General features: G+C 45.0%; 36 protein-coding genes and 2 pseudogenes. 7 read left to right on the forward strand and 31 right to left on the reverse strand.

All coding sequences use genetic code 11. The annotated features are described in order from the left end of the window. Positions 1-103 precede the first annotated feature (103 nt). The 3 genes and pseudogenes from V2H77_RS11990 to V2H77_RS12000 all read left to right on the forward strand — a co-directional run. Complete coding sequence (locus tag V2H77_RS11990; protein WP_341498963.1) at positions 104-973, forward strand: hypothetical protein; 870 nt, start codon at positions 104-106, stop codon at positions 971-973. Beyond that, positions 963-1361 carry a DUF1240 domain-containing protein gene (locus V2H77_RS11995; protein ID WP_341498964.1) on the forward strand — a complete coding sequence of 133 codons (399 nt, stop codon included), beginning with the start codon at positions 963-965 and terminating at the stop codon, positions 1359-1361. Before V2H77_RS11990 ends, V2H77_RS11995 begins: the two co-directional genes overlap by 11 nt. A gap of 143 nt (positions 1362-1504) precedes the next feature. Then, positions 1505-1621 (forward strand): annotated as a pseudogene (locus tag V2H77_RS12000) (DUF1240 domain-containing protein); the annotation flags it as partial. 6 nt (positions 1622-1627) lie between these two features. Here the strand turns inward: V2H77_RS12000 and V2H77_RS12005 are convergent. From V2H77_RS12005 to V2H77_RS12030, 6 genes and pseudogenes are all read right to left on the reverse strand, one after another. Next, entirely contained in the window at positions 1628-1864 is a 237-nt protein-coding gene (locus V2H77_RS12005; RefSeq protein WP_341498965.1) for a hypothetical protein, read from the reverse strand. Then, positions 1861-2901: pseudogene (locus V2H77_RS12010) on the reverse strand (IS630 family transposase). The gene V2H77_RS12005 and the pseudogene V2H77_RS12010 overlap by 4 nt, the downstream one beginning before the upstream one ends. A gap of 467 nt (positions 2902-3368) precedes the next feature. Beyond that, complete coding sequence (locus V2H77_RS12015; protein ID WP_341498966.1) at positions 3369-3902, reverse strand: FlhC family transcriptional regulator; 534 nt, start codon at positions 3900-3902, stop codon at positions 3369-3371. Then, positions 3899-4507: a transcriptional regulator gene (locus V2H77_RS12020; RefSeq protein ID WP_341498967.1), complete on the reverse strand. Its 609-nt coding sequence runs from the start codon at positions 4505-4507 to the stop codon at positions 3899-3901. The genes V2H77_RS12015 and V2H77_RS12020 overlap by 4 nt, the downstream gene beginning before the upstream one ends. Before the next feature lie 9 nt (positions 4508-4516). Next, positions 4517-5050, reverse strand: a complete 534-nt coding sequence (locus V2H77_RS12025; protein WP_341498968.1) for a transglycosylase SLT domain-containing protein — start codon at positions 5048-5050, stop codon at positions 4517-4519. Next, positions 5050-5328, reverse strand: coding sequence for a helix-turn-helix domain-containing protein (locus V2H77_RS12030; RefSeq protein WP_341498969.1), 279 nt, complete (start codon positions 5326-5328; stop codon positions 5050-5052). Before V2H77_RS12030 ends, V2H77_RS12025 begins: the two co-directional genes overlap by 1 nt. A 723-nt stretch (positions 5329-6051) precedes the next feature. On the opposite strand from V2H77_RS12030, the gene V2H77_RS12035 reads away from it, so the two are divergent. After that, positions 6052-6354, forward strand: coding sequence for a permease (locus tag V2H77_RS12035; protein ID WP_341498970.1), 303 nt, complete (start codon positions 6052-6054; stop codon positions 6352-6354). A 38-nt stretch (positions 6355-6392) separates the two neighbouring features. Here V2H77_RS12035 and V2H77_RS12040 read toward each other — a convergent pair whose 3' ends face one another. The 4 genes from V2H77_RS12040 to V2H77_RS12055 form a co-directional block, all read right to left on the reverse strand. Further along, complete coding sequence (locus V2H77_RS12040) at positions 6393-9965, reverse strand: conjugal transfer protein TraG N-terminal domain-containing protein (RefSeq protein WP_341498971.1); 3573 nt, start codon at positions 9963-9965, stop codon at positions 6393-6395. A gap of 14 nt (positions 9966-9979) precedes the next feature. Then, a complete protein-coding gene (locus tag V2H77_RS12045; protein ID WP_341498972.1) occupies positions 9980-11422 on the reverse strand; it encodes a conjugal transfer protein TraH in 1443 nt (480 codons plus the stop codon). 1 nt (position 11423) lies between these two features. Beyond that, on the reverse strand, positions 11424-12434 hold the full coding sequence (gene traF, locus V2H77_RS12050) for a conjugal transfer protein TraF (RefSeq protein ID WP_445935481.1): 1011 nt from the start codon (positions 12432-12434) through the stop codon (positions 11424-11426). A 414-nt stretch (positions 12435-12848) separates the two neighbouring features. After that, entirely contained in the window at positions 12849-13583 is a 735-nt protein-coding gene (locus V2H77_RS12055; RefSeq protein WP_341498974.1) for a hypothetical protein, read from the reverse strand. Positions 13584-15936: 2353 nt separating this feature from the next. Between V2H77_RS12055 and V2H77_RS12065 the strand changes: the two genes are divergently transcribed. Together V2H77_RS12065 and V2H77_RS12070 are read left to right on the forward strand one after the other, a co-directional pair. Next, on the forward strand, positions 15937-16557 hold the full coding sequence (locus V2H77_RS12065) for a hypothetical protein (protein WP_445935482.1): 621 nt from the start codon (positions 15937-15939) through the stop codon (positions 16555-16557). 129 nt (positions 16558-16686) lie between these two features. Beyond that, positions 16687-17544: a hypothetical protein gene (locus V2H77_RS12070; RefSeq protein ID WP_341498976.1), complete on the forward strand. Its 858-nt coding sequence runs from the start codon at positions 16687-16689 to the stop codon at positions 17542-17544. 23 nt (positions 17545-17567) lie between these two features. Here V2H77_RS12070 and traN read toward each other — a convergent pair whose 3' ends face one another. The 18 genes from traN to mobH form a co-directional block, all read right to left on the reverse strand. Continuing rightward, positions 17568-20426 carry a conjugal transfer mating pair stabilization protein TraN gene (gene traN, locus V2H77_RS12075; RefSeq protein WP_445935483.1) on the reverse strand — a complete coding sequence of 953 codons (2859 nt, stop codon included), beginning with the start codon at positions 20424-20426 and terminating at the stop codon, positions 17568-17570. A gap of 327 nt (positions 20427-20753) precedes the next feature. After that, complete coding sequence (locus V2H77_RS12080) at positions 20754-21761, reverse strand: TraU family protein (RefSeq protein WP_341498978.1); 1008 nt, start codon at positions 21759-21761, stop codon at positions 20754-20756. 84 nt (positions 21762-21845) lie between these two features. Further along, positions 21846-23078: a TrbC family F-type conjugative pilus assembly protein gene (locus V2H77_RS12085; RefSeq protein WP_341498979.1), complete on the reverse strand. Its 1233-nt coding sequence runs from the start codon at positions 23076-23078 to the stop codon at positions 21846-21848. Continuing rightward, positions 23041-23556, reverse strand: coding sequence for a S26 family signal peptidase (locus V2H77_RS12090; protein ID WP_341498980.1), 516 nt, complete (start codon positions 23554-23556; stop codon positions 23041-23043). The genes V2H77_RS12085 and V2H77_RS12090 overlap by 38 nt, the downstream gene beginning before the upstream one ends. After that, positions 23553-23870 carry a hypothetical protein gene (locus V2H77_RS12095; RefSeq protein WP_341498981.1) on the reverse strand — a complete coding sequence of 106 codons (318 nt, stop codon included), beginning with the start codon at positions 23868-23870 and terminating at the stop codon, positions 23553-23555. The genes V2H77_RS12090 and V2H77_RS12095 overlap by 4 nt, the downstream gene beginning before the upstream one ends. A 14-nt stretch (positions 23871-23884) precedes the next feature. Next, entirely contained in the window at positions 23885-26329 is a 2445-nt protein-coding gene (gene traC / locus V2H77_RS12100) for a type IV secretion system protein TraC (RefSeq protein WP_341498982.1), read from the reverse strand. Beyond that, entirely contained in the window at positions 26326-27105 is a 780-nt protein-coding gene (locus V2H77_RS12105; protein WP_341498983.1) for a DsbC family protein, read from the reverse strand. Before V2H77_RS12105 ends, traC begins: the two co-directional genes overlap by 4 nt. 67 nt (positions 27106-27172) lie before the next feature. Continuing rightward, positions 27173-32662, reverse strand: coding sequence for an Ig-like domain-containing protein (locus tag V2H77_RS12110; RefSeq protein ID WP_341498984.1), 5490 nt, complete (start codon positions 32660-32662; stop codon positions 27173-27175). Between the two features lie 207 nt (positions 32663-32869). After that, positions 32870-33247 carry a TraA family conjugative transfer protein gene (gene traA / locus V2H77_RS12115; RefSeq protein WP_445935484.1) on the reverse strand — a complete coding sequence of 126 codons (378 nt, stop codon included), beginning with the start codon at positions 33245-33247 and terminating at the stop codon, positions 32870-32872. A gap of 12 nt (positions 33248-33259) precedes the next feature. Next, complete coding sequence (gene traV, locus V2H77_RS12120; RefSeq protein ID WP_341498986.1) at positions 33260-33838, reverse strand: type IV conjugative transfer system lipoprotein TraV; 579 nt, start codon at positions 33836-33838, stop codon at positions 33260-33262. Further along, a complete protein-coding gene (locus tag V2H77_RS12125; RefSeq protein WP_445935485.1) occupies positions 33835-34935 on the reverse strand; it encodes a TraB/VirB10 family protein in 1101 nt (366 codons plus the stop codon). Before V2H77_RS12125 ends, traV begins: the two co-directional genes overlap by 4 nt. Before the next feature lie 209 nt (positions 34936-35144). Beyond that, on the reverse strand, positions 35145-35909 hold the full coding sequence (locus V2H77_RS12130) for a TraK domain-containing protein (protein WP_341498987.1): 765 nt from the start codon (positions 35907-35909) through the stop codon (positions 35145-35147). A gap of 133 nt (positions 35910-36042) precedes the next feature. Further along, a complete protein-coding gene (locus V2H77_RS12135; protein ID WP_341498988.1) occupies positions 36043-36663 on the reverse strand; it encodes a TraE/TraK family type IV conjugative transfer system protein in 621 nt (206 codons plus the stop codon). Further along, positions 36660-36941: a type IV conjugative transfer system protein TraL gene (gene traL / locus V2H77_RS12140; protein WP_214053500.1), complete on the reverse strand. Its 282-nt coding sequence runs from the start codon at positions 36939-36941 to the stop codon at positions 36660-36662. The genes V2H77_RS12135 and traL overlap by 4 nt, the downstream gene beginning before the upstream one ends. Before the next feature lie 242 nt (positions 36942-37183). Next, positions 37184-37813, reverse strand: a complete 630-nt coding sequence (locus V2H77_RS12145; protein WP_341498989.1) for a DUF4400 domain-containing protein — start codon at positions 37811-37813, stop codon at positions 37184-37186. Next, entirely contained in the window at positions 37770-38315 is a 546-nt protein-coding gene (locus tag V2H77_RS12150) for a hypothetical protein (protein WP_341498990.1), read from the reverse strand. Before V2H77_RS12150 ends, V2H77_RS12145 begins: the two co-directional genes overlap by 44 nt. Positions 38316-38367: 52 nt before the next feature. After that, positions 38368-40197: a conjugative transfer system coupling protein TraD gene (traD, locus tag V2H77_RS12155; protein WP_445935486.1), complete on the reverse strand. Its 1830-nt coding sequence runs from the start codon at positions 40195-40197 to the stop codon at positions 38368-38370. Positions 40198-40308: 111 nt separating this feature from the next. After that, positions 40309-42069 (reverse strand): MobH family relaxase, encoded by a 1761-nt coding sequence (gene mobH / locus V2H77_RS12160; RefSeq protein WP_341498992.1) that lies wholly within the window; start codon positions 42067-42069, stop codon positions 40309-40311. Between the two features lie 155 nt (positions 42070-42224). Between mobH and V2H77_RS12165 the strand changes: the two genes are divergently transcribed. Then, positions 42225-42836, forward strand: coding sequence for a hypothetical protein (locus V2H77_RS12165; protein ID WP_341498993.1), 612 nt, complete (start codon positions 42225-42227; stop codon positions 42834-42836). A 452-nt stretch (positions 42837-43288) separates the two neighbouring features. Here the strand turns inward: V2H77_RS12165 and V2H77_RS12170 are convergent, their stop codons facing one another. The 3 genes from V2H77_RS12170 to V2H77_RS12180 form a co-directional block, all read right to left on the reverse strand. Continuing rightward, positions 43289-43561, reverse strand: coding sequence for a helix-turn-helix domain-containing protein (locus tag V2H77_RS12170; RefSeq protein WP_341498994.1), 273 nt, complete (start codon positions 43559-43561; stop codon positions 43289-43291). A 46-nt stretch (positions 43562-43607) separates the two neighbouring features. After that, on the reverse strand, positions 43608-44699 hold the full coding sequence (locus V2H77_RS12175) for a ParB/RepB/Spo0J family partition protein (RefSeq protein WP_341498995.1): 1092 nt from the start codon (positions 44697-44699) through the stop codon (positions 43608-43610). Positions 44700-45034: 335 nt separating this feature from the next. Then, complete coding sequence (locus V2H77_RS12180) at positions 45035-45913, reverse strand: DsbA family protein (RefSeq protein ID WP_341498996.1); 879 nt, start codon at positions 45911-45913, stop codon at positions 45035-45037. Positions 45914-46462: the final 549 nt, after the last annotated feature.

Below are 46462 nucleotides of genomic sequence, written 5' to 3' on the forward strand. Positions count from 1 at the left end.
TCGACATGAAGATTTCAGATGGTCGGGTTCTTTCACTCAAATTGGAAACTCCGGCGGTTAAACACTAATGCGATGATTTTAAGAATATGGAAAGGGCTTCACAATGACATATAAAAAGTACAACCCCTCTTGGGAGGGCTGTATGGGGGATTTCCTGAGAGGTCATGTTGGGACTAACCAATTAAAACCTCAGCATGAATTCTTTGATGCTATTGGTCTCGAAAAGCAGCTAAGGGAGAATACAACCTATATTGCGCTACTCTCGTTAGATGAAGCGAAAGATGTTCTGGAAGATATTGATTCGCCAAAACCCAAAAGTCCATTTATAAAGAAAATATTTGAGATTACCGATCCCATATCGCCATATGCAGGTAACATACATGATTCTTTTGATCTTTTTAATGTTATAGGGGAATTTAAGAAATTAGGGATTAAAGCGACAGAGTATGTTGGTAAAGACGGGAATAGATATATCAAAATATCAGGTTATGCGGGAGTTAGGAAAATCATCACTGCTTCAAGATATAAAGCTTCTAACATGAAGGTGATATCTATGGGGATTGGGCAGCAAGGACTGAATAGTGGCATAGTTAAGGGAATGAAATTCAGTATATTCTTTTCTGCGGCTTATCGAACGGTTGAGCTTATGTTTAAGGACGAATACACTTTGGCTGATTTTTTAGGTAATATTGCGGTAGATTTGGCTAAGACAGTAATAATAGCTTTTGTTTCTTGGGCTATTGGGTCTTTGATAGTAACTACGTTTTTGGCTGGTGCTAGCATAATTGCAGTGGCTGGTATTGTGTTTGGTATAGGTTTTGGAATGACATATGCACTTGATTCTTTGGATAAAAAATTTAAAATTAGCGAAACTGTTATTAATTTAATTAGAAAAGAAATGGAGAGAAAACCAAGAGCTCCAGAAGCTGATCTTAACCAAATTTTTCATAATTGGGGGAGATATGGTAAATAATAAAATAATACGTATTATTTGCGCAATTCTTTCATTGGCTTTAATGTCGTTTTGTATGTTTATAGTAAGTGAAGATTTATTTTCGTTAATTTTAATGGATGAGAAAATAACATTTTCAGGTGGTGTTTCCATTTTCTTTTTTTCTTTTCCTTTAATTTCATATTATATTATTTTGGTTATCTTTATTAATATAACTGGTCGTTATCCAAAGAGTTACGATATTTTTAATAAATATTTTTGTTCGATAGCTATTGTTTCAATTGTTTTAAGTTTTCCTACGTCTTTGTATGTGAATTATAAGTTGAAAAGTGATGGCTATTTGGTATGTCCAAGAATATCCTGGATGTCGCCTAATACCTATGTAAAAGATGTTAAGCTATGTGATTGATATGCTAAATATAGTCGTGGATAAAAAAAGAAAAATAATTCATATTATTTTGGCGATTTTTGTATTGTCCCTAGTATTTTTTGGTATGTTTGCTTCTGTTTATAGTCTACTTTCATTGATTACAATGGCTGAGGTAATCTCTTTTTCCTATATCTTTTTATGTGAATTATAAACTGAAGAGTGAGAATTACTTGATATGCCAAAAGATATCTTGGATGTCACCGAATAAATATGTAAAAGATATTAAGTTATGTGATTGATATCTTTTATTTAGATTCTTCATAACTGGGGGGGATGGAAAATAAGAAAAATGTTATACATATAATTATCGCTCTTGCTGTTTTTATTTTAGCGTTATCAGGTTTGTTTTTGACTGGAGAAAATTTAATTTCTTTAATTAAAATGGATAAAGAAATAACATTCTCAAGTAGTGTTTTTATGATATTTTTTCTTTTTCTTTCGTATCTTATGATTTTAATTTTTTTTAATAAATCACTTTTCATAATATTACCCCGCTCATTTTTTGTATTCCGAGTTTTTGCTGCGATGAAAACGATCGTAAAAAGACATCGACGTGATTGAGTCATTGCCACATAAATTGACAACAATGATTCCGAGTCACGGTTTCATGAAGTGATTGCCATCACCGTTCTATTTTATTCAACCAGGGAGAATAAACCGGTAAAAATAAAAGTGTGAACCTGCCATGTTGTGCCAGCCAGTTTTTGACTCTGTGACTTTTATGAATGCAATAATTATCTAAGATTAACGTGATAGTTTCCGCATGGGGATGACGGGCATTGAGTTCATCTAACATTCTGATAAACAAATCAGAATTCTTTTTTTCTCCTTTTACGTAAGTGACTTCTTTGGTTTGTGCATGGAGGCAGCCCGCCAGATAATATTTTTCGTTTTTTCCCGGTGTGACTATCCGTTTTTGCTGGCCTTTGAAACACCAATCTGCACCGATTTTGGGGGTTAAATCAATGTCGGCTTCATCTTCATAAAAAACCGGATGTCTTTCTGATATATTCGCTTTCGCTTCCATGATTTTTGCCATTCTTTCATCATATTCCGGGTCAGGTTGTTTCACTGTGGGGGTGGTTCTGCGCCAGACAATACCCACCTGAACGAAATGGCGATATAGCGTGCTTGATGTCAGAGAAATATTGAACAATTCATTGAGTGTTTTGTTCATGAGTTCAAGACTCCAGCGAGAACGAAGATACCCTAACTCTTGAGGCGATTGCTGTAATAAGAAAAACAAGATGTTATCGAGAGGAGTGAGCTCCCAGACTGCTGGCCTGCCAACGGGTAAACTTTTGAGTCCTTCCAATCCATATAACCTAAACCATTTAACCCAGCGATTGACAGAAGAGCGGGCGGCATGAAGGATTTTAGCGACTTTCGTCACAGTAACACCTTCATTTAACAGCAGTAATGCGGTTAATCGGCGGGCATATTCCTTGTCGCGAGTTTTATGGATAAGTTTTTTCATTTTTTGGCGTTCATCGTGGGGAATAGATGCTATTATTGGCATCACTCAGTCCGGGTTGGGGTTTGGGATTTTTTGCAATTGATCAGATCGCAAAAATCGGACTGAGTTCCCTTCAAGTGATCTACTATTTTGAAAATTTATTTAGTTAAAGTTTTATTATAGCTTGATTGGGTAATAACAATATGAAACGATTAATTAATTTATTGTTATTATTTCTTATTTAACCTATGCCGTACTTTGAATGTAAGCTCTGAGTATTTCCTTTTGCTCTATTAGGAGAAGTAAATTTTCGATCATCAAAACGTTTGCAACGCGACTTGTTGTTTCTGTCCACGGCAGTTTGTGTCAGAGTCGTTAAGTACGAATTACAGGAAGCTCCGCCCGGGTTGAGCGGAGAGCGGCAGCAAAGAAGAAATCAAACTCAAAAACACTAATTTATTATAGGTTTAAATGATTGGAAGATATATTTTGATTAAAAAATCAAAATCTACTCGATCATACTTTTTTTCTTAACCTCTATTCTTTCCCTGTTCCTTGCAAAAAGGGCAATCTACACAAGTTCGTTGGTTGACTGAGGTAAAATAAGTGCATTTACAGTTGTCGCATTCCTCGAGCATTGCATCTCCGCTACGAAGCTCAGATGCTAAGCACCAAGCATCAGTGATGTCAAAGGGGGCCCATCGAGCGCCTTTCATCCCCGGCACTTCTTTTCTGATAGCGTGATACATTCGGAAAGCCTTATTCAGAGCTTTTATGTTCACGGATCTGAGTGCGCTTTTTCCTCCGATGTTGTAGTAGAGCTGCATGAGCAATGAAGCCTGAATCTTAGAGGTATGGCTATGGATTAATGTAGCGCCTCCACGGAATGTACGAGACTTACGCTCTAGTTTATAGCCATCGTGTTCGAGGTCTTGGTACAATCGCCTAACCTGTTTATATGTTAGGCCAGTCTCAATCATTATGATTTTGGTAATGTAGCCAGCTAAAGCCATGTGTCGTGCTGCAACCCATCTCCCAAGAGTGCTTGAATTACCTATGTTCATCTCCACCTCCCACGTCCCTGGAGAGATTGTTGTAACTTTTTTAGTACCGGGTGGGTTAGTTCATTCCAGCTATCATCTAAGATTTCCTCAACAATGCTTGGCGCAAAGCGAAGAGTGAAGTACGTGACTGTTGTTGCAGACATGTGACGTAATTGGCTGTCGGTGGAGTGAGCGACAAGTGTTGCCAACTCTCGAGAAACACCGAAAACTTCTTTAGCCATGTCAACGTCTTTCACCGCTACGCGATTTAATAGCAACCAATAGGCAGCATCGAACTCATCTATAGTTTTATGAATGAATACAATTGGGTCGTATTCTCCACTGAGGTGAGAAATGATCGTCTGTTCTGGCGTTTCTAGTTTGAAAGAGATTAGAACCCCAGAAGCTAGAGCCTCAAATTGCAAAGCTGTAGCCGAGGCGAGCCTATTGACTATTTCAGCATTTAAAGAAAATTGAGATGACGTATCTTCTGCGCGTTCCTTTGCAAGTGCTCCAAGAAGGTTCCATAAAGTAAGATCAAATTCGTAAACGTTTTTGTCGGCTTCTTCCTGATCAAGATTGGCCGCTTTAATATCCCACGCTTCAATAATATCCAGCTCCAGCATTATTCCCCCTTACAGATCTCGAAGGTTCCGGTAAATTGCAAGGACACGACTGCCATAATTGCGAGCTCGAGCTTCGTCCTTCCATGCGTGATAACGGCCAATCCCCAATTCTAAGTCGTTTGGTGATGAATTGATGGTTTCTGCCAGCACTTTAGTTCCAACCATCACGTTGGTTTCAGGGTCTAGCAGTTTAGTTGGGTTACTAACCCGATACCCATGCCAACGGATGCTTATTTGCATAAATCCGACATCAATAGCTCGCCCGTATTGCTGCTGGAATTCTGCGAGTTTTTCCCTTGCCTGTTCACTATTTTTAGCATAGAACGGCGAGTCAGGAGTTCGAAGAGCCCAGGGCCAAGGGCTAATGGAGCCATCCCCATGACCAAATGCTGACTCGGCCAAAGCAACCGAGTAAACAAGGAGTGGGTCGAGACCATATTCTTTTGCTGCCTTGTCAAAAATCGTACCGCTAATATCTATCGCAGAAGCAGACGCTGAGCACATAGAGGCGGCAAGAACTAATCGTTTCACTGTAGATCTCATCAATTTGCCTTCTTGTGTCTGCTGAGCGGGATTTTATGCTCCTCGTCATATCGCTCAGGCCAAATCTGGCTAGGTTTCATCTCTAAGGCTGTAGCTATCTTGTGCTCCCAGCGAGGACTGGGTTTATAAACAGCAGTAGATACAACTTGCCGTGATGTTTTGTTTTTTCTGCCCACAGAGGCTCGAGAAAGCTCTCGGATCTTAAACGGGTACTTGATCCATTCAAGCTTCTCTTCTGGGCCGCCAGGGATTTCTAGTTCATGGCTTTTTTTCGTCATCGGTTACCTAAAAACTGCGTTGTTACCAATAATAAAAGTGCATCAGCTCGTGAACGCTTTTAGAGACTTTCTGTTGTCACAACCTGACAAATTTCGCGTCTTTATAAGCCCAAAATATGATGCTGTCAATATAAAAAACCTTTAAAAACATACAGTTAACTTTTTTTCTATAAAATGGGGTTACAATATTATTAATAATCAATAAGATACAAATCAATCAATCAATGTGTTTGAAATTTAGCCAAGATAATGGCGTGAATAACGCACAAAAAAGTGCGGTACTTTGAGATATGAAATAACGATTAGGTATAAGTGTTTTAAAAATACAGCAAAAGCTGAGGAAGACAGGAAAAACAAACGTTTGGCCCGACAACATAAATAATATGTATATGAAAAAGGATAATATAAGCTAGGAGAGACAACTCTGTATTCCTACAGATAGGGATCAAAGCGTTAGCAATGACCTAACCTATAGTTTACATGATTGACTTAATATGTTCAATATATGTATTTTTTTGTCAATAAACGTTTTGTTACGTAAATTTTGATGGAAGTTTTGCGCGGATTTTATTCATTAACTCTCTAGTGGAATATCGATTTTGCAAAAAAACGTCAAAATCTCACAGTTGCACTTTTTGATGTTATGTCACGAAAGAACTTGAGGTTGGTATGAAATATCTAATGAACATAGCGCTATTAGGCATGATATTTCTGGGTATAGCAATGGCTGCAGATACCCCGTGGGGATTCGGTGTTGTTCTGATTCCGTTCGTTATCTGGGGTACTCAGTTGTTGGTTTTGGTTCACAAAAGTATTTGGTCTACAGTTGTGTTCTGGGGGGGAATTGCGTATTTCCAGTGGCAAGTTACTGTCGTGGTTGGTGTTGTCTATCTGGTTGTATGGATTGCCAGGAAGATTGTTACGGCTGACAAAGAAGTTGTCTATCGTCGCCGTCAGAAGAGAAAAAAGTACCAACTTTCCCCCATCCGTGATTATAAGTGTCACTTGGGGTACAAAGAGGAATAGGGGGTTTTGTACCCCCTTGGTATTTTCTTTATTTTGCTTTATCGGAAACGTTGGTTTGCGATGTTGTAACCCCTGATGTTTGTCAAATAACTACCAGATCTGTCTCCTGCATCCGTTGAGTTTTGCAAAATGTTGACCAATTCGTCTGTGAATTTGGCATTTTTCTGAGATAGTACAGGTTGGCCATTGGCATCGGTCATCGTGCTTCCATCTGGATTCTGTTCCGCGTACTCCATCTTAAGGTTATGTACAGCGTTGTTCATCCGAGTCTGGTTGGTGTCGTAGGATTCAGCATATACAGCCGCCTGAGCCGGTGTTAAGCCGTATCGGTTTTGAGCTATATTTTGCATTGTTTCCTTGAATTCAGCTCCGTACTGGCGCATAAACTGCTGGGCTGCTTCACCACCCGCTTCAGCGGCTGATGTAAAGGCAGCTGCATAGAATGCCCCTTTCTCTTCGATACTCATCCCCTTGGCTGCCTCAGAAAGATTTGACTTACCAGTGAGCCATTCTTTAGCTGCATCATAACCGCTAGCTGCTGCACCCATGATGTTGCGGCCAAGTTTCGCTACTCCTACCATTGCATCACCGGCCCAGCCGAACTCTTTCTTGATGTACTCATCGCCTCGTTTAGTTGCCGCAATAAACTGATCTCGTTGCTCAGGAGTCATCGTTCTCATTTGATCCATTGCTTTAGAGAATACATCTGCTCCGGCAGCGCCGCCAGAGACTACAGCGCCACCAGCCTGCTCGGCTCGTCTGGCAAACCAGTCAGTAGAGTTATCCCAAGCTCCCCACGTTGATGCACTCCAGGACATACCTGGCGAGTGAAGTGTATTGTTTTGTGCTTTTTCACGTTCAGGCGCAGACATCGCTCTTTCTGCTTGATTTGCTTTATTCTGTAACACGGCAGTGCCCGCAGTATGATCACCTTGTACTGTCGGACTTCCTGACGGCAACTGATCGACTTCGGATGCAGGATTGGTTCTGGTCGTTCTTGTTACTTCATTGCGGAAATCAGGCCTTAAATTCGGGCCGGAGCCAACGGCGCGTTTAACAGCTCCAGATAGCCCAGATACATTCGGCTCAGTGATTCCGCTATTACCATAAGCGTCTCCATTGAACGAGGAGTTGCGGCCAGTGGCCATATTGATCGCCTGGAGGGTGGCTTGGAATCCAGCAAGTTCCTTGCCAGGTTCATAATTTTTTGGATTGGTCATGGCGGTCATTCGCGCCGCCGCTTGGGCTACTTGAGGAGCCATGCCATAGGAGCGGTATCTTTGCTCAAGTTCAGCGGCTTCTTGTTTGACTGGATGGTCGGCTATCTTGAAATATTCATTCAGATGATTCATAGCTGCTGGTGTTTGAGCTACTGCTCCTCCCAGAGTCTTAAAGTCGGTATTGGTCATCGACCCCATTTGGTTCTTTAGCTGGCTCATTGTTGTGAATGTGTTAGATGCCGATACCAGATCAGATGCAGATTTTGACAGATTCTGAGAAAGCGTATCGCCCCAAATTTGCTTGAAGGTTTCACCACCGGAGCGACTGAACCCTTGCGCCAACTGATTTGTCAGAGCTTGGCTATCAGTCTGAGAGACGCTGACTTCTTTTAGATATTGGGACACATCACTTGCAGACCAGTTTGAGGAATCTTGGGACAATGATGCGGTTGTACCTTCGGCCTGAGCGTTGACATCAATGACATCACCACCTCCTGATTTATTTCCCCCTGTTGCCGCTTTCATGGCTGTCTTAGTCTTACTAACCATAGGCATTAACATTGATGCTGCTTCATCAAAGTCTAGTTTACCCATCATTCGCATTGCGAACGCGCCTTTCACTGCATCTGAGTGCGAATCATCCACTTGGAACTTGTCCATGAAATTTTTCGCTTGCGTGTTAATGAGTTGGCTTTGGGAGGTATTCTGAGAAGCGGCTTTCCGACTAATATCTGACAATCTTGCATATGCTTGTTCTTGATTTACTCCATCGGAGAATCCCCTTCCCAAAGTACCTTGAAAAGCCTCTGATTTTTGGCTCTGTAGAGCTTGGGCTGAACTTACTCCAGATGCCAATGTTGACCCCAGAGAGAAAGTGCCAATCATACTTTCGGCACCAGTGGCAATGGCGCCGCTGAATTGGTTATGGGAGTAAGCTGGCTGACTTTGCATTACTGGTCCTTGTTTGAGTAGATCTGGCGACTGCATTTTTTCATCGACGTGATCAGTGCCATTAATGCGAGAGGCAAGGCTGGTAAAGGCATAAGTACTTCCGGTGACGATAAAAAGAGAGATCACTGGCGTAGCTGCCGCCAGCATCCCGCCGGTTGCAATCCAAGACTGCAAAATGTCTCCAGCGGATGAAAGAGCATACATCGAGTTAAAACCAGCAGAACTTAAACTGGACATCTCGTTGGATGCGGCAGTATGAATGAACAGATTAATGATAGACAAAACTGGCATCCATAGCTGAATCCAGAGGATGGTCTGGACATATTTCCCGGCCAGTTGTAAGCCAAAACTGCCCATCACGATGATGAAAGCAATGATCGGTGTAATGGCATAAATGAAGCCTTCGAAGAAGGTCAGCATAGGACGGACTACAGTCATGAACATAGACTGTTCTGCTGCCCACTGGGTATTTCTCTGTTGGATAGCTTGATTAATCATCAGCGCTGAACCATAGTCCTGTAGATCTTGGTATCGGCCAGCAGCGGCTTCGTAGTAGAGTGGTTCCAGCACTGCAACTTTCAGATAGTCGGTGGCTAATGTCGTTGTAGCTCCCATTGCTTGCAATGAATCGCCAATTTTGGTGATAGCGTTGCTGCCAGTAGTGATATCTATCTTCAGGATATTATTTAGAGCATTAATGACGACGGGACTGTTAAGATTTGCTATCGCATTGCTGATAGCAACCCAACCATCGGTACAAGTGTAGTCATTTCCATCTGGGTTGGTTGGGTTGAGGTAGAGCCGCGTTCCATAGAGCGGTGAGTTGAATCTCAAGGCTGAGTCGATAGAGTTATTCATGAGTTCATCTAAGGACATCAAATTGAGATCTATTTTGGTCAACGTACATTCGCGGATGTAGTTACTCAATGAACGGCGCACGTCTACATGTTTACCGCCATTTACGAGGTTAAGTGCGGTAAATACTCCTGTGTTATACGATCTCCTACGAACATCATTCAGTAGTTTCAAAGTCTCGGAGAAGTGTCTATTCGTAACGTTCGGTGCAATAACACCGTATCCTGTCTCGAACAGGTCAGTAATGGTGTAACCTATATTTGAGATTATGCCGCCAGAAAATCCGACCCCAATAGGAACATTATCTACTACACGAACTTGTCCTGTGTAAGCATCTTCAATGGTTACTGTGGTTGTTGGACCAAAGAAGCAAGCATAAAGAATCCAACCGACTAAGACTTGCTGGAAGTTGATTTGTTTGGCTCCTTGGAATATTGACTGAACACAGATCATGAGAATCCCAAGAAGCAGGCCAATACTGACCATTTTCTCGAAATCTCCAGTTCCGGTAATCATGGATACTGCAATTAGAATTTGCTCCAAGAAAGCAGAGTCACCGATTGAGTGAATTAAAAAAGTACCCATACTCAATTGACCTCTTAGTTTGTGCCAGGAGGATTGGACAACGTTGCCTGCATGTATTTTTGCTTGCGGATGTTGTTCAGTAGGTTGTTGTACTTCTCTATCTGGCTTGCTAGATCACCATACTGAGATGCCAGGACGGCATACTCAGATTGGATTTTAATTTTGGATTGCGCCAGTACTTTAAGCGCTTCTTTTTTGTAAGGTGATTGGCTGTTTGCCAGAGATATATTGGCGGCACGGAAGAGTTCTTCTGTGAAGTTGTACATTATCATTAGAGCAATGGCGCCAGAGGAATCTGTTGTAAAAAGATAAGCGGCATCTTTAGACAGGACTGACAGATTTCGAATAATTGTACCGATTCCACTCGGGAGGTTGGATACAAATGCCCTTTCAGAGTCAGTCAGAGTGCCTGAGTTAGTTGCGTATTTATAGATGACTCCTGGCGTTGAGGCGGTCCCCAGAAGTATGTCTATGATCTGGCCCTGAATGCCTTTAATTACAACCGTCTTATTGCCGGCCCCTCCCTCGCCAGCGGTAAGACAGTTGGCTGTGTCGCTACCGCAAGAGTAGATCTTAATTGATCCTCCAGAGATGAGGTTCGATAAAGTGATCTTATTGCCAGGCAACGTAATCAAGGAATTGGTTTTTTCTCCAGAACCAGAAGAGTTAGGATCGTCAATAAGGTCACCAATAATGACAGTCCCGGTCAATGACATGATGGCCTCCAGCAGTGTGTTATCGCCGTACTGGAACCAAGTATTAGCACTATTGCTTTTAAGCTGCTTCCAGACGATATTGCCGATCATTTTCTGGTATTCGTCCGGTTTATTCTTTTTCAACTCTTCGAGAGGATTCTTGCCGCTTGGTTCTTGCTTGGATGAGAAGAAGTCTTCAAAAAGACCTATAGTGGTGGATTTGATGGAGGCATCAGTCTTGTGCTTAAGATTAAAACCAGACGTCAAGTCGTTCACGAGGCCTTGAGCCAACTGGCACGAATTACCGAGGTGTTGGTTAAGCGCCTGTACTTTTTTCTGGAAGTTCTCAATCCATTTCGCACCGTCAGGAAATACATTATCGAGAGCAAGTTGGAAAGCGTAACCTTTTGCGTTAGCTGCGACCGAACGAAGCAGCTGTACGATCTGGTCAGCGTTGATGAAGGATAGTGAACCACCGAACAGATCGACGCCTCCACAACCCGCTTTCCATGAAGGCGGTGCAAAGCTGACTAGGTTCTCATCGAATATCCTAGTCTTGGTAGTAAAACGCCCTCCAGCAAGAACCCCACGCCGTTGAGTTTCATACACGCCAGCAGGTGTAATATTACTCATTTCATTGAATAACTTGTCCATCTCGGACTGAAGCCCATTTCCTGCTTGAGCCGTTACAGAAGTTATAATGATGCCCATCGCCACACTCAGGACAAGTAAGCTCTTAGTTAATATCTTTCGGTTGACCATTTTAGTACTCCTGTAATTTTGCCTGGATGTAGTTCATGAGTTGTTCAGGTGGTACAAAGTTATCTTTGTCGCCGTTAGTCTTAGAAAGTGCTTGGAGAGTAGCTTCAAGTTCGGGAGATGCCAGTTGTTCAGCGATATTGTTTTCAAAGTTCAGAACAGGTCTGGTTCGATTGAACTCCTTATCAGAAACCCAATTGTTGCGTTTAGCGGCGACCAAGATGCGGTGATTTAGTTCTGGCAGTGACATTGGGCCTTGTCCAATCGGAGTAAACTGTCCTTCGGGTGAAGCAAGGAAAATAGCTGGATACGTCACAACACCAAGTTGTCTGGCGTGGCCGTTGTCTGTCCTGAAATCAGGAAAAAGGTTGTTCGGCAATGGTTTCCCATCGACCGATATAGGGACGATAGAGAACCCTTCTGCTTGTTCAAGCATCTTGATCAATGGTGCTTGAAGGTTGCTGTAATTGTCATCGGATTTGTAGAAGAAGAAGATCCCAACCCTTTGGGAGACGTTCTTCAAAAGCCGGTTTTTCGCATTTCCTGCATCACGATCAACTTGCTGTGATGCAAATGTGGCGGCTGGACGCCGGGTGATTTCATCCAGGAATGGATCGCCAACTACAGCTAGTTCTGTTGTATCGGAGAACTGTTCTGAACGGTCAATTGCGAAGCGTTGCAGATAAAGGAAGGTTCTGACATTTTCGATGGTGGGATTATCCCATGCCAGATCTTTGTACTTAGGTAAGTTTTCCCGGAACCATGCAGCAGAAAACATTCCTGGTTTTTTCGGTACGGGAACTGCTGGTTTCACCGGTGTGGGTGGGGGATCTATCGGTTTAGGTTCCGGTTTCTTAATCTCTTCTTCTAACTCTTTTGGATCTGGTTCATACCAGAACCAGCCTTCGGCTTTGCGCTCATAGAACCTCTGCTCTTTCTCATGAGCAAAGGTCTGGGTCGTTGCTCCCAGCGTGAGCGCTGCCAAAAGTAGTATATTTAGAGGCTTTTTTTTCATAGTCTCACGCGTATATTTTCCCATGTTTACTATGGTAGAAGGGGAAAGAGTGAAACTAGGCAGGTGTTGGCGCCCATTTAGGGCGTTTAGAAAGTTTTGTTTGTGTCAACTTTCACATGTGAAAGCTAAGTTACTTGGAAGCTTGGAGTTAGCTGGATACCTCCTTTTTTACATATTTGAAGGTAAGGTTTTCTGGAGGCAATTAGACGTAATCCAAGAGGCTATAACCTTTTTCTCTATGTTATTATGGAAAAATAGGGATAGATTTAAAAATCAAGTGCTTACTTGCCTTCTTTATTAATTTTTCTATGTACAAACTTTATTGAGTTCGCAAGCATTGAAAAAATTGGGTATATAAATTTAATACAAGGTGCTGCACAATTAGCTACAGCTAACACTATTTCCTTTTCCTAATCATCCATTTCTTTCAAAAACCGTTACAAGAACTCTCTTTTTACTGTCATCATCAATGATCATTAGATATTTGAATTTTGAATCACGGTGACCCCAAATTTCAATGTTGTCTGTTCTACCATATTTTCGCACTTTATGACGGACTGTCCTTTCATCGAAAGGCTGGATTTGTAGTTCTGGGTGTTGTAATCGGCTAATCAACGAAGCCCAAGGCTTCTTAGGGTCACCAGAGGTAATGCGGGCTTGGTATTGGTTTACGGCATGTGCTGTGACGAGAACCTTACCGATGGCTGGCGTGTCGATTTCATAATAGGCTTGAGCGTGGGTGTAAATCTGTTGTTCGGCATTAAGAAGTTCTACGTCGCACTCGTCAAGCGCGGGCATGAGTGCCATGTCTTGTGACACCTCTATCACTATCCCTTTCATACGGCCTTTTGTGAGAAAGGTAGAGAATTTAGTGGCAAATTTTTTACTGGACTTGCCTAGCATTAGTTTGCGAATGGCTCCTTTGGATACTTCTAGTTTGTATCCAGATCCGGAGATTGGCTCACGACTAAAAACTTGTTTATCGAACATCAAATATCGAATGGCAATCAACTCCGCTAAGAGGTCTGCTTCATCATGTTCAAAGTCGATACGGACATCCAAGATACCTTTACGATTTGCTCCTACTCGCCAATATACCAGTGCTGAGTTGTTCGATGTCTTTTTTGCAACTGTAGTCAACGTCATCATGGTTTTTATAATCTCCTTGTAGGGTAGTGATTGGCAGTACTGTTGTCCCTTTGCTCAATTTTTCACTTCCATGCTATCACAGGTTTAAAGATAGCCAATCGCAGGGAATGTATTACTTGACGTGTCAGTAAGGTGTTGTCTCTTGACGAGGCACTTCCACATTTTGAAATGTGTGCCTAATTTAGTAAAGAAAGGCCAGCTAATGCTGACCTTCTTGGTATTTTTTGCAATTGTTACTCAGGCATCTGTGATGCGTTTTTCTTCTGACCTTCATGATAAAGGTACAAGTTATCGCCGGTTACAACGATGAAGAAAATTGACAATCCCACATGTTAAGTATTAACAACTGTGCTGATTTGACTTCCTCAGGAATTGCTAATTTTGGTTAAGATTATACCGTAGATCCATAATATGATCCCGACAACCAGAACCACAGTAGCTTCACTAGTAGTGATGTTACCTTTGGAAACAGTCAATCCAACAATACCAACGCCGATAGTAGTTACGGAGACTTTACGTAAGTCTTCACCAATAGAACCGAGCGTCTTTTTGTTGATAGAAAAAAGACTCATGAACCACGTCTTTAAGCGTAAAAACTTCTTCAAGATTACCTCCATTGCTATAAAGGAGGCGATCCAATCCCTTAGGGGGAATGGACTCCCCCTGTGTGGGTTAAAGTTTTCGGGCAGACAAAGCCGTTAGCGGCTTTGTCATGCTAGTTTCATCGAACTCATGACATAATCAAACGGTAATCCCGTAAGTGCATTAAGTCAAAGTAAGAGGCTGAATTCCTTCCCTATCCCGAAGAGAGAAGGAAAGATATACAGTATTATTCAGATGTTATATCAACCTATGAGATATCAATGACGAGCATACTCAGCTCTCCAGCTTTCTATAAAGCTCGGAGATAGTGAACATTTGGGAAACCAAGGTTTTCCCTGACTCGTCAGAATATCGTTAGAGTTGAATTCCATTATCAGAGTTTTAAGGAAACCCTAACTCAGGGAAAATGTACCAAAGAGGCTCCTTTACCGGGAAGTACTTTCCGGTAAAGGGTTAAAAGGGTCACCCCGATTGGAGGCGTAACCAAAAACACTATCAATAATCCAACTTGTTTACCGATAGTGGTTATATCCGCTAACAAGCTATCGTTGATGGGCTTGTTGGCGGATTTAGGTATTGTCCAAGTTCATTCCTTGGTGCATAAGGTGTACTCCTAAAAAACGAGGTACACTTACTCCAAACAGAAAAATGCATCCGTCAGGGTTTGATTACATGTTGAATTTAATATGCTGTTTGTTTTTCGAGACCAGCTATCTCATTTTTCGCTCTCCTAAGAGAACCAAATCTGTTTTCCATTGAAAGCTCAGCATGACTAAATCTCCAATGGAAAGCAGGGGAACGCGCCCGCGCCATATATCAATGAGGACCATAAGCACGTTCTCATCAATAACATACTGTGGCTTCACTGAATCTGCTACCGTTACTCTGCAACGTTAGGAGGGTTTTTCATTTTATATTCAGTTGGTTAGGAAGTTTCAATTCTCCAGGCCATATCAGGCGATGGAGAGAAAAGCCAGTTGAGCGAACCCAAACTGGCTGTTTATCCGAATGAAACTCAAACACAGTTTGTGTCTCTGCGTTTACCAGCACCTCATCCAGGAAAGAGCACTCCTGGCTCAGCAACTGCGACACATACAGGCTTTTTTGTCCCTACAAGAAATAAGGGGAGTTCCAAATTCGTTGGCATCAACGGGTCTTCTAGTTGCTTTCAGACCAGTTTTCAACCTTCCCATCAGTGATGGTTGGTAGCCCCAAACACATCTTTTACAACGCGAAGGATAATTTTTCGATCCTCATTGATGAGTGAGGATTACAGCCTTCGTGCAGACTTCCATGCATGAACTTCATAACAGATGATTCATCCAGTTTTACTATGACCAGAATGTCTCTACCAAGTTCCTTGAGAAAGGATAAAAATAGATCCTCATTCAGAGACTCATTGCAGAAGACGTAGTTGTCATCGGCCGCTGGAATGAGAGGAGACAAAGTACGCTCCTATAATTAGTAAATGTACTATGTCCTGAGCCGAGCAAATATGTCCAGTTCGGCTAGTAAATTAACGTTAATTTGCTGTTTGTTTTTGGAGACCAGCTACCTCACTATAGCCGCAAAGCGACTAAGATGGTTCAAATATAGCTCACCTTTGCCGATCAGAAAACCCTGTAACTGTCCATTTTGGGCACTTTGGGATGTCAGGTTACAGATTGAACGCCTTTATACTTTACGTGCGTTTATCTGTTATCTGTACCTCAATCTAGGAGTATTTCTAATGAAGGAAGCACAAGCAGCAGTGGATACTAGTAACGAACGTAGCCACTACTCTCGCCCCGTATTCAAACAGGTTCTGAAAGTGAACAGCCTCCAAGCTCAGCGCGTCATGGAACGCAGCTTCGAGCGGGTATCCAACTCGTTATTCTCTATCGAAGTAATCCTGCGAATTATCGGGGAACAAAACGAAATCGACCAGGTGGAGAGCATCATTCTGGAACATATCTCTAAGGTGTCTGAAGATTTGGACAAAGCCACCATACAGCTCCAGAAACTGATGGAAGACAACGGTATCGACATGATGCCAGGCTACACCAACCCTAGCGAATACGCCATTGAAATCAATTCTCCACAAGTTGCTCAATTCGCTCACCAGATCCGCAAACTGGACAACCTGATGGGCATTGTTGATACACTCTGGTTGAATACTGTCCTGACCAGCAAACAGCGCACTGATGCCACTTACCAATGGCAACAACGCCTCATTAAGCTTGCTGGCCGCATCATTGGCATCGAGAAACGCGCCCGCATTTCTGCCCATACCAGAGGAAAGGAAAGTGAAGTGGCTGAAGCCGTTCCTGAGACTAAAACTGATGATAAAGAAATTGCGGATGAAGCAGAGAAAATCGAAACAGCAGCATAATTCAACCCACGAATAAAGCTTATACCCCTCAACTGAGGGGTTTTTTAACTTTTATGGTTGCATTTTTTGATGCCATGATAATATCTGGCAGTAAATTAGGTTCAACTGAGGCCCTACAAGGAGAACAATATGAAAAAAGTACTGATCACTACTGTCGCCCTGGCTGTATCCGCTCTGACTGGCTGTGTAACTAGCAACTATAAGCCAACAAAATACGAAACCAATCACAGTCGCGCCTACAACATCGCTAAGGCTGGCGCGTTGGTCACCGGCATCCAGGACACTTCTGTACCTAAAGGCGAACTGGAACGCCTGACCGACGCCAAAACTTTTGGGGCCGCTTATGTACTCTCTGGTTACGCCTCTCCTCAGCTCAATATGACCAACTGGCAAGGTGGTCTGGTTAATCTGCTTAACTGGGCAATAGGCTCTAAACAGCACGGTGGACGGAATAGCCTGATCAGCTGGATGCCTGCAAGTGAAGCTGTTTCCTCTGAGGATGCTCAGGCTAAAATGCTTTCACATGTGAAAATTTCTGTCGAGCGTTCACTATCAAACCTGGATGCGAAGTTCGCCCTGCTTTACGAAGAGAATGGCGACCTCGTCTATCATTTCTACAAACAGGACTGGAATTGCCCAACTTGGGTGGATGGAAAATCCGAGATATCGGATATGTGCGCTATCAAGGTTCGCATCGTGAAGCCTCGTGCTGGGATCGCTCCTGAGTTTGTTCACGGAGTTTCTGGTCAGATTTATGCGTTCACTTCCGGCCATGATACACAGTACAACCGGATCAATGTCATCAATGGTCACAACAGCCATACTCCGCAGCAGATGATTTACGCGGAACTGAGCAAAAATCTCCCTGCGTGGGCCTATCTATACCTGGCGCCTAAGCAAGTTTCCTTGGAAACCGGTGGCAAGGTGGCTTTCCCCTACCTACTGGAGCAAGGAAAACCAGAATTTTTTGTTTACTCTCAGTCATAAAAAAGGGGCCGAAAGGCCCTTTTTTATCTCCCTTTGCCACTTATGGGTGAGCCAGTTTGAGGGTCAATGCCGTTCGTTCCTTCACGACGTTTCGCATCGACATCAATACCTTTTAGACGCTCCAGCACCCTCTCTTGGGCATTCTTACGTGTACCGTCAATGTTGAAATCGTTACCTGTTCCAGTTATGGTATCCAAGTTGATTAAGTTGGGTTCTGGAAATTTACCGTTCTGTTGAAGGATTCCCAGCCATTCATCTAGGTTAACCTTTCTCCAGTCAATCTCAGCGATTTTGTCCATAGGGATGCCTCCACATTGAGGGTTCTTTGCATCACCGAAGTTCACGCCAAGTTGAGGACGAACTTGTTCTTGGATAATACGAGACAATGGTGAGTTAAAGCAGCAATAGGTTTCGCGTTTCTCAATACAAGCGCTTAACACTTTGGATTTGCAGTACGAACCAACATACGAGCAGTTCTTAAGTGCTCTTTTGGCGTTCATCGTGAACTCTTCCTCTTCGCACTTCCAAATTATCTGGATCATGACCATTGTTACGACGTAAATCGTATAGATTGTCATAGCGGTACTCAACCAAGTCATCGCTGTATTCATCATAGCTTCCGCCGCTTTTTCTGATGCCGCGGTTGCCGCCTTTTCTGTGGCCGCGTCCTGCCCTGCTGACTTGAACACATCCATCATTACCTTCTTGACCTGCTCTTTAAGTTGCTCGATGAATTGGTCAACAAATTGTTCCACTGGTTGGAAGAATGACTTGACGGCCCCAGACATATTCTCAATGTAGCTAGTGAAAGGTTTTGTCAATTCTGTCCAACCTTGAAGTACCGGCTCGCGCAGTACTTGGTAAGCGCCTTTAAGGGCATTGCCGTCGGTCAGCCCCATCACTGCGCCATCAAGTTTAGGCACTGCCATGATCAAGTTTAGGTAATCTGCCAACGAGATGTTAGACGGCTTCTCGCAGCAATCAGATACGCCCCCAACTGCGATCTTGCATTCACCGACCTCTCCAGCAAAAGCTGAACAAATGACGTTTTCGTCTCCCTTGGGATTGGTGTTGCCATCCATTCCCGTACATTTCATATCTTGCGTCATGAACTGAGCAGCGTTGAGCAGTGCTGTGGCGCGCGCAAAGTCTGTGCTCTGCGTCTTTGTCACATCAAGACAATCATCTCCCATGCAGCGGATAGGTCCCCCACACTGATACTCTGTCTCTTTTTCCAAGGTTGGTACAAGCACATCAGTACCACAGTCATAAGTATCTTCGTGGACATAACAGGTTCCAGATGTCCCCTGAGCGCCATCAACGCACTTAGAGCTGATGAAACCACATTGAGGGTTGCTCTCGTACTGTGTACAGCTATTCAGATTCCCCCCATTGTTTACCGGGCATTGAACCTCTCCCTGGGGATCAGTCCAACATTCCATCTGGCCTTTATAAAAATCGTAGTCTGCTTTTATTCTGGCTTTCTTGCAGAGTTTGGAAATGTTCGGTAAAGGCGATGGCTTGAGCTGAGATTCACAAATCTTGATACCGTTGATAACGGTACAACCTGTCGCGTCGGTTGGGTCATCAACGCAGGCGATTTCGCCGTTAGCAAACCCGTCAATGACCCCTTTGGCCGAATTCACACAGCTTTGCGGGGACCATTCATCCTTGGTTATTGCCTTTGCTGGGTCATAATGAATCCGAATCCGGCCATAACCCTCTCCGCCTCCAGTCACAGAGACACGAATCTTGAAAGATATGACATCCCCAGGTTTTACATTTTTAAAGTTGTTTGTAACATCGGTGTTCGGATTCACTTCCCAGCTTGTGCTTAACTCACATGCGCCAGCCGTCTCTGGAGGGAAGTTATTATTTGGTCCCTGCCATACTTTTTGCTCCTGCCCAGACTTACCGACCCAGACTTGCATGTAATCATCCCATTTTGCATATTCCAACACAGCACTGGTAATAGCATCAGGATTAGAGACTTGTAAGCGAGTAAATTCTTCATATATTGCACAATGCCCTGACCAATAGTTATCACCTACACGGCCAATCCACAGCTCAGCACAACCTTCACCGCAGGATTTCAAGTTATAAGGACCATCATAGTGCTTAACCACAGACGCGTCGTAGTCATGGACGACCTCACAGTCTGCGCTTTGGTCTACGACACGCTGGCAACGTTCGTATTCAGGGATATGGGTGTTGATCGTGTTTTTGTTTATCACTGTCTTGATAGAACAATCTCCAAACCCCTCAGCAATCAGATCCATATTCTCATAGGTTTTCTTACTGAGGTTTAGTACTGGATCATTGGAAAAATCAGGTCGCGACCGGTTGGCGGCATCAAGAAGTACTTTGTATGCAGCGCCGGAAATGGAAGGGTTTGGACGATTCGCATCTGTCCACAACGAATCTTTGGCGTTGTTTCCAACCTTGTCCATATTATCACCGGAGTCGTAGATCCCTTGTAGACTATCTATGTCTGGTTTATTGGCATCAGGGAAGTAATCGCTATCTGGATTATTGTTACTGTTGCTGGTTCCTGGAAATAGATCATTAACACTGATCTGGTTTCCACCATTCATCTGAAACTGACCATCTTTCAGGATTGGTAAGGAGATCGTACCATTTTGAGCAGTACCAGCATTCGGCTTGAAAGAGCTGGATAGGCTATGTCCAAAATTCTGAGCCTCTTTCCCTACCAATGTCATATCTTGGTCCTGGCCGCCGTTAGCATAAGAATGTATCGGTAGCACCGACATCGTCACTGTCAGCAGCGAGGCCATGATTCTCATGAAATATGTATGACTTCGCATCTTGTCCTCCGGCTTCAACCTTCCCATGCTATCTAAGAAGTTGGAGACTACTCGCATGTGGAGCGGCCCTTTTTGGGCACATTCAAAAACAACTGTTGTTGGATTCGCACGTAATCACGGTAAGCCCCTTTCTAGAGGATGACGGAGTTGAATAAGCGATAAACGCTGTTGATGAACGTTATTCAACATTGCAAGAGAAGCTATCAGCCTTTCAAAGCGAAGACAGAGTCAAGATCGAAGAGATAGGGCACGAGTTGCCGCAGCTTGAGCAACAAATGATGTCTGCTAAATTAAGATTTGCCCAAATAATAAACTCCACAAAAAAAGCCATTAAAAATCAATGGCTATAATATGGAATCTTATATAACTAGTCTCAGGTTGCCATCAGTGATTGCAGCAGTCATTCCAGCGCCAGATTGTATAGATCGGATCTTGACCGATGGCAGGGATTGTTCTTGCTAACCCCCAAGTTAGAATTGACTCACCAATAACGTGTGACGAATTAGTTTCTGGAACTGGGTGGAGCAAAGTGAACTTATATTGGGTCTTTGGCAAAGTCGGGCTAATTATTCCGCGGCACATAGCCTCAGAACCCATTGTTTTCCATGCCAAACCACGACGATGTAAAGCAGCAAGAACCCTGGTACTTAGCAGACTGCTATCACGAAGAACGCCTTTTCCTCCGTTTTGGTTGCCACTAAATGGATAAAGCATTCCCCATGATCCCGCACACCAAAAAAGTTGCTTGAGGGGTTTGCCGGCAGTCGAAGAAACCGCGTCAGCAGTACATGCTGCCGCTGCGATAGGATTGGCTACTGCTGCGGCTTCCGGGTTGGTAAAAAATGCCAGCTCGTCGTTGTTCCATGTAGGGTCTAGCTCTGACATGTACATGACATCCAGATCCATATAACCGTCAGCATTGCAGGTCTGCTTGATGAAGAGATCGAGCATCACTAGGAGCGGGAAAGCGTAGTAGTGATAGTGCATGAAAGAGCCGTCTCCACCATCCATATCACCTTCACCGTGATGTCCCTGATTGGTGCGATCGAACGGGAAACGCACACCATTCAATACGGATGAGCAGCCAGGTACTCGCTGAAACTCAACAAGACGAGCTGGCTCCCACATGGAAGTCGTCACTCCTGGCCGAGGTACGCCAAGGTTGTCCTCACACATACAGAGTGGGTTGGATACCGCTTCGCTCGGGAATGAACCACCGGAGCCGCTGATGGGGACTCCAGCTACCTTTATCGGGAAGATACAGCTCCAACAAATGTCGGTAATTAACTTCCCGCCAATCACTTCTGCATTCTGGCAACCAGGATCAGCTAATGCCGATCCGACCCATAGAGCCGCGCTTGCGGCCAGTAAGCGTAGAGATTTTGCTATCATGGTAAGACCTTTACAGCATTCAAATGTTCGTTCAATTTGCGCAACCACAAGATTGCAGGCGCCAACATTTTTTATTGGTTAGAGTCACTCATCACTTTCCTCTGCGAATTCTCTGATGACGAATTTCTTATTTCTGGCCGTGATGATGCTCGGGGTGAACTCCAGCTCAAACCTAGAGATAATATCTGGCGTCAAAAGGTAAACTGGCGCATCAAAGAGGTCAGTTACTTCCTTGTATGAATCCCATCCCTTACCTTTATCAAACTGAGTTGCAATGTAGATGATTCGATGAATGCCTGGCTCTTGTTTTATCGTTAGCAGAGCATTGTTTAGCACTTTCATCTGCTTTTTATCCAGAGGGTCAAAAACAACAACTGCCTGAGTAAATGGGCGAGTATCCAATGGATTAATAATCGCCCCTTGTTTCGCGATCAGTGTTCCATCCGGTGCTGAGATGTCACTGGTGATCATGATGCTCGGAGTAATCTCGCGGGTTCTGGATTTTTTGGCCGATGGAAGTTCGTTGAAATTCTGCTTGATCCAGAATCTCTCAATAGCTTGTTTTTTCTTCTCTTCCCAATTGATGTTGGCAAGACGTTTTTTCGCCACTTCGATCAAATCTGGCTCACTAATGTCCTCGATAGGTCCCTTGACTCCGAAGTCCTTTTTCTCGCCGTTCTTTACCTCTTGGCTAAGCCATGTCGGATCGGACAGCCCAGAAACCTTAGCTATCGCCTTCGGTGGGTCCTCAAGCTGCGGTTCATCGTTTAGCATCACTATTGTTGGTACTGATGTTATGTTGTACGTTTTAAACAGTGTCGGATTGATGATAATGTTTGGTACCGGATTTTTTTTTGCAGCTAGTGTCTGGATAACTTTCACTCCTTGTCCCAGGTTCATTCCCTCGGGAATGCCCCGAAAGACAACAACGGCATCAGGATTACCCGATATTGCAGATAACACATCATCTAGTCCCTGATCTCCGAGAGAGAGCGAGGCGAATACTAAGATTTTGTGGTCGGTGTAAATACTCTTTTCGGCTTGCTTAAGTCTCATTTCCTTCAATGTCGGATTGGTTGACTGGAGCTGTTTAAAAAATTCTGCAACTTCAGCTTGAGCAGCATCTATGTGTGGGTTCTGCAACCACGCAGGGTTCTCTTGCTTCCCTGCCTTCTCCACAATTTGTCTTCCTTGCCCGATAAGGGCTTTATCTTCGATAGTGATCGGGGATTGTTCAGCAGATGCAACCCCAGCCATTAGCACCAATGCAGCGACAAGTTTAGAAAATAGGGTATGCGCGGCCAATGATTTGGTCATCTTTCACAATCCCCCAATAACGAGAGTCAAAGCTGAAAGGGCTTTTACCCATGAACCAGTAATTACCTTTATCCAGAATGGTCTTCCCGTAGAAGTGGCTTTCAGGCAGATATAATTTCCTTGCGAGCTGTAAACCTTCTCCGACTTGGTTCCCATTCACTGTGATTTTCCATTTATCATTGATTACCACAGTATCGCCGGGCATCCCGGTCAGGATTTTGACCATGCGTGTACCATCCTTGTAGAACGGTTGCATGTTTTTCGCAGAGAATGCATACACAGCGCCGCGTTCTAGATTCTGATCTTTCAGATCAATAAGGAAGAAGGTGTAACCTGGCAAGCATTTTTCCTGCTGCGAGTCAATACCAATCCGGTAGCGGCTTGCAAATGCAATACCGGCTACCCACAGCGCCAACAGAGTTACCCCTACTTTGACCCCAAAGCGTTTCCAGGGTTCTTTTTTTACCAAGAACTTCACTTAAACGCCTCCTCAGGAAGGTATACATCACTCGGCGCGCCAATAACGACACTGGCATCCAGTACCAAGTAGCCAGCTTCCTTAAGCTTTAAGATGGCATTATTGGTTTTCACCATCAGCTTTTCGATCTCTTCCTGAGAGGCTCCCGCTGGGTAGGATAACGCGACTTTGGCAAAATCAACCACGACTACTGGCGGGGATTGATTGAGCCTGTTTTGAATACTGACCATCTGTTCCTTCATAACAAAGTAAGAGCCGCCGAAGCCACTGACAACGCCCAGAACAGCAGTGATAAAGATTGCTTTGATATTCATTGCAGTTTCCTTGGTTAAACGGCCTGTTGACGGCTTTGCATCACGGCCTTGATCGCTTGTGGGATGCTCATGCCTTGTTTCACAAACTGGTCGATGGCGTTCACATCAACCGGATCGGTTGAATACAATAGCTTCTGGAAATCACCTACGATCAAACGGCCAACACCCATGCCGCTCTTTGATTTAATGAAGATTTCTGAATATACACCTTGGATGGTGTGAACAGTTTTTAGGGTATGGAATCCACCTTCGGAGAGCGTCAGGCGACCACTGCGTTTCACAGACTCTACGGTCTCCTCGGTCTGACCAAGCAAGTACATACTGGCTGAGTTTTCCGCGATGGCACGGCCAACGGCATTCTCGTAGAGATCGTTGATTGATTGGGTTGCAATCACAACTGAACCCCCGTATTTACGGAACTTACGGTAAGCATGCTCCATGAACACCGAAACTTCTCCCTCTTTGAGTAAGTCCCAAGCTTCATCCACTATGACGACTTTCTTTCGGTTACGCTCACCTAAGAAGACTTCTTGCTGAATTTGGTAGATGAGTTGGAGAAGGACAACTTGACGGAGGTGTTTGCGCCCTTGCAATTCATCGAGTTCCAGAACTGTGAACTGGTTCTGGAAGCTGACGTTGTTCTTCCATGCGAAATATTTCCCGTAATTGCCTTGCGATGTGAAGGCGTAGAGCTGCATACCAATGTCTTTGAGGCGCTGGTCTTCACTTTCCAGGCAGCATTTAGCAATGTCATCGACCTTCATCTCTTTGCCTTTCCTTTCCCACAAACGAGAAAGAACTTGTTTGAGAGCCGAAATCTGCCATTCATCCAGTAGACCTTTAGCTGACGCCATTGTACCGACTAAGCTGACGATGGCGTCTTCTTCATCTTCGTAGTTCTCAATCAACTCAAATGGGTTAAGGCACACATCTGTCCCTTCCTCGAAGTGGACGAAATCACCTTTGAGCATCTCCGCGAGTTTTTGGTAGGATTTTCCAGCATCAATAACCCAAACTTGGGCGCCTTCGGACAGATAGGAAAAAATCAACTCGTTAGTCAGGAAAGATTTACCGGAACCGGATTCCGCAGCGATCACTAGGTTTTTGTTGGTATTACTGTCGTGAAGGGACAAACTCATGAGTTGTCCATTGCGAGAAATAAGGGCCGCATGATAGGTTCCTGTTCCCTTCCATTCCCCGAAGATGGGCAGTAGAACAGTGGCTTGTTCCGTGGTCATGGTTTTGTAGCGGAAGAGATCGCGAACAGCATCACGGTCAGTACAGAATGGCAGGCAGTTCAGGAGCATCGGAAGTACAATGAACTTGTCTTCCATAAGCTCGAAGCGAGACTCTCGCCAGATGTTCCGGGCGGCCATTGCAGCGGATTCCGCTCGCTCTTTAGTCGGCGCGAAAATCACTACTGAATAAGTGATTTTGATAGGCTTAGCGCCTTCTTTCATGGATTCATAAAGTGTATCGAAGCTCTCTTTCTTGTCTGCCAGCACTGGCACGAATTTTAGCATTGGGCCGTATGCTTGGTTCACTGTGAATTGGCGTTTACGTTCGAGAATATTCTTGGTGTTCTCGGCCTCAGGGAAGAACACATTAGTGACGACCATGTAGTTCTCTTTAATACTCGAATTCCCGCCACTGAGATCCCCGGCATAGGTAAGCGCATCTCCGAAATAGAACACATCAGGTAGTTTTTTGGCCGACATCACTTTGACATGGTAATCACCAAGACGAATGCTATCCTTGCTGACCTCAAGATCGGTGCTATAGTCAAATATTTGTTCGCAGATTGGCTTATCCATCTCCCAATCAATCGAGTCATTGCGCCAAGAAGTTTCAGACCCCCAATTAATCATGGTATTCATGATCCGGATATAGTTCACCGCAGTCATAGTACGCGGACGCAAACCAACCGTCTGGAGAGACGATTCAACCTTTGTCCTAAGCAGGATCAGTTGCTGTAGTTCGTTGTCAGTGGGGGTGTTGCCTTTGATCGGTACTTTGCAAGTCACAAACAGCTTAAGATCCTGAATCAGTCCATTATCGTAGACGCCCTTATTGGTCTTGGCATAAAGCCGATCTGTTGTGTGTTGCTGCAAAAAGTTAATTCGTTCCTTGATGACAGAAGTCAACAAGTTGTGGCGGAAACCATCCCGCAGCCCTATCATTCGGAACATCTCCTGATTAATGTCAGGGGATCGAAATAAAACAAACTGGAGAGTCGTTTTAGAAGGAAACTCTTGGTTCAAGAATCCGTTCACACGTTCTTGGATCTTCTCATCTGCACTGCATAGAGGCTCACACATAAAACCAAAGCCAATGCTATGATCATCCATAAGAAAAACGTGTTCGTCTTCACAGTAGGCCAACACGGGAATAATCCCAGCAGCCCTGAAGTGCTCTGGGATTAATGTATCAGCCATCTTTTTTTTGACGGTTACTATCATTCAGCACCTTCCAGCCATGATTTCAGGTTATTAGGTCGTCCTTTACTCACCCGGCCATCTGGAGCCACGACAAATGGAACTCCTTCAATCCCAATAAAGTGGCTGATCAACAGAGTTTGGTCATACTGTCCGGGGTCACAAGAAGTTTTTGGCGGCAGGGAACCCAGAGTATTATTCATTAAAGCGTTAAGCGCATGGCTCTTGTCTTTGGCACAGTAAAGAGATTTGGCAAGACGGTTTGATTCAGCTCCAAGCGCTGGTATCACAATGAACTTAAAGGTGTAATCGTCCACCAGAGACTTCGCATCGCTCATCAGCTTGTGACAAATGGCACAACGAGGATCGACAAATACGACAACTTCCTTGGAACCATGCCCCATTGAAACGGTGTTCAACGTGTCAACATCCATTCCCATGCTTTTAAAATGAATTCTCTCTGCTACATCTCGCATCTGAGACATGGTATTTAGCGGTTTTTTGCTCCAGAGATCGTAAATTTGTCCTGTGATGACAAATCGCCCGTTCTCTGACAGGAATAGGATTTGCCCATCGCTCTCAACTGCCTGAACTCCTTTGATCGGTAGCTTCACAATGTCTTCTATCTTAGCCGCCCTAGTGTCCGTAATCTCCAAGGCATGAGCAGATGATGTAAGCCCCCCCAACACCACTAATGCTCCAAGTATTTTTGTCCGCATGTCTATCTCTTCAGTTGGATTACTGGATGTTGGGCAGTGTATCTGAGGGGGAGAAACAGACTCGCCTCTGTAATAGCCCAATTTGGACAACTCTAGAGAGAAACAGAAAAAGCCCGTTTAAAATCGGGCTTTGTTATGTCAATTAACTTCAATTTAGAGTGACAACTTCAGATTTACCACCAGAATCGTCAATACCAATTAGAGTGATTTTGGGCATTATTGAACTTTTCCGTTTGCTAATGGTGAGGCGATCTGCGGTTATTGCTTGCTTCTCTCCTCCTACTGTCCACTCATAGCTCTTTATTCGGCCATCTTTGTCTTCACACTCAGCATAGACAATCCATGATCCAATGGTTTCACGGGAACGAATAGCGCAGGTTGGGAGCTGGTTCTTTGCCACTTTTAGAATCAGGAGTCCCTCTACTTCATGCCCCATCTCTGACATCACCTTGAGCTGGATCTTGTGCTCACCGGCAGTCAGTGTTGTGCGGCCATAAAAGCTTGTACTTTCCAATGGTTTCCCATCTACGATAAACTGCCGTGTGAGAATCTTGTCTCTTGGGTGTCCTCCAGAGATGTAGGGACGTAGTAGTACATCCAGCGGTTCACGGTTATTCGGGTTGGAACCGGAATACTGTAAATCGATTACATATTTCTCAGCTTCACCTAGTTTTACAGATTCCTCGAGTACCGACTCATTACCACGAGCATCACGGATTTTGAGTTTGATGTTGTACTCACCGGCCTCCTTAAGGGTGAATGACCGTACTGGCGATTGTTTCTGGTCTTCGACCACCGCATCTTTCGGTAACTCCCATTCATACACCGGTTCTTCCAGCTTCCCAGAGAACCCTATTGGCCTGGCATTGATTGTGATTGTCGCAGGCGCTACATCTGCGGTCTTCCTCACCTGCATCCCAAATTTAGGCCATACGTACTGCCAGAGCTTGGAGTGAATTGTGTGTGAAGCCTCTGCCCCTTTATTCCTGAACCCTTCAATCCAAGCCGTATAGGTTATTGCTATCTTTTCCTTCGCTAAATCCTCTTCGCTCGGTGTGTATTGGGCAGTATCTCCCTCTACTTTCTTTCCATTCGGCAACGTAAAAAATCCTTTGACCTGTACATCCATCCCCTTGTAGGGCAGGCTGGTATCCGCCTTGAAAGTATACGTTTTTCCAGTCTCAATCACGCTCGGTCCCGATACATACGGACGTGGAGGCTTTACGGCCCTGAACTCCACCGCTGTCTTGGCGACTCGGTAAGCATAATCATCATCTGCCGGAGCCTCCTTTGCTCTGACTCGAACCCATAGCTTGACTCGGGTATCGGTATCACGGCTCAGGCTGATGGATGGTCCTTGTTGCTCATAGGTTTTGCCATCATCGGTGGACCATTCGATCACGACATCAGAGCTACTTACCTCCTGATCATTAACCATCGTTTTTGTAGTGAATTTTCCCTCACTCCCTACAAATAGCGTTTGTGGCCCTGTGATTACCAATTTCGGCTTATCGTAAGCAATCACATCTACTATTTCAGTGTAAGCTTCAGCTCCGGAGTTACGGTTGATCACCTTGGCTCGAACCTTATATTTTCCCTTCTCGAAGGTTTGTACCAATTGGTACTTATAGCGCTCCTCTGGAGTAAAGCTTTGCCAAGTCTTACCATCATCTTTACTTACATCCCACACTACATTACCAGTTGCGCGATAATCTTGGCGGTCGGCTAGTTCCAGCGTGAAAACGGCTTTGAATGGCGTTTCACCAGAAAGACGACGCGCTACTACCTTGGCGGCAATAGTTCCCCCTCTCAGTACCGTCAGGAACGAAGGGCGAGTGGACTGTACAACGCGAGAGTATCCCTCTATTGGTGTGTTCAGGACTGCTTCTGCGACGATACGTATCGAGGGCGCATTTACCTTGGACAAGTCCACATTGAAGTTCGCCTCGCCCGACGAACTCTCCACATAGTCAGTCAATGTCTCTACTTGGTCATAAGCCATCTGTCGGATCAAACGGACCTTCCAAGTCCCCATTGTGCTAGCATCATAGGCTCCAGTCGGCTTGTATTGATCACGGATCAGTACTTTTACTGGTAGGGGCTGAGTGTCGATAGCGGTATCCCCCTGAACTTCGACTATTGGCGCGATGCTGTACGGCGGAGTTGAAATTGTCCGGTACACCGCCTCAGTTTTTACGTCAGGTACTTTGTTATAGGCTGCCTTAATCCGGTAGATGGTTTCTTCCCAGAGACCTCGTTGGTCTGTATTGATACGGCGGTACACCGTGGTGTTGCCCCCTCGTCCCGGTGAGAAAGTCTCTGACTCAAGAGTGTCATCGTTCCGGGTAATCGCAATATCCAGATCAGCTCGTTCTGAGCTAATTGCCGCATCTCCCAGATAATCCCCAAACATCGGCACCATGTAGATATTGTCCTTGAAGTTGTACTTCGAAGAAAGCTCGATAGTGGGTGCTGACGGGTCAATAGCTTCAATATCAAAGGTTTGATCATTCAGGGTGATGCGGGTGCCATTTTTACTGTAAGCACTAATACGCCAACCTAGGGTATGTGTACCTTTTTCAGTTAGAGTGCCCGAAAGCCCCGGGATGGTGGTGTTTTGATCCTGCGTCAAACCATCCGGGATAGTCAGCCACTCGAATAGACAAATACGGCTCAGACTGCCAGCATATTTAGTGGACGCATCACGCTTGGCTTGATCTGCATTGAGTGTCAGTGAGCAAACTGTGCCCAAATTCTGGGTAAACCGCACATCGAAGCTCTCGATGACTCGATTGACCTGTGCGATTTCACTCCCTGGTGTGTAACCGATAGTACCGTAAGCCGTTTTGACCACAAGATTACGACTACCGCCTCCCACTTTGACCTTGCTGCCATCTCCACTGAAGAGATAAAGGCTGTACTCGACAGGCTGTTCCCCTAGGCTGACGGCTTGTCCGATTAATCCTGCCAGCTTAAGCCCGTCGGTTTCTTGGGTGCTTTGTTCTGACTCATCGGGAGTTCTGTCCCATTGCAGTAAACACACTGGGTCACGGATCGGATCTGCCCGGCGAGCTTCTTCTTCCTTGGAAGTGAATCGGCAGGACACCCCTGTCTCTGGTAAAGCGAAGATTTTCACTGGGTCAATGATCTGCTGTATCTCCCAGCTCTCGGCAGTCAGTTTCGCAAATGCCTTCCAAGTGTGGATGTCGAGCACTAAGATCGGAGCGTTAGGCGCTGCTGTTGTGACTAGTAAGCTGGAGGTGCCAACGACATCTGGAATAGCTGGTTTAACTGGGATGCTGAGCTTGCCGCCTGATGAGCTAAAATTGTGCTGGCTCATAATGCTCATAGTTTGCCCCGGTTCAATTCGGACGCCGTTCACTATCAATGGTACCTTGGCATCGGAACGCAAAGTGGCAAAGACATCATAGACCCCTTTAACTACTGAGTTATCATTCAACATTAGTGGTTTGGTTTCGATGATTCGGCTACCGTCAGCATGAGTAAATTCATGCGTTACAGCAGGAATCATCAGCTTGCCGTCCATACCATCAGCCAGCGTAACTTGGCGTGGTTTGTACTCGAATCCCACTCCCTTCTGAACAATGTTTCCTTGTGCATCCTGACCCTTTACGGTAAGAGTATAGGATTCACCGGTTTTCAAGGATGGGAACATCACAGGATATTCTAAGCGGAAACGACCTTTCGACTCCTCACGCCACGACAATTGAACCTTATCTGTCGCTGGCCCGCCCACAAGAGAAATAGAGGTCAGTTTAGGGGAAGGGTCAATAGCATCTGAGAGAGTGACGATAACATCGTCCAACGTCCGTATGCTGGAACCATCAGAAATGCTGATGGTCATTATTGGCGCAGTGCGGTCAGATGTGATTTGAAACATCGGTTGTTTTGTTAAAGGTCCGTGCATCTCTTCTGCCGCAGCAACCAAGTTAAACTGTCCTTCTGGCAGGGTTTTTAGATCCCATTGATAGGTATAATTTTCCCAGTTGTTCGCAATGAGTCCACCCGTAGGAGACAATTTGTTACCCTTGCTGTCCTCTATCCAGGCTTCCTTCAAATGTAGACGGTCAAAGTACGAACCTCGACCAGCTTGTGTAACGAACAGTGTAAAAATCTTATTCGCTGCATCGTAGCTTTGAGTTAATTGTGGATAGTGTTGATCGTTCCAGTTCACTTCTGCCCACATTGGATTAGACATCAAGGATTTTTCTGGGTTGTACACTGTCACATTATCATGGATATAACCCGTGGTACCTTTTTCCATAGTGAAGCTATTGGAAATAATACAATTGTCCTGCCCAATGGGTATTTCGCAGCTTCCGCGGTGTACGGCTGTTTGAACATACTGGCGAGGCTCAACTTTCACTCGAATTTCGTTTACTGACACTGGCAGAATTGAATTCTTGACCCAATAGCGATACATAGATGACCACCCAATATCGCTATAGTTGTAATCCACACCCAGCAACTTTGGGCTTTGCGGCGCCGAGGGGGAAAGTGTCAAGTTGTAGCTAATTTCTCCTCCACCCCATTGACCGAAGTTGACCCAACGCCAATAGTTCCCGTCTATGTGACCATAAGGTGATGTTGTCACGAGATACACGTATTGGCTGTCTTCGCTAACCTTACTCATCTCTCCGAGAGAGTTAAACATCTTGATACCGCCTTCGTGGTATTCGTGCCAGTTGTTACGTTCTACCCGCCAAGCCAACTTAATTGGGTTAGTTTTGACAGTCATCCCACTTTTATACGGAACAAATCCAGATAAACCATGTCCAAGATTATGATTAGAATCAGGGTCAAAAACCCCGAATGGTTCTGGCGGCGCATTGGTAATATTGTCGAACATCATGCTCTGCAACGGAGTTGAAAATACGTTGCCAGCTTCGTCAGTAATAACGAACTTGGTTTTAAACACTTCATCCAGGTTTGAATTAGGGAAAAATCCAAAGTCATAACGCACTCTGACTTGTTTGTTCGTTTCATCGTAACCAATATTATCTTTTTCTTGGAAAAGAGAACCATCTTGACGATAGAGCAGATATTTGACCTGTTTTATCGGGGAGGCGTCTTTAATGTCGGAAAGGATAAAGGCGTTTTCTTCCGAGCCTCCAGTACCTAATTTCCAGAGGTCTCCTGATGTTGTCTGGCCGTAATTAGTATCCGAGACTGTCCAAGAACCCAGCGTTGGCGCAGTGGTATCAACTATCCAGTCATATTGATCGGTCTGTACCGAGGAACTATCAGCGGCTAAAATCTCAGCCTTGAGTTTATAGGTTCCTTCATCAGGTGCAGGGAGTTGCAATTCAGCGCCGTAGTAAGACTTGTCTCCCACAGTGATGCGGTCTGTTGCCCCAAGAAGGTGACTAGTCGCTGTTGAAACCACGGTACCATCCAGCTTGAGAACTGAGATTCGTACCTTACGGTCGATTCCCGCACTCAAGGCAAATTTGATATTGCCTGTCGGGTTGGCATAGGTGGTGTTCAGAGACAGAGACCTTTGCGTACCATCTGGAGCCTTAAACGAGTATTCCAGCAGTTCTGCATGAGCTACTCCAGCGGTCATAGCCACCAAAGTGCCAAACAAAGCCAGAAATCTATGCCTTAGCTTAATCATCTCATTCTCCATTCATATCGAGTTACAAGAACCCAATGTTGGAGGTTACTAGAGGGACTCAAAAAGCATGAGCTGTGTAGGCGCCCTTTTTGAGCAAAACAGAAAGTACCTTGAAGGTTGTTTGGTCAGAATATTTCTGTGAGGCAAAAATAAGGGCAGCATTTGAGCAGCCCCTATAACTCATTCAAAAACAGCAGAAAGTATCGATTAGATTAGGCCATTGCTGAGTTGTACAACTGGGACGACCTTTTCCACATGTTCCAAAGTCGCTGACATGATAGATTCCACTACCGTTGGAGAGTTGTACAAGCCCATACCGCCGCCAATTCCAATAGCAAACGCCATCAGGCTCTGACGAGCGATACCAGCAACAATACCAACCAGAATCATGGCGCCCGCAACGATTCGTCCCAAAGTACCTTGGGTCCAATCCTTTAAGGTAGTCCATACGTCGTCAAACGCTGTACCGCCGGTACCTGCATGGGCCTGATCCGGTATGAGCAAGAATGCTGCCGCCATCAACCCTAGCAGGAGGAAGAGGGGGTTATTTTTACTTGAGGCGTTCGCCAACTGATTTGCGTTCATAATGAACATCTCCTATTTAGTTATTTTAGACTTTGGTTCGTGTTTTACCGTTTGCAGCGGTCTCAAAACTGGTTCACTTTGCGGTGTGCCATCTCCAATTACCCACCTACGCGGTTCGATTTCGGTATATACATACCCTGTTACAATGAGATCCCCATTGGTGTCCTCCCACGGAGCCACCCAAATCCGCATAACCTGTGCTGGTGTGCGAATTGGAATTGGGCGATCTGGAAGACGCGGAGCAACATAGTTGTTAATCACTGCATTTTCAGAGTTAGCTGAGTTCACTGAAACGTTGGAGGAATGTTGGTCACCTGCTTTCGCTTTGGCCTTAACTTCTTCTGGTTTCATAGGTCGTGGAACATTTCCGTCATTGGTAGCAGCATAAACGTCTCGTGCTGACATACACTGAACGCCATTTGGCATACCAGGGCAGCTATACTCATCTTTGCCGATGTTAAAGGCGGAACAACCGGATAGTGCTATTAAAGTTGTTCCTATCCCCAACATCTGCACGAATCTTACGGGTAGTTCCTTTTTAGCTTGGTCCCTGTAACTGCCTTTTCTGGTCAAAATGGTCAAAAATTTCATTCCTTAGTTCCTCCGGTGGAACGAATTCGTAACTTGGTACCCTTGGTCACGATGATGTCTACTTTACGGCCAGCATCGACTTCTATGACAGGGAAAATCCCCTCGGCCATATCAATGTAGAACTGGGCGATACGGTCTAGCGCTTTACTTGCCCCCTTGACAGCGGCTCCCTGCATCATTTGACCGGAGAAAACGGACTGGTATTTAGCACCAGAGCCAGGATGAGTATTAATTACGGGGACGGGGTTGACATCGAACGCTTCTGAAACGCCTCCTAAGAATCCCGCCATCAGGCTCTTGGCAATGATTTGCCCTTGCTTTGATACCACGCGGCCACGAACCCCGGCTTTACCGTCTTCACCGACTGCGTAGGAATCGAGACGAGCTTCAATAACGCCGCCGTCCTCACGAACACAGGAAAAAGTTTCGCCACGCAGATAAGCCCTCTCAGAACTCAGGTCGCCATAACCAGACACAATCAAGAAACACTCTCGCACATCAGCTCTGAATCTGTTGGGAAGGATGGCTTCCGCCTGAATCCGCATAGTGGATGGGAACGGGTCGCGGCGAGCGCCTTGGGATGTGGGCGCATCCATACCGTTAATTAAGACCCCAGTGAGGATGGAGCCTGATGGTAAATAGAGAGAATCGTTTTGTTCATTCTTAACGCTTTTATTCGCTTCTGGTGCTTTTTGTGAATAACTTACAATCTGAATGCCAGGTTTGGTTGCATCACGGCCATCGCCTTTACTGCCAGCAGGAATTCCACCTTTTGAGTCCGGTAGCGGAGCATCACGGAAAAATGATACAGGGTCTTTATAATCCAACTTTTGGTCCATTAACTGGCTGCTATCAGTAACGGAGTTGATTTGGGAATGAGGATCGGATGAAGCGCCGTCTCCAGAGCCAGATTTGCTATTCTCGATTTTCTTTGTCAGCGCCTTGTTCTGATTGATCAGATCATCAATGTCCTGGCGCAGATGAGCGAGTTCACGGCTAACATCTGTGGACTTGTCTGAAGCGCTTTTATTCCCTTCTACCTCCTTTTTAACTCGCTCTAACTCCTTTTTTAAATCAGAGTTCTCACGCGAAACCATCTTCACATCAGCAGATAGAGAATCGATACCAATCTCACGGGTGTTCTTGTCGGTCAGTACGTGCCGGATGGTTTCCTGACGGCCGAGCGTCTCTTTTTTCGGAGACTTGCCAGAAAATATTGTCACGACAGCAAAAAGCGCGAGTACGCCACTAACAATCGCTACATAACGCTTTTTGTTAGGGTCAAGCTCAGTCCAGTAACGCTTGATCATTGAGCAACTCCCAACAATGAAGGCCGCTGAGAGGCTGACGCAATACCTCGTTTCTGCTTCTTCGCAACATAGATCTCCGTCTTTTGGCCCGGTTCTAGTACATTCAGCGGCCATGTCGTCACCGCCGCCACATCCCAATTGCCGCACAGTGCTTCTTTAAACTCGATGGGTTGGTTCGAGACATTCTGAGCAATACCAACGAACACGTTCAAGTGATGCCCCATGAAGTATTGGCCCTTGGAGAAGTCAATTTTCACTCTAGGATGAACGCAGCTCGGTACTACTGCGCTGACCGGGATTTGATTCATGGTATATCCCTGAGGAACTTCGCCAAGGGCGATCTTACGGAAGACAGAGCGGACAGTTTCCACATAAGGCTGACTCTGCTCCCATGCCTCAGCTTTGGTGTTTACGTACATGCCGGTGCTCCTCATGCCGCCATCGAGCTTGAGAAAAACTTCTCTTGGCGGAATACGGCGGGGCATCATTGTCAGGCTGAGAGCTTGCACTTCGGTGCCTTTTTCCGTAATGAACATAGTCACAGGATGTTGCTTATCCGTCGCAACATACACTACGTTTTCTTTGATACAGACTTCTCCACATTGCCCTTCTACGTTGGAGCTAGTCAGCGATGTAGAGACCACTTCAGGATCACTGAATGGCGTTACAATGCGGTTCGGGTGACCAATCGCGATAGGAATGATTTGGTTAACTCCCGGTTTCATGGTTAGGAGTGGGTTTTCGTTCACGCTACCGACCACTTCAGCACTGTTAGGCATTGGTGTCGGTACGCCCTTTTTCATAACACTAGCTGGGACGACAGGGATATCGTCCGAGGAATAGGCCACTGATGATCCAAGTGCTAAGGACAGTGCCAGAAGTAAAAAGTTAGCTTTATTCTTCATGCTTTCTCTGGGTCTCTTCTTTGCGTTTAAGCTGCTCTAACACAGTTGTGGTACGAGGTTTGCCTGCATAGGTGTCGATGTAGTCCAATACAGGCGCATAGTTGGCAATCTTGACAACGAACTCGTATGTGCGTTCGCTGCGTTCTTCATTAGATGAGGCTCCTTTGATGTAGGAGTACCCATAGATAAACACCTTATCGCTCTTGATTTCGTACTCTACGAAGCGGGGTTCAAATCGCATAGATACGCGGTCGTTCTTGATCTGTAGAGCTTGGATTTCGATTACATCAATCACATCCTGATAGATGTTCGGGGCGAGAAGAGGGCTGATTCGCTCTTTGACAAAATCCACGGTTCTAGGCGTGACATTCCCCAAGAGCTGGGCAAAAGCAAACCCCCATGCTTCCTTGTAAGACTGGGAAGCATTATTCTTCGTCACCCAAGCCTCTTCTGTAAGTGTGAAGGGCTGGATTGTGACGATGGTTTCCTTGCTGAACACTTGGATAACCAGCAGGAAAATAATAGCGATCAAACCACTTTGAAAGATGCGACCCCATTTATTTTCGGTTTGAGATCCCTCCCAAGTTTTAAGATACTTTTTCAGATTCAAGGCAAATACCTCCGAACAAATGGGTTTTTGAGAGACTTAGCTTTGGTCATAAGGAACCCGGCCCAGTAGATCATGTGGAGCAAATATCCATCTGGATGGTTGTCTCTGAATCTCCGGTACAGGTTGGTTATGAGCAATCCACCCAGAAAGCAGATCAGAGCTTTACCGATGATGACCCCTATCGTCAGTCCCAACAGCATTGGGACCAACTCATCTGCGCCCCACAATAGCAGATGGGGTGGTTCATCGACCCGGCGTGGTATCTTTACTGGCTTCATTGCGACCCTCTTTATTTTCCTAGGGGCTTGTATTCTCAGCCAGGACCATCGAATTTTTATCACGGCTTCACGCCCTTTTCGGGCATATCTGGCGACAAATGGGAAGGAAAAATAGTGGTGAAAAACTTTCACATGTGAAAATTGAACAGCAGCTAATGGTCGCTTCGTATCATCTTTTCACAGCGAAGTTCTTTACAGGTATCTCGTGTCTATTTTGGGGCTTCACCATATTTGGGGCTTCATCACACACGTTTTTGGAGATTGCCGAAAGTCAGTCCAACCAGGACGCAGCAAGCCATCATGGTTAGCGGAATGATCACCGGATTGAGCGCTATCGGAATAAAGAACGTGATAAACAGTCCTGCTATTAAATAGAGCGTTCCACGAACGCTGTATCGGTGGATCACTGGGCTTGCATAGTCGAAATTAGTTCTTTTGATCTTCCAAGTCATCATTCCGTCATAAATGGCTGGTAGGAAGAGAATCAGCATGTAAGGGGTCCAAGCCATCAGCAGCGCCAGCCTGGTATAGAATTGGTAAATCACGTTTACTAAAGCCTCCATTCGTCCTTTTACCCAAACAAACCAATCTTGTCCCATGTTCTCCATGCCTGTGGACTTCTGACGCTCCTTTTCGGACGGGATCAACAGATAGTACATGCCCTCGTAAAATTCGGAATCAATGATACTGTCTCTAAACCAAGTGGAAGCCTTCTCTTGAATCCAATCTCGTGCTTCAACGCCAAGGCTTTGTTCCACCAATACGGACTCCTGCTTAATGGCGCGATCTATCCAATTCCCTGGTATCAACAGGAGAATCACCAGAAGTTCAATGACCAGCAACCATACGACCAGTAACCACGGCTTCTTCATAATTCGTTCTCCTCAATACAGTTTTCACGCTCTCACAGGTGATCAATTCGTATAGTAAGCCTCTCAGTGAAGCTTCATCTTCATGCGGCTGTGGGTTAATGGACAGTTTTCCAGGGTGAGATGATAGCCAAAGCGAAAATGGCTCCCCGCAATCGACGGACCAGGTATTGCCATTACTATCGACAATTTGCACTTCAAGAGCGCGGCAGGTTTCAGTGATCAACGTATCGAGGAAGGCGCCTATTCTGGCTGGGTCTTCATATTTTTCCTGTTGTTTGTGAAAGACGAGCTGGCTATAGCGTAAGAGAGCTTCTTCAATGATCGAATAGATGATGGGTTCTTGGTTTGCCTTGATGCCATCGGTGATATAGCAGCTCAGCTTTTCAATGATGGTTTCCGATGCAGGCCAATCGAATTGAAGAATACTCAAAATATGGGCGTTCTTGCGATCACGATTTTTTAATTCATTTATCATTCTGTCGAAAGGGTTCATGTTGGCCATGATGTCAACCTCGTAATCTTTGTACTTCTTGTTACACATAGTTCAGCCCTTACTAAGTCAATATGGGTAGGCGACCTTTCACGATTTTGCCGCCTGAAATTTTGGCTATATATTCCAGATTTGGAAGCATTCCTAAGAGTTGAGCTGGAAACAGATCAGCTTCTTCTTCCACCAGACGTTCACCTTGGTTGCCTCCATGCATGATGGGTTCCTTACCATCAGAATTTTGCCCTTGGGTCCGCATTACATACTTGAGACGGGTCTTCGGCAGGTTGTCTGTAATATATTCCTGAGTTTCATTGTCAACGACACGCAATGAAAAAGTGTTATTGATGTTGCCGAGTACTTGTAGAGCTTTGTCCTTGCTGCCCATACGCGCCGTAAAGTCAGCAAGTGTTTGGGTTGCAACGAAAAGACGGAGTTTCGCGCCACGACCTTTGTTCAAGAGTTGGATAAATGGATCATTGATTACCTCAGCCGCCTCATCGACAAAGATATTTACTGGACAGTTGTTGATGCCATAGTTGTATCTGTCACCGGCAACCGCAGTAAGGTCAGATAAGAAGATGGAACCCATTGCACTGCTCACCATGTTGTCGGTGAGTGAATCCAGACCGATATAAGCTACTTGAGCATTGTTGATAATCTTGGATGAATCGGTGATCTGGCGAATATCATTGAGATCATGTACATCAGGTGAGAGCAATGGTCCCAATTCACCAGATGTCAACATGCTCATGATAGGCAGCAAACTTGCTACCATTTTAGAGAAGTGGGTTTGGTCATGTTGGAACATATTGAGTAGACCTTCAAGGTCAGAGTTGGGGTGCTCCGGTTGTATTTCATCGTAATAGAATCGCACTAAAGCGGAAGCCTGTTTCTCACGAGGGCCATTGTTCACTTTCTCAAGATACGGAGCGACTTTGACTTCCCAATCCGGGACCACTCGTTCGGCATAACTCTGTACCGATTTAACCACTAAGCCTGCTGCGCCGCCTTCAAGGAATCGACGTAATTTTGTCAGGTTAGGGCGTTCATGTATCATTACCAAGCCTTGGGCGATGTTGTTCAAAGCTTGCCAGCCAAACGATTTGAACGGATCAACACCTGTTTCTGAAGGAATTAGAGCGGCCAAACGACTGGCGATCTCAGTGACGCGAGTGAAGTTTCGTAACGGATCAATCCGAACAGATTCTTCTGGGAAGGCCGGTTGGAACATTAAAAAGCGTTCTGGCTGTCCCATTGATTCACATGCGCGTCTGGCGTTATCACGCATTTCCTTGTCGCCTTTTGGGTCAATAATGATGACAGCTTCTCCCCTCAGGATCGCCTGGGAAATGAGGATATCGAACATCCGGGTTTTACCGGCTCCTGTAGTACCTACGATCAGAGAGTGCCCTTCAGTATGTTTAAGGGGCTGCATCAGCTTTTCTTCCTTGGGTTCTACGCCATGAATCCAAGTATGGCCGATAGGTTCCTCTTTTTTCTTACCGCGGACCTTCTTGACTATCTTTTTTAGTATGGATTTCTGCCCGACGATGGAGGTCCAGTCACGCTTCAAGATCTCAAACACTCGTTGAGCGTGACGGTTTTCCCATATGAAACCACTGCCAAGCCACATCTCATCAGGTGAACCTTTAATGTATTTTTGTAGCTCTCTTAGTGAGATGAACTCAAGATCCCTACCGAGAAGATGTTTCTGGAGCAAGTGGAGCTTGATAGCCTTAGGTAATCGAGCCATAGCCATCACACCGCAAATTCCGGTCATCCAGTAGAATGGTTCTGGTGGCATAGTACTGATCTGTTCAACCGCCAAAGCAGTGCCGGAAGCCGCCAACCATCCGCTTACTGCTCTCTTTTCATAGTTCGGCCGCCACGGCATGTCGTAGGCAAGCGGGTCATAATTTATTGCCATGTTCTGCTCTCCCTCTTCTTGTTGTCGTGGATATTTGGTGCTTTATGCTCATTTTGAACGGTTTGTAGAGCCATTCGCTTATCTATCCCTTGCGCTTTCTGCTTCTTTGATGGCCGCAATCACCGCTTCGGAAATATGTTCCGCCAACACAATTGCTTTGATATCACTGAAATCATGAATCTTACGTCCCGGCATAATCGGATCTGGGACGATGGCATTTGCCTGCGACAGTTTAGACAGGATTTCGGGTGGGTTTCCCAAATGGCTGGCACCTTCTGGGTAGAGGATTACCGCTTGGTTTTTCATTAAGCACAACACTTCTCCCAGCGTTTTCTTGCCATCCAGGATAGGTATGATCGCTGCTTCCAGTAATGGAGCGGCATCGCCAAATTGTGATAGCAACGTAATCAACACATCCCTTGCATCATCCGCTGTCACTTCCTCCTGCTGTCCTTGAGCTTTCGCTAGTTCTCTGTCCTCCTTTTGGAATGACATAGTTTGTTCTGACGAATCAACTATCATCGACAACGGCTCTGTAGCCCATAACGGCTCTGTAGCCCATATTGGAGGCTCCGCCATCTCATCATGGCTCGCCGCCTTTGCTGCAACAGGGGCAGGTGGTTCAGTAGTAAAGATGAGTTCATTGGATTCCAGGCGCAGCATCAAAAGCTTCACTGCCCCCGTAACTTTTTGAAGCATTTCTGGTAGCACTTCCCAATAGCGGTAATATGCTCCTTGGCTCTTTTCGTGGTCGGCGTTAGGGATAGCAAAGCCTCGTTCAATGAGAATGTCGGCTAATGTGTCGGGATCGCGTGGAATGCCAGGAATGTTATCCTGACTGATAACGTCATAGAGATCATCAAGTTGCTTCCATACGATAAAAACGCCTTGTTGTAGATGCCAAACCTTTGCCCCAGGCTCATTGACCTTCCATCTTCCAGTTTTAACCAACCGCCGGAGGGCATCGAACACATAGCGCTCAATAGGTACACCATAGACAACCTTATTAACATCAAGGAAATTCTGGCGAAGGTCTCGTAATACGCTTTCTTGATTGGCTCGAAGCATCAACTTTGTTATCGGCTGATTCACATCCATACCTGAAATTGCCTCCAACATAGCCTGCATAATGAAGGGGCCAGATGCGGAGAGAAACTCACGGGTTTTGTGAGGGATAATCCGGTCAACGATCAGAATCGAGAATCGTTCTTGCCGCTTGTGTCTCTTATCATCTCTCCACCGAATAAAGTAACGGTTTATACTGTGACCAGTAGCCCAGTCGTGCAACGATTCTGAATACGGGTTCCAAGCTATAGCACCCTCTTTGTCCGTAATGGACACATCAGAGAGAAGTTTGCCTATGTCATGCAGGAGACCGGAGAAACAACTAGCGAGACGCCAGCGGGGTTCATTCTCCCTGCGTTCACGAGGGGTTCCTTCAATGGAAAATATAACCGATTCGGACGCTTGGGTAGTCCAGAAAGCAACCTCCAGACTGTGGTGAAACAAGCCGCCTGCTGCCCGGTGATGGTGAGTTTCGGAAGCTGGCAGCAGGTGTACAAAAGCCGCATGACGTTGAATCACTGGCAATACTAGTTGATTGAAGTCTGCTACAGTGAACCCGAGAGAGTTCCTAACCCTTTCGATCAATTCAGCTTGGGTTGCCAATATTGTCTCTAATGGGACTACTGGTAGACCTTTGATAAAAGGTGGATATTGAGGGATGTCTTTATCCTCCCCATCTTTCAGTGGCAATGTTCGGATGTTTATCGTGGTCTCGATATGGCCACCTCGTCTACCAAATAACTTGCTTAAGACATTCAGCATGTAGTTGACCATTTTCCTATCGTATCTCTCGTCGCTATATGCTCTCAAAACCTCGTAACGTGGCACATACGTCTATCTGTCCAATTTGGGCAGTTTTAGAAACCCATTTTCCACTCTCTACCTTTTAAAATGGGCTTATCAACGCCTTAGCTAGAAAGGAAAAAATAATGAGACAACTCTTGACGATCATTGGTATGACTATTTTGGTCGGTTGCACGTCCAGCACTTCGGAACAGCAGCAACTAACTTCTCCCATTCCACCTAAAAATGACAAACTAGCTCTGGTTAGTCGTGAACTCTCTGTGGCTTGGGATAATATGGGGAGAGGTGGGGCTGCTCTTAATCAGCCCGGTTATATCCATGTGTTGGGTAATGGGAATGTCGGAGTCATGCAGAACAAAGCCGCTGACGGCTCGATCCTCTCCACATCAACTATTCCCAATAGTGTGAAGAAAGGTGATGTTAATAAGGCGCTGAATACCTTCAAATCTATGGGAAAAGGCTATTCGCTGTATGAGCTTTCCCGCTGGACACGTTACTGCGATGATGGAAAAGGTATGGATGAGCATGATTGGCGCTTTATTGAGACCGAAGGTCCTAATAATATTCCGAAAGAAGCAATAATCAACTGCGTACCGCCAACTTTTAACTATCAGGACTATCTAAATGCCTGGACCTACTTCTGCACTAACCAGGTTGTCACAGATGTTAACCGTCGCATTGTTCGTGACTCTATACGTCCTTTTTCAGTGGCGAACTTATGCAACGTTCTGAAATAACAAACCAACACGCGATTTATGTAACGACACCTTTCCTTGCTGTGTGAGGACTCCCATTTTTAATTGAGCGTTTCTTGGGGATTTCACCTTGAAGCTTTAGTTAGATACTATTTAAATAGAATTAATTTCATTAAAAAATAATCAGGTGAAAATATTACATATTGAAATCACTCTGGAATTTTAAGGGGCTGAGCTGATAAGCCGGTCAAAATAGCCGGCACATTTCCCTTAAGTCTCTTCTTTGTTTGCTGACGCACTAAATATAACGACATTTCACAGCCTTGCTTTGACATGCCTATCGTCTTCTTCGTTGGAAATGTCATGCGCCGTACCAGCAGTGCAATACTCCCGTCGCACTGCTCTGAAGCCAGTTTTTAGCCTCATAATTCAGCTTGTTATCAGCCTAAAAAATGACTCTTAATTGCTTTTGATTAGGTTTTTTATTGGACGGGTCATAACTGACTGTACCTGTTCAAAAACGAGGACCTATCAATAATTCCCCAATCAGTCAGCATGTAATAACCCTTAGCGCCACGTTCGCCGGTAGACTCCCGAACAAAGAGTATGCTCATACCAAACTCATCGCGAAGTGTGGACAACTGCCGTTTAATCGTTGATTCGGGGATTTTTGTCGCTTTGTGAAGGCCCAGAAGACTGGGTTTCTCCATCTTGGATAAAGCATTTACCAAAGCAAATTTTCTTTTCATGTCCCGTGAGATCTTCATATCTACCCGTTCTTGACAAGTCCCACAAGTAAAGGGACTTCCTTCTTTAGCCTTCAACACTCACTAACTCAATGTCCGACACAGAAACATAAACAGGATTTTCCTTCCCCTGAGCATCCAGAGTTTTCACCCAAACTGTTCCTGGATTTAACGCCACACGGTCAGTCATAATGACGCCACGCTTTGATTCATAATCAACGTTCACGTTGACAACGAAAACCAGGCTTTCAGGACGAACATTTTTCCAGCCTTGATCGTTCGGTAACAGCAGTAATGCTTCACTACCAGTATCGTCCTGAATGGTTGATTTAGTTATCAGTTCTTTATCATCCTCTGTCGAACTTTCGCTTTCCTTCTTGCTGTTATCTTGTGAGCCAGTTAAGGGATTTCCTTGCTCATAGCTTGGTTCCAAATTGTTGTCGTTATCGGTTTGTCCTAAACCAGATTGAGCCATCTTCTCCAGATTTTCTTTGATGCGTTTAGCGTCATTCAGGAGTTCCCGGCTTTGTTTACGAGTTATTCCATTGTTCATTGCTACTGCGCATACAGTACGACTACGCTCTTGGTTTAGCTCGAACAAAAGGCGCAGATTATTCAGTGTTTCTGTGTCAGAACATATTTCATTATTGTACAACTCACGAACACAGTCAGGCATCTTAAGTAAAGACAGATGTGTCGAAACATAGGTAGTGTTTTTGCCGATACGTTCAGCAATGTTTTTCTGTTTCCACCCTTCTTGGATGAACTGATGTAAAGCTTCTGCAATCTCTACCGGCGTTAGATCGTCACGCTGAATGTTCTCGATCAACTCACCAGCAGTTTCATCCAAATTACTTTGTACTTTATCGTTAATCACGATATCGATGGTTTGAATACCTGCGTGTTTACAAGCCCTCCAGCGGCGCTCTCCTTTCTGAATGATGTATTTACCATCAGCGTCTTTCGGAAACACGATGATTGGAAATTGTTGACCTTCGGTTAGCAGCGTAACCGCTAACTCCCCGATATTTCGGAAACGCTTACGCACCTGAACTTTCGATTCAACATCATTGACGCTTACCGTCAGAATTTCTCTACCTTTCTTGCTCTTGGCGGATTTAGCAAGCGTGGATAGGCTTTTAAAATTATTCATAGCCATTGCTCAGCCCACCTTTGTTGCTCATAGTAAGAGTTTATGTCGTTAATCACGATGTCGAAGGTTTCCAAATTTGGGTTGTAGGTCTTACAAGCACTCGTTTTTCATATGGGAAGGATTTTAACGTTCATAAAATGATGCAGCAATATCTAATTATGATTCCATTAGAACAAAATTTGCACGAAAATATGGTCATCGAGTCGCAAAATCACAAGAACTGTTCTATTGATGCATTAGATTCCAGTACCAACAGTTGATGATTGAGCTGACAATACCACGTTGATGCGTGGTCTTTTTTGGGTCAAATTTTTGAAGAACTCGACTTTCACATGTGAAAGTTATGGTTCCTTACTAGCTGAATTAGAATTAAAAGATTCTTCTTGAGGTTCGGCCGTCATCTTCCGTATGGCTGCCATGATTGCTTGGGCAGGTTGGGCGCCTCCCAAGAGCTGACTCTTACCTGTGTGGTTGTCAACGATGAAGGTGGCTGGGGTACCGTTGATACCATAGCCAGTGGCTTTCTGAATATCTTGTTGGATTTTGTCTTCATACTTGCTTGAAGCTAGACATTCACGGAACTTGTTAAGATCCGCATCAACGCCAGTCACAAGTGCGGCCAGATCTGGAACGCCCCTGCCGTTACCTTGGGTGTGATAGAAAACGTCGTTGATGAACACCCAAAATGCACGGTTGCCTTTCTGCTCTGCAATGCATTCAGCTGCCAACGCCTCTTTGTGAGCGGCGGGATTATGGAAGTTGAGAGGAAGGTGTTTCCACTGCCAGTTCACATTGTTCTTGCTAGCATCCACAATCTGTTTAGGTGTGTCATGGAACTGTTTGCAGTAGGGGCATTCCATGTCGCTGAACTCAACCAGTGTGAACCGTGCGTTGAGATCGCCATAGATGTGCTTGCCGTCTTCCACGGTTTCAGATGCAGCCTTGAACTGGGTGAACTTCTGATCAATTTCTTTCTTCTGTTTTTGAGCTACAAACTTGTTGATGCTGGTAACGACAGCAGTTTCAAAATCAGTTTGGGTCTTGAACGTGATTTTTTCACTGTTTTGGATTGAACTGACGGACGTTTTCACAATGGACAGATCTTCCTCCAGCTTGTGCCCTTTGATCGTTTGAAAAATGCCAAAGCCGGTGCCTAAGATCCCTAACACGATACTGGCAATAATACCATATCGGATTTGGTTGTTATTTCGTTCTACCATGTCAGATTAGCTCCTGTTAGTAAATTTTTATGGAATTGAGCTTTTTCACAAAGGAACCGGCTTCAAGCTTCGCATATTTGGTCAAGGGGTGGATGATATTTCAGTTGGTTCATTAGGTTGGTTTATCCTGCCGTATTAAGGGGCACAGAGTTTAAACCGGCCAATGAGTTGATAAGCTTGGCTGGGCTAAATTTATTTCCTAAGCTATCAGTGTAGAAGAGTACAAAACTTTTTAGAAAAGTAACTCCGTCAAGTTGCCCAATTTAGGCAATTTCATTAATACCTATACCCTATGGATTTTAAGATGCATCGCGACGGCAAAGGAACGAATCCCCGGGAGCATAGATAACGATGTGACCGGGGTGAGTGAGCGCAGCCAACAAAGAGGCAACTTGAAAGATGACAGGTATAATTACTATGTTCAGCGATCTTACCGAGATTCGGCCTCGGGTCTTGCTTCTGGAAGTCATAAAAAGGGGCTAATGTGCCATATTTGGGAGGAAGGTAAGGTGAGGGACAAGCAGAATTATTTTTCACAATGAAAAGAAC

The sequence above is a fragment of the Photorhabdus sp. P32 genome (assembly GCF_038085095.1).
GTDB lineage: Bacteria > Pseudomonadota > Gammaproteobacteria > Enterobacterales > Enterobacteriaceae > Photorhabdus > Photorhabdus luminescens.

Coding starts and splice junctions, on each gene's coding strand:
- V2H77_RS12085 (WP_341498979.1), bottom strand. CDS start 23,078: ATGACCAAATCATTGGCCGCGCATACCCTATTTTCTAAACTTGTCGCT.
- V2H77_RS12150 (WP_341498990.1), bottom strand. CDS start 38,315: ATGGCCAACATGAACCCTTTCGACAGAATGATAAATGAATTAAAAAAT.
- traA (WP_445935484.1), bottom strand. CDS start 33,247: ATGAACGCAAATCAGTTGGCGAACGCCTCAAGTAAAAATAACCCCCTC.
- V2H77_RS12125 (WP_445935485.1), bottom strand. CDS start 34,935: ATGGTTTCGCGTGAGAACTCTGATTTAAAAAAGGAGTTAGAGCGAGTT.
- V2H77_RS12045 (WP_341498972.1), bottom strand. CDS start 11,422: ATGGTCAACCGAAAGATATTAACTAAGAGCTTACTTGTCCTGAGTGTG.
- V2H77_RS12070 (WP_341498976.1), top strand. CDS start 16,687: ATGAAAAAAGTACTGATCACTACTGTCGCCCTGGCTGTATCCGCTCTG.
- V2H77_RS12175 (WP_341498995.1), bottom strand. CDS start 44,699: ATGGCTATGAATAATTTTAAAAGCCTATCCACGCTTGCTAAATCCGCC.
- V2H77_RS12020 (WP_341498967.1), bottom strand. CDS start 4,507: ATGCTGGAGCTGGATATTATTGAAGCGTGGGATATTAAAGCGGCCAAT.
- V2H77_RS12030 (WP_341498969.1), bottom strand. CDS start 5,328: ATGACGAAAAAAAGCCATGAACTAGAAATCCCTGGCGGCCCAGAAGAG.
- traF (WP_445935481.1), bottom strand. CDS start 12,434: ATGAAAAAAAAGCCTCTAAATATACTACTTTTGGCAGCGCTCACGCTG.
- V2H77_RS11995 (WP_341498964.1), top strand. CDS start 963: ATGGTAAATAATAAAATAATACGTATTATTTGCGCAATTCTTTCATTG.
- V2H77_RS12040 (WP_341498971.1), bottom strand. CDS start 9,965: ATGGGTACTTTTTTAATTCACTCAATCGGTGACTCTGCTTTCTTGGAG.
- V2H77_RS12055 (WP_341498974.1), bottom strand. CDS start 13,583: ATGATGACGTTGACTACAGTTGCAAAAAAGACATCGAACAACTCAGCA.
- traD (WP_445935486.1), bottom strand. CDS start 40,197: ATGCCGTGGCGGCCGAACTATGAAAAGAGAGCAGTAAGCGGATGGTTG.
- V2H77_RS12035 (WP_341498970.1), top strand. CDS start 6,052: ATGGCTGCAGATACCCCGTGGGGATTCGGTGTTGTTCTGATTCCGTTC.
- V2H77_RS12015 (WP_341498966.1), bottom strand. CDS start 3,902: ATGAACATAGGTAATTCAAGCACTCTTGGGAGATGGGTTGCAGCACGA.
- mobH (WP_341498992.1), bottom strand. CDS start 42,069: ATGGTCAACTACATGCTGAATGTCTTAAGCAAGTTATTTGGTAGACGA.
- traC (WP_341498982.1), bottom strand. CDS start 26,329: ATGATAGTAACCGTCAAAAAAAAGATGGCTGATACATTAATCCCAGAG.
- V2H77_RS12170 (WP_341498994.1), bottom strand. CDS start 43,561: ATGAAGATCTCACGGGACATGAAAAGAAAATTTGCTTTGGTAAATGCT.
- V2H77_RS12025 (WP_341498968.1), bottom strand. CDS start 5,050: ATGAGATCTACAGTGAAACGATTAGTTCTTGCCGCCTCTATGTGCTCA.
- traL (WP_214053500.1), bottom strand. CDS start 36,941: ATGAAGCCAGTAAAGATACCACGCCGGGTCGATGAACCACCCCATCTG.
- traN (WP_445935483.1), bottom strand. CDS start 20,426: ATGCGAGTAGTCTCCAACTTCTTAGATAGCATGGGAAGGTTGAAGCCG.
- V2H77_RS12005 (WP_341498965.1), bottom strand. CDS start 1,864: ATGAAAAGTGATTTATTAAAAAAAATTAAAATCATAAGATACGAAAGA.
- V2H77_RS11990 (WP_341498963.1), top strand. CDS start 104: ATGACATATAAAAAGTACAACCCCTCTTGGGAGGGCTGTATGGGGGAT.
- V2H77_RS12080 (WP_341498978.1), bottom strand. CDS start 21,761: ATGATAGCAAAATCTCTACGCTTACTGGCCGCAAGCGCGGCTCTATGG.
- V2H77_RS12095 (WP_341498981.1), bottom strand. CDS start 23,870: ATGAATATCAAAGCAATCTTTATCACTGCTGTTCTGGGCGTTGTCAGT.
- V2H77_RS12145 (WP_341498989.1), bottom strand. CDS start 37,813: ATGAAGAAGCCGTGGTTACTGGTCGTATGGTTGCTGGTCATTGAACTT.
- V2H77_RS12165 (WP_341498993.1), top strand. CDS start 42,225: ATGAGACAACTCTTGACGATCATTGGTATGACTATTTTGGTCGGTTGC.
- traV (WP_341498986.1), bottom strand. CDS start 33,838: ATGAAATTTTTGACCATTTTGACCAGAAAAGGCAGTTACAGGGACCAA.
- V2H77_RS12110 (WP_341498984.1), bottom strand. CDS start 32,662: ATGATTAAGCTAAGGCATAGATTTCTGGCTTTGTTTGGCACTTTGGTG.
- V2H77_RS12180 (WP_341498996.1), bottom strand. CDS start 45,913: ATGGTAGAACGAAATAACAACCAAATCCGATATGGTATTATTGCCAGT.